Annotated in this window: 56 protein-coding genes, 6 tRNA genes and 1 pseudogene (1 of these 63 running past the window's edge); 11 read left to right on the top strand and 52 right to left on the bottom strand. The window is 33.4% G+C overall.

Annotated elements, in window-relative coordinates:
• The 17 genes from atpB to fdaB form a co-directional block, all read right to left on the bottom strand.
• On the bottom strand, window positions 1-22 hold the beginning of the coding sequence (gene atpB, locus KA894_RS12345; protein WP_096808784.1) for a F0F1 ATP synthase subunit A. Its footprint begins 701 nt before the window's first position; 22 of the gene's 723 nt are visible here — the first part of the coding sequence; its start codon is at window positions 20-22; its stop codon lies beyond the left edge, outside the window.
• Window positions 23-49: 27 nt separating this feature from the next.
• Window positions 50-400, bottom strand: a complete 351-nt coding sequence (locus KA894_RS12340) for an ATP synthase subunit I (protein WP_096808783.1) — start codon at window positions 398-400, stop codon at window positions 50-52.
• A gap of 154 nt (window positions 401-554) precedes the next feature.
• Complete coding sequence (wecB, locus tag KA894_RS12335; protein ID WP_119487782.1) at window positions 555-1,685, bottom strand: non-hydrolyzing UDP-N-acetylglucosamine 2-epimerase; 1,131 nt, start codon at window positions 1,683-1,685, stop codon at window positions 555-557.
• Window positions 1,686-1,707: 22 nt separating this feature from the next.
• Window positions 1,708-2,337 (bottom strand): uracil phosphoribosyltransferase, encoded by a 630-nt coding sequence (gene upp / locus KA894_RS12330; protein ID WP_096808781.1) that lies wholly within the window; start codon window positions 2,335-2,337, stop codon window positions 1,708-1,710.
• A gap of 16 nt (window positions 2,338-2,353) precedes the next feature.
• Window positions 2,354-3,592 carry a serine hydroxymethyltransferase gene (gene glyA / locus KA894_RS12325; RefSeq protein WP_096808780.1) on the bottom strand — a complete coding sequence of 413 codons (1,239 nt, stop codon included), beginning with the start codon at window positions 3,590-3,592 and terminating at the stop codon, window positions 2,354-2,356.
• Window positions 3,593-3,614: 22 nt separating this feature from the next.
• The gene (locus KA894_RS12320; protein ID WP_096808779.1) at window positions 3,615-4,139 is read right to left on the bottom strand and encodes a TIGR01440 family protein; all 525 of its coding nucleotides are present in this window, start codon (window positions 4,137-4,139) and stop codon (window positions 3,615-3,617) included.
• Between the two features lie 142 nt (window positions 4,140-4,281).
• Window positions 4,282-4,704 carry a low molecular weight protein arginine phosphatase gene (locus tag KA894_RS12315; protein ID WP_096808778.1) on the bottom strand — a complete coding sequence of 141 codons (423 nt, stop codon included), beginning with the start codon at window positions 4,702-4,704 and terminating at the stop codon, window positions 4,282-4,284.
• Window positions 4,701-5,744 (bottom strand): L-threonylcarbamoyladenylate synthase, encoded by a 1,044-nt coding sequence (locus KA894_RS12310; protein ID WP_096808777.1) that lies wholly within the window; start codon window positions 5,742-5,744, stop codon window positions 4,701-4,703. Before KA894_RS12310 ends, KA894_RS12315 begins: the two co-directional genes overlap by 4 nt.
• 96 nt (window positions 5,745-5,840) lie before the next feature.
• Window positions 5,841-6,677 carry a peptide chain release factor N(5)-glutamine methyltransferase gene (prmC, locus tag KA894_RS12305; RefSeq protein WP_115342027.1) on the bottom strand — a complete coding sequence of 279 codons (837 nt, stop codon included), beginning with the start codon at window positions 6,675-6,677 and terminating at the stop codon, window positions 5,841-5,843.
• Window positions 6,664-7,740 carry a peptide chain release factor 1 gene (gene prfA, locus KA894_RS12300; protein WP_210133991.1) on the bottom strand — a complete coding sequence of 359 codons (1,077 nt, stop codon included), beginning with the start codon at window positions 7,738-7,740 and terminating at the stop codon, window positions 6,664-6,666. The genes prmC and prfA overlap by 14 nt, the downstream gene beginning before the upstream one ends.
• Window positions 7,740-8,339, bottom strand: coding sequence for a thymidine kinase (locus KA894_RS12295; RefSeq protein WP_096808774.1), 600 nt, complete (start codon window positions 8,337-8,339; stop codon window positions 7,740-7,742). Before KA894_RS12295 ends, prfA begins: the two co-directional genes overlap by 1 nt.
• Window positions 8,340-8,542: 203 nt before the next feature.
• Window positions 8,543-8,800, bottom strand: coding sequence for a type B 50S ribosomal protein L31 (locus KA894_RS12290; protein ID WP_096808773.1), 258 nt, complete (start codon window positions 8,798-8,800; stop codon window positions 8,543-8,545).
• 131 nt (window positions 8,801-8,931) lie between these two features.
• Complete coding sequence (gene rho, locus KA894_RS12285) at window positions 8,932-10,248, bottom strand: transcription termination factor Rho (protein WP_096808772.1); 1,317 nt, start codon at window positions 10,246-10,248, stop codon at window positions 8,932-8,934.
• A gap of 288 nt (window positions 10,249-10,536) precedes the next feature.
• Entirely contained in the window at window positions 10,537-11,967 is a 1,431-nt protein-coding gene (locus tag KA894_RS12280; protein WP_096808771.1) for an aldehyde dehydrogenase family protein, read from the bottom strand.
• A gap of 404 nt (window positions 11,968-12,371) precedes the next feature.
• Window positions 12,372-12,692, bottom strand: a complete 321-nt coding sequence (locus KA894_RS12275; RefSeq protein WP_096808770.1) for a winged helix-turn-helix transcriptional regulator — start codon at window positions 12,690-12,692, stop codon at window positions 12,372-12,374.
• A gap of 90 nt (window positions 12,693-12,782) precedes the next feature.
• The gene (locus KA894_RS12270) at window positions 12,783-14,042 is read right to left on the bottom strand and encodes a UDP-N-acetylglucosamine 1-carboxyvinyltransferase (protein ID WP_096808769.1); all 1,260 of its coding nucleotides are present in this window, start codon (window positions 14,040-14,042) and stop codon (window positions 12,783-12,785) included.
• 457 nt (window positions 14,043-14,499) lie between these two features.
• Window positions 14,500-15,360, bottom strand: a complete 861-nt coding sequence (fdaB, locus tag KA894_RS12265; RefSeq protein WP_096808768.1) for a class IIb fructose-bisphosphate aldolase FdaB — start codon at window positions 15,358-15,360, stop codon at window positions 14,500-14,502.
• Between the two features lie 213 nt (window positions 15,361-15,573).
• Here fdaB and KA894_RS12260 point away from each other — a divergent pair, with 213 nt between their 5' ends.
• Entirely contained in the window at window positions 15,574-16,095 is a 522-nt protein-coding gene (locus tag KA894_RS12260) for a DUF2529 family protein (RefSeq protein ID WP_103373673.1), read from the top strand.
• 281 nt (window positions 16,096-16,376) lie between these two features.
• Here KA894_RS12260 and KA894_RS12255 read toward each other — a convergent pair whose 3' ends face one another.
• From KA894_RS12255 to KA894_RS12245, 3 genes are all read right to left on the bottom strand, one after another.
• Window positions 16,377-17,987, bottom strand: a complete 1,611-nt coding sequence (locus KA894_RS12255) for a CTP synthase (RefSeq protein WP_096808766.1) — start codon at window positions 17,985-17,987, stop codon at window positions 16,377-16,379.
• Window positions 17,988-18,312: 325 nt separating this feature from the next.
• Window positions 18,313-18,870, bottom strand: coding sequence for a DNA-directed RNA polymerase subunit delta (gene rpoE / locus KA894_RS12250; protein WP_103373671.1), 558 nt, complete (start codon window positions 18,868-18,870; stop codon window positions 18,313-18,315).
• Window positions 18,871-18,985: 115 nt separating this feature from the next.
• A complete protein-coding gene (locus KA894_RS12245; RefSeq protein WP_115342025.1) occupies window positions 18,986-19,849 on the bottom strand; it encodes a GNAT family N-acetyltransferase in 864 nt (287 codons plus the stop codon).
• A gap of 517 nt (window positions 19,850-20,366) precedes the next feature.
• Between KA894_RS12245 and coaW the strand changes: the two genes are divergently transcribed.
• Entirely contained in the window at window positions 20,367-21,164 is a 798-nt protein-coding gene (coaW, locus tag KA894_RS12240) for a type II pantothenate kinase (protein ID WP_096808763.1), read from the top strand.
• 139 nt (window positions 21,165-21,303) lie between these two features.
• On the opposite strand, the gene KA894_RS12235 is transcribed toward coaW, so the two are convergent.
• The 3 genes from KA894_RS12235 to KA894_RS12225 form a co-directional block, all read right to left on the bottom strand.
• The gene (locus KA894_RS12235) at window positions 21,304-21,969 is read right to left on the bottom strand and encodes a DUF2750 domain-containing protein (protein WP_103373367.1); all 666 of its coding nucleotides are present in this window, start codon (window positions 21,967-21,969) and stop codon (window positions 21,304-21,306) included.
• Between the two features lie 166 nt (window positions 21,970-22,135).
• Window positions 22,136-23,329, bottom strand: a complete 1,194-nt coding sequence (gene ldmS, locus KA894_RS12230) for an L-aspartate--L-methionine ligase LdmS (protein ID WP_103373481.1) — start codon at window positions 23,327-23,329, stop codon at window positions 22,136-22,138.
• Window positions 23,326-24,510, bottom strand: coding sequence for a M20 family metallopeptidase (locus KA894_RS12225; protein ID WP_107644386.1), 1,185 nt, complete (start codon window positions 24,508-24,510; stop codon window positions 23,326-23,328). Before KA894_RS12225 ends, ldmS begins: the two co-directional genes overlap by 4 nt.
• A 253-nt stretch (window positions 24,511-24,763) precedes the next feature.
• On the opposite strand from KA894_RS12225, the gene KA894_RS12220 reads away from it, so the two are divergent.
• Window positions 24,764-25,234 carry an S-ribosylhomocysteine lyase gene (locus KA894_RS12220; protein ID WP_096808760.1) on the top strand — a complete coding sequence of 157 codons (471 nt, stop codon included), beginning with the start codon at window positions 24,764-24,766 and terminating at the stop codon, window positions 25,232-25,234.
• Between the two features lie 134 nt (window positions 25,235-25,368).
• Here the strand turns inward: KA894_RS12220 and KA894_RS12215 are convergent, their stop codons facing one another.
• The 4 genes from KA894_RS12215 to deoC all read right to left on the bottom strand — a co-directional run bounded on the left by KA894_RS12215 (window position 25,369) and on the right by deoC (window position 28,945).
• Window positions 25,369-25,722, bottom strand: coding sequence for a DoxX family protein (locus KA894_RS12215; RefSeq protein WP_119487783.1), 354 nt, complete (start codon window positions 25,720-25,722; stop codon window positions 25,369-25,371).
• Window positions 25,719-26,906, bottom strand: a complete 1,188-nt coding sequence (gene deoB / locus KA894_RS12210; protein WP_096808758.1) for a phosphopentomutase — start codon at window positions 26,904-26,906, stop codon at window positions 25,719-25,721. Before deoB ends, KA894_RS12215 begins: the two co-directional genes overlap by 4 nt.
• A gap of 11 nt (window positions 26,907-26,917) precedes the next feature.
• On the bottom strand, window positions 26,918-28,219 hold the full coding sequence (locus KA894_RS12205) for a pyrimidine-nucleoside phosphorylase (protein WP_119487784.1): 1,302 nt from the start codon (window positions 28,217-28,219) through the stop codon (window positions 26,918-26,920).
• A gap of 63 nt (window positions 28,220-28,282) precedes the next feature.
• Window positions 28,283-28,945, bottom strand: a complete 663-nt coding sequence (gene deoC / locus KA894_RS12200; RefSeq protein ID WP_096808756.1) for a deoxyribose-phosphate aldolase — start codon at window positions 28,943-28,945, stop codon at window positions 28,283-28,285.
• Between the two features lie 181 nt (window positions 28,946-29,126).
• Between deoC and deoD the strand changes: the two genes are divergently transcribed.
• Window positions 29,127-29,837 (top strand): purine-nucleoside phosphorylase, encoded by a 711-nt coding sequence (gene deoD, locus KA894_RS12195; protein ID WP_103373233.1) that lies wholly within the window; start codon window positions 29,127-29,129, stop codon window positions 29,835-29,837.
• Window positions 29,838-30,247: 410 nt separating this feature from the next.
• On the opposite strand, the gene KA894_RS12190 is transcribed toward deoD, so the two are convergent.
• From KA894_RS12190 to KA894_RS12150, 9 genes and pseudogenes are all read right to left on the bottom strand, one after another.
• Window positions 30,248-30,697, bottom strand: coding sequence for a Dps family protein (locus tag KA894_RS12190; RefSeq protein WP_096808754.1), 450 nt, complete (start codon window positions 30,695-30,697; stop codon window positions 30,248-30,250).
• A 181-nt stretch (window positions 30,698-30,878) separates the two neighbouring features.
• The gene (gene rbsK / locus KA894_RS12185) at window positions 30,879-31,742 is read right to left on the bottom strand and encodes a ribokinase (protein ID WP_119487785.1); all 864 of its coding nucleotides are present in this window, start codon (window positions 31,740-31,742) and stop codon (window positions 30,879-30,881) included.
• A 19-nt stretch (window positions 31,743-31,761) separates the two neighbouring features.
• Complete coding sequence (locus KA894_RS12180; protein WP_096808752.1) at window positions 31,762-32,145, bottom strand: thiol-disulfide oxidoreductase DCC family protein; 384 nt, start codon at window positions 32,143-32,145, stop codon at window positions 31,762-31,764.
• A gap of 345 nt (window positions 32,146-32,490) precedes the next feature.
• On the bottom strand, window positions 32,491-33,861 hold the full coding sequence (locus KA894_RS12175; RefSeq protein ID WP_096808751.1) for an EVE domain-containing protein: 1,371 nt from the start codon (window positions 33,859-33,861) through the stop codon (window positions 32,491-32,493).
• A gap of 71 nt (window positions 33,862-33,932) precedes the next feature.
• Window positions 33,933-34,913 (bottom strand): annotated as a pseudogene (locus KA894_RS12170) (YeiH family protein).
• Between the two features lie 208 nt (window positions 34,914-35,121).
• Complete coding sequence (locus tag KA894_RS12165) at window positions 35,122-35,352, bottom strand: hypothetical protein (protein WP_096808749.1); 231 nt, start codon at window positions 35,350-35,352, stop codon at window positions 35,122-35,124.
• Between the two features lie 23 nt (window positions 35,353-35,375).
• A complete protein-coding gene (locus tag KA894_RS12160; RefSeq protein ID WP_103373706.1) occupies window positions 35,376-36,314 on the bottom strand; it encodes a type I phosphomannose isomerase catalytic subunit in 939 nt (312 codons plus the stop codon).
• 556 nt (window positions 36,315-36,870) lie between these two features.
• Complete coding sequence (locus KA894_RS12155) at window positions 36,871-37,569, bottom strand: FadR/GntR family transcriptional regulator (RefSeq protein ID WP_096808747.1); 699 nt, start codon at window positions 37,567-37,569, stop codon at window positions 36,871-36,873.
• 329 nt (window positions 37,570-37,898) lie between these two features.
• Window positions 37,899-38,558: an SDR family oxidoreductase gene (locus KA894_RS12150; protein ID WP_096808746.1), complete on the bottom strand. Its 660-nt coding sequence runs from the start codon at window positions 38,556-38,558 to the stop codon at window positions 37,899-37,901.
• 187 nt (window positions 38,559-38,745) lie between these two features.
• Between KA894_RS12150 and KA894_RS12145 the strand changes: the two genes are divergently transcribed.
• Both KA894_RS12145 and czrB read left to right on the top strand, forming a co-directional pair.
• The gene (locus tag KA894_RS12145; RefSeq protein WP_174221777.1) at window positions 38,746-39,009 is read left to right on the top strand and encodes an ArsR/SmtB family transcription factor; all 264 of its coding nucleotides are present in this window, start codon (window positions 38,746-38,748) and stop codon (window positions 39,007-39,009) included.
• Window positions 39,010-39,026: 17 nt separating this feature from the next.
• The gene (czrB, locus tag KA894_RS12140; protein ID WP_096808744.1) at window positions 39,027-39,977 is read left to right on the top strand and encodes a CDF family zinc efflux transporter CzrB; all 951 of its coding nucleotides are present in this window, start codon (window positions 39,027-39,029) and stop codon (window positions 39,975-39,977) included.
• 141 nt (window positions 39,978-40,118) lie between these two features.
• Here czrB and KA894_RS12135 read toward each other — a convergent pair whose 3' ends face one another.
• On the bottom strand, window positions 40,119-40,850 hold the full coding sequence (locus KA894_RS12135) for a metallophosphoesterase family protein (RefSeq protein ID WP_096808743.1): 732 nt from the start codon (window positions 40,848-40,850) through the stop codon (window positions 40,119-40,121).
• A gap of 131 nt (window positions 40,851-40,981) precedes the next feature.
• On the opposite strand from KA894_RS12135, the gene KA894_RS12130 reads away from it, so the two are divergent.
• Window positions 40,982-42,070 carry a hypothetical protein gene (locus KA894_RS12130; protein WP_108909225.1) on the top strand — a complete coding sequence of 363 codons (1,089 nt, stop codon included), beginning with the start codon at window positions 40,982-40,984 and terminating at the stop codon, window positions 42,068-42,070.
• A 96-nt stretch (window positions 42,071-42,166) separates the two neighbouring features.
• Here KA894_RS12130 and KA894_RS12125 read toward each other — a convergent pair whose 3' ends face one another.
• The 5 genes from KA894_RS12125 to glmS form a co-directional block, all read right to left on the bottom strand.
• Window positions 42,167-43,018: an HAD family hydrolase gene (locus KA894_RS12125; protein WP_210133989.1), complete on the bottom strand. Its 852-nt coding sequence runs from the start codon at window positions 43,016-43,018 to the stop codon at window positions 42,167-42,169.
• A 50-nt stretch (window positions 43,019-43,068) separates the two neighbouring features.
• The gene (locus tag KA894_RS12120; protein ID WP_096808740.1) at window positions 43,069-43,869 is read right to left on the bottom strand and encodes an ABC transporter ATP-binding protein; all 801 of its coding nucleotides are present in this window, start codon (window positions 43,867-43,869) and stop codon (window positions 43,069-43,071) included.
• Window positions 43,870-43,900: 31 nt separating this feature from the next.
• Window positions 43,901-44,002: a DUF2200 family protein gene (locus KA894_RS14815; RefSeq protein WP_255201769.1), complete on the bottom strand. Its 102-nt coding sequence runs from the start codon at window positions 44,000-44,002 to the stop codon at window positions 43,901-43,903.
• A gap of 113 nt (window positions 44,003-44,115) precedes the next feature.
• A complete protein-coding gene (locus KA894_RS14810; protein ID WP_250644972.1) occupies window positions 44,116-44,256 on the bottom strand; it encodes a DUF2200 family protein in 141 nt (46 codons plus the stop codon).
• A 256-nt stretch (window positions 44,257-44,512) separates the two neighbouring features.
• On the bottom strand, window positions 44,513-46,318 hold the full coding sequence (glmS, locus tag KA894_RS12110) for a glutamine--fructose-6-phosphate transaminase (isomerizing) (RefSeq protein WP_115342018.1): 1,806 nt from the start codon (window positions 46,316-46,318) through the stop codon (window positions 44,513-44,515).
• A 655-nt stretch (window positions 46,319-46,973) separates the two neighbouring features.
• Here glmS and KA894_RS12105 point away from each other — a divergent pair.
• From KA894_RS12105 to KA894_RS12090, 4 genes are read left to right on the top strand one after another with little or no spacing between them, the layout of a single operon-like run.
• Window positions 46,974-48,500 carry a PTS mannitol transporter subunit IIBC gene (locus tag KA894_RS12105; RefSeq protein WP_103373039.1) on the top strand — a complete coding sequence of 509 codons (1,527 nt, stop codon included), beginning with the start codon at window positions 46,974-46,976 and terminating at the stop codon, window positions 48,498-48,500.
• Between the two features lie 37 nt (window positions 48,501-48,537).
• Window positions 48,538-50,571, top strand: coding sequence for a BglG family transcription antiterminator (locus tag KA894_RS12100; protein ID WP_096808737.1), 2,034 nt, complete (start codon window positions 48,538-48,540; stop codon window positions 50,569-50,571).
• A 5-nt stretch (window positions 50,572-50,576) separates the two neighbouring features.
• A complete protein-coding gene (locus tag KA894_RS12095; RefSeq protein WP_096808736.1) occupies window positions 50,577-51,011 on the top strand; it encodes a PTS mannitol transporter subunit IIA in 435 nt (144 codons plus the stop codon).
• Window positions 51,011-52,114, top strand: coding sequence for a mannitol-1-phosphate 5-dehydrogenase (locus KA894_RS12090; protein ID WP_119488194.1), 1,104 nt, complete (start codon window positions 51,011-51,013; stop codon window positions 52,112-52,114). The genes KA894_RS12095 and KA894_RS12090 overlap by 1 nt, the downstream gene beginning before the upstream one ends.
• Before the next feature lie 386 nt (window positions 52,115-52,500).
• Here the strand turns inward: KA894_RS12090 and glmM are convergent, their stop codons facing one another.
• From glmM to KA894_RS12040, 10 genes are all read right to left on the bottom strand, one after another.
• Window positions 52,501-53,856 carry a phosphoglucosamine mutase gene (gene glmM / locus KA894_RS12085; RefSeq protein ID WP_103373151.1) on the bottom strand — a complete coding sequence of 452 codons (1,356 nt, stop codon included), beginning with the start codon at window positions 53,854-53,856 and terminating at the stop codon, window positions 52,501-52,503.
• A 26-nt stretch (window positions 53,857-53,882) separates the two neighbouring features.
• Window positions 53,883-54,815: a CdaR family protein gene (locus tag KA894_RS12080; protein ID WP_096808733.1), complete on the bottom strand. Its 933-nt coding sequence runs from the start codon at window positions 54,813-54,815 to the stop codon at window positions 53,883-53,885.
• A 1-nt stretch (window position 54,816) separates the two neighbouring features.
• The gene (cdaA, locus tag KA894_RS12075; RefSeq protein ID WP_096808732.1) at window positions 54,817-55,623 is read right to left on the bottom strand and encodes a diadenylate cyclase CdaA; all 807 of its coding nucleotides are present in this window, start codon (window positions 55,621-55,623) and stop codon (window positions 54,817-54,819) included.
• Between the two features lie 234 nt (window positions 55,624-55,857).
• Entirely contained in the window at window positions 55,858-56,763 is a 906-nt protein-coding gene (gene rocF, locus KA894_RS12070; RefSeq protein WP_096808731.1) for an arginase, read from the bottom strand.
• 381 nt (window positions 56,764-57,144) lie between these two features.
• Window positions 57,145-57,217: transfer RNA gene (locus tag KA894_RS12065), tRNA-Lys, on the bottom strand.
• 3 nt (window positions 57,218-57,220) lie between these two features.
• Window positions 57,221-57,295: transfer RNA gene (locus tag KA894_RS12060), tRNA-Gln, on the bottom strand.
• Between the two features lie 4 nt (window positions 57,296-57,299).
• A tRNA-Tyr gene (locus tag KA894_RS12055) sits at window positions 57,300-57,383 on the bottom strand.
• 18 nt (window positions 57,384-57,401) lie between these two features.
• Window positions 57,402-57,477 (bottom strand) — tRNA-Val (locus KA894_RS12050).
• Between the two features lie 13 nt (window positions 57,478-57,490).
• Window positions 57,491-57,562 (bottom strand) — tRNA-Glu (locus KA894_RS12045).
• A gap of 3 nt (window positions 57,563-57,565) precedes the next feature.
• Window positions 57,566-57,640: transfer RNA gene (locus KA894_RS12040), tRNA-Asn, on the bottom strand.
• Window positions 57,641-57,671: the final 31 nt, after the last annotated feature.

Here is a 57,671-nt window from a genome sequence, read left to right as displayed (position 1 = left end):
CTAGAGGGTCTTTATGATCCATGTCTTCTCACCTCTTTCATTATAAAATTTATTTCTTGTGTAAAAATGGTTTGAAAACAATTAAAACATAAGAAATCATTAAACCAACAACTACTCCAATCACGTTTATATAATCTTTATAAAAATACCATAATGTACAAGCTAAAATCACAATCAAATATCTCCATATGTTGCCCGTTGAAATATGTATGTTGTCTTCTTCTTTTGCTCTCGCCAAATAATATTCAAAAGTAAAAGTAATGCATAGTGATCCACTTGTACCTATTAAAAGACCTAATATAAACTCAGAGTATGTGAAAATAAACACAATAACTAGCACAATGATACTGTATAAATAGTATTGAATGTACTGGTTAAAAATGATGTTGAAACGTTTCATTTCAGTGCCTCGTTTCACCTTATCTTTCGTATATGAAAACCATTCCAATCATACAATTTTAATAATAATATAGGGTAGTTAACGTGTCAATTCTATTCAAATTGTAATTCAATTTTTTACACAAATGTCACAAAAATGACACATTAAACTATTATTATTTGAAAGATGAAGGTTTTTTATCAATTAGTCCAAAAAAATACTTAATATTTTGACAAATTCTGTTGGCTGCGTTGCCATCGCCATACGGATTTCGTGCTGTGCTCATTGTCTTATACAAATTTTTGTTGTCTAATAAAGCTTTTGTTGCTTCGAATATGTTGTTTTCGTTTGTACCTACAATTTTAAGTGTCCCCGCTTCGACACCTTCAGGCCTTTCTGTTACATCCCTTAATACAAGCACTGGTTTACCTAATGAAGGTGCTTCTTCTTGAACACCACCAGAATCCGTTAAAATTAGATAAGATTGGTGGGCAAAATTATGGAAGTCTACCACCTCTAACGGTTCTACCAGTTCAATACGAGCATGATTAGATAAATAATAATCTGCAATGGCTCGTACTTTAGGATTTTTATGTATTGGGTAAACAACAACAACATCATCATAAGTATCGACAATAGCTCGTACTGCCTTAAAAATATGAGACATAGGCGCTCCAATATTTTCTCGCCTATGCGCTGTCAATAAGATAATACGTTTATCTTTATGCTTATCAATTATTTCTGAATGATAATCTTTGTGAATTGTTGTTTTCATAGCATCAATAGCTGTGTTCCCTGTTACTACAATAGCATCCTTTGGCTTATTTTCAGAAATTAAATTTTTTGCAGCATTATTAGTAGGAGCAAAGTTCAAATCAGCCATTACTCCTACCATTTGTCTATTCATTTCTTCAGGAAATGGAGCATATTTATCCCAAGTACGTAAGCCTGCTTCAACATGGCCTATTGGTACTTGATTATATAATGCTGCTAAACTTCCAGCGAATGTGCTCATCGTATCACCATGAACAAGTATCATATCTGGTTGTTCTTCTTTAATGACCCCCTCTAATCGAATGAGTATACGGGAAGTGATTTCTGATAATGATTGACCTTGCTTCATAATGTTTAGATCATAATTAGGGGTTATATTAAAGCTAGTCAAAACAGAATCTAACATTTCTCTATGTTGTGCCGTTACAACCACGATTGGCTCTAATTCGACATCATTCTCTAATTCTAAAACAAGAGGCGCCATTTTTATCGCTTCAGGACGCGTCCCAAAGACAGTCATAATTTTTTTCATATTACTCCACTCCTGGGCCAAACTATTTTGTACCGAATAAACGGTCGCCAGCATCACCTAAACCAGGTGTAATATAAGCATGGTCATCTAATTTTTCGTCTAATGCCGCAATATAAATATCTACATCTTCATGTGCTTCTTGTAATTTTTCTACACCCTCTGGTGCTGCAATAAGACACATAAATCGAATATGTCTAGCGCCACGTTTTTTAAGGGAATTAATCGCTTCGATGGCAGATGCGCCTGTAGCTAGCATTGGATCAACCACAACAATCTCTCTTTCTTCAATATCTTGTGGCAATTTCACAAAGTATTCAACCGCTTCTAAAGTCTCTGGGTCTCTATATAAACCAACATGGCCTATTCTAGCCGCTGGCACTAAATTCAAGATGCCTTGAGTCATACCTAACCCTGCTCTAAGAATTGGAATAAATGCCAATTTTTTTCCAGTTAGTCTTTGAGCAATCATTTTAGTTACTGGTGTTTCAATTTCTACATCCTGTAATTCTAAATTTCTAGTCACTTCATAAGCCATTAGCATACCGACTTCATCTACAAGCTCTCTAAACTCCTTTGTACCTGTATGTACATCTCGAATGTAACTTAATTTATGTTGAATAAGTGGGTGATCAAAAACATGTACGTTGCTCATAATTACTTCCTCCAATTTAATTGTATAAAGGATGTTTAGTAGTTAATGCTTTAACTCTTTCTTGTCCTTCTTTTAATGTTGTTTCATTTTCAGGATCTTTTAATACTAAACTAATGATTTTCGCTACTTCTTCAAATGCTTGTTCGTCAAAACCTCGCGTAGTCGCCGCTGGAGTACCAAGGCGTAAACCACTAGTTACAAAAGGTTTTTCCTGATCAAATGGAATTGTATTTTTATTACAAGTTATGCCAATTGCATCAAGTGTTTCTTCTGCTACTTTACCTGTTATATTTACAGATCCTTTTACATCTACACATACTAGATGATTATCGGTACCGCCTGATACGACTCTAAATCCTTCTTGGCTTAAAGTGTCAGCTAATACTTTAGCGTTTTTTACAACTTGTTGTTGGTAAGTTTTGAAATCGTCTTGCAAAGCCTCACCAAATGCTACTGCTTTTGCAGCAATAACATGCTCTAAAGGTCCACCTTGAATACCAGGGAAAATGGTTTTATCAATTTGCTTTTTGTATTCTTCTTTACATAAAATCATTCCACCACGAGGGCCGCGCAATGTTTTATGCGTTGTTGTAGTTACAAAATCAGCGTATGCTACAGGGCTTGGATGTAAACCAACAGCTACTAATCCAGCGATATGTGCCATATCTACCATCAATTTAGCTCCGACTTCATCAGCTATTTCTCTAAAACGTTTGAAATCAATCGTTTTTGAGTATGCAGATGCGCCAGCAACAATTAATTTAGGTTGATGTTCTTTAGCCACTTTTAAAACTTCATCGTAGTCTATTTGTTCGCTATCTTTATCGACACCATATTCAACAAAGTTGTAAAATTGTCCACTAAAGTTTACTGGTGCGCCATGCGTTAAGTGGCCACCATGACTTAAATTCATACCTAATACAGTATCACCATGTTCTAATGCTACGAGATAAACAGCCATATTTGCTTGAGAACCAGAGTGTGGTTGGACATTGACATGTTCAGCACCAAATAATTGTTTAGCTCGTTCGATAGCTAATGTTTCAGACACATCAACAAATTCACAACCACCATAATATCTTCTGTTAGGATAGCCTTCAGCATACTTATTTGTTAATACTGAGCCTTGAGCTTCCATCACTGCTTCTGATACAAAATTTTCAGAAGCGATTAACTCTATATTATTATTTTGACGGTTAAACTCATTTTGAATTACTTCATATATTTCTTTATCTTGCTTTTCAATAAATGACATTAGTAAACCCCTCGTTTCTGTATTAGTTATATTTTGCTCTTTCGCCACCAATTTTTTTAGGTCTTGAAGAAGCGATTGTAACAATTGCTTCACCAATTTGTTTAATACTTGTACGCTCCGGAATTGCGACATGTTGGATATGCATACCGATGAGTGTTTGGCCAATATCTATCCCTTTAGAAACAGTGATTGCTTCTACTACCATCGGATTATCCATATGCTGATATGCATAAGTTGCTAAACTGCCTCCAGCGTGAACATCAGGTACAACGGTTACTTCTTCCATCGTTAAAGGGTTGAACTTCGCTCGTTCTATAGTTATCGCTCTATTTATATGTTCGCAGCCTTGAAATACAAAGGAAACCCCTGTTTCAGATTCGATTTCTTTTAATGCGTCATATATGTCTTTCGCTACTTCCATAGATCCAACACTACCGATGCGTTCACCAATCACTTCAGATGTAGAACATCCTATAATACAAAGCTCATTTGCTTTAAAGAAAGATTTAGATTTTAATTCACTTAATAATGCTTTTAAATCCTCCATATTAACACCCCTTTTCTTTTGATTAAAAAAGTAAGCCAATATACAAAAGTTCAATACATACAAATTTAATTGATAGCAAATTTGCTACACGTTATTATTATAACGTATTTAGTAAGTTACTCATACTAATTTCACATATTTATTACTTTAATATTTTAATTTTTATTTTATCAATCAATGGGTTTAATTCATTGAAAATTTTAAGATATTCTAATTTGTTGCCTCCAAATGGATCAGACACATCACCGCTATTTGATGCATATTCATTGATTGTGAACACGTGTGCTTCACTGCCATACATACGTTTGATTGTGTCTCGGTGTGATGCAGACATAGTTAAAATTAAGTCTGCGTTTATATCATCTTCAGTAAAGGCTTTTGCATTTTCTGGAAAAGGTAATTGATTTTCTTCTAATATAGATAAAGTATGCTGTGATACAGGGGCGCCGTCTAATGCAAATAAACCACGTGACACAATATCTAAGTTAGGCATCTTAGCTCTTGCAATACTTTCAGCCATCGGACTTCTACAAGTATTTCCTGTACAAACAAAAACGATTTTCATAGTTCTTCCCCTTTAACAACTGTATAGTTTGCAGCTTTTAACATTCTATTCATTATAGCGGTCGTATCATCATTATTTTCAAAACCAAATATATAAGCATGGTTAATATGGTTGTTTTGATCTATATCATGCAAAACCTGGTATAAGTGACGATTTGCTCCTTTTATATCTTTCTCATTTTCACATAAAGGCATAAATATTGCTTCTTTCGGTACCAAGTCACGCTTGTTTTTCGGAAATATAAATGCCGTATCTTGCCAATTTTTCTCTGAAGAAGGTCGTTTATAAATAGATTGCACAATTGTAATTGGCGTATCTGGTGCATAATGTTTATACTTCATACCTGGTGCGATGGGTTTTTCATGGTTTAAATCCTCTACTGATGAAATGCTATCTGGTAAAACACTTTCAATCATTGTCTTTGTGATTGATCCAGGTCTTGCAATTTTAAATGGATATTGTGTACAGTCCAACACCGTGCTTTCAAGGCCCTCTTCACTTTGATCACCATCAATAATACCATCAATACGTTGATTCAAATCATTATACACATGTTCAAATTGAGTAGGAGACGGTCTCCCACTTAAATTAGCGCTAGGCGCAGCGATTGGTAAATCTACAAATTTCAGTACTTTTCTGCCTACTGGATGACTCGGCATTCTAACAGCTATCGATGATAAACCACCACTGACACTTTCACATAAATATCCCTTTTTCAACGGTAAAATAAATGAAATTGGGCCTGGCCAAAAGCGTTGCATTAATGTCTTCACTTCTTGGGTGATATGCTGTGTGAAACATTCTAATTGTTTTATATCGTGAATATGTACGATCAGAGGATTATCTGAAGGTCTACCTTTAGCAGAATATATTTTTTTTATAGCTGCTTCATTTCTAGCATCGCCGCCTAAACCATAGACCGTTTCAGTCGGAATAGCGACAAGCCCACCATTTTCAAAAATATTTTTTATCTCATTATATATATAGGTGTTATCTTCTTGTGTAATATCCTGCTGTAAGTTCCATATTTTTGTATTCATTTATACACACCCTTTCATCTTAATGCTAATTTTAAAACAAAATAAGAAGTTATGCACCTTCATGACATATCATGTTCAGCACATAACTTCTTAAAGTTACCATTTGAAAGAAATCATTCTATCATTATTATTAATGTCTTTGATTATTTGAACATCTACTGTTGGGTATTTTTCTTCGATTTTTCTTTTTAAAGTAGGGCCCTGTTTATAACCAATTTCAAAAACTACAGCAGCGCCTGGTAACAATACCTCTGGTAATTGGCGTAAAATCGTATCATATACTTGATAACCATTGTCTTCAGCAAATAGCGCAGTATACGGTTCGTATTTTAGAACTGTATCATCCATTAGATCCGCTTCACTATTGTCTATATAAGGCGGGTTTGAGATTAAACCATTGACTTTAATATTTCGCTCAATTAATGGTGCTAAAGCATTACCCTGTAAAAATGCAATATCTACTCCATGAGCATCAGCATTTTCCTTAGCTACAGAGAGTGTAGCTTCATATAAATCTGTAGCTAAGACTTCCAGATTACTATTTAATTTCTTAAGTACAATAGGAATATTGCCACTGCCTGTACCAATGTCTACAACTTTGTCACCAGAATGCACTGACTTATAGAAATGTAGCAATACTTCTTCTGTTTCTGGACGTGGAATTAAGCAATGTTCGCTTACTTTGAATATTTCACCATAAAAAGATTGCGTTCCAACGATATATTGTATAGGTTCACCATCTAGCATTCTGCTTTCTGCATTATCAAATAATATTTGATGAGCTTTAGTCATTTCATCATTAGAATGCATTAAGTAATCTGACTTCTGCCACTGAAACAAGTCAAGCATTAACCACTCAGGTCGTGTTGGTTCGATGCCTTTTTCAACACATTTAGCTTGGGCTTTTTTTAATCTATCTCTATAGTTCACCATCATTCAGTTCTTTCAATTTATCTGTTTGTTCTGCTAAAGTTAATGCATCAATAATTTCATCTAATTTACCTTCCATTACTTGTTCTAACTTCTGTAATGTTAACCCAATACGATGATCAGTTACACGACTTTGCGGATAATTATATGTTCTAATTCTTTCTGAACGGTCTCCAGAACCTACTGCTGACTTACGTTGCGCTGCGTATTTTTGTTGTTCTTCTTGCAATTTCATATCAAATAAACGTGCTTTCAACACTTTCATCGCTTTTTCACGGTTTTGGATTTGTGATTTTTCTGATGAAGTAGCAATTACTCCGGTTGGAAGATGGGTGATACGTACAGCTGAATCAGTCGTATTAACGTGCTGTCCACCCGCACCGCTTGAACGGTACGTATCTATTTTAATATCTTCATTGCGAATTTCTATTTCAACATCTTCTACTTCTGGTAATACTGCTACCGTCGCTGTAGATGTATGGATACGGCCACCTGATTCTGTCGCTGGCACACGTTGGACACGATGGGCGCCATTTTCATATTTTAATTTACTATAGGCCCCTGTACCTGAAACAGAGAAACTAATTTCTTTATAGCCGCCGTGATCACTTTCAGCAGCCTCAACTATATCAGTTTTGAAACTATATGCTTCAGCGTATCTAGAATACATTCTAAACAAATCACCAGCAAATATAGCAGCTTCATCTCCACCTGCTGCAGCACGAATTTCAACAATTACGTCTTTTTCGTCGTTAGGGTCTTTGGGAATTAACAAGAATTTCAATTCTTCTTCAAGTTTCGGTATTTTTTGAGTAAGCACTTGTTTTTCACTTTTAAGCATTTCAACTTCTTCTTCGTCTTTTGTTTCTCTTAACATTTCATCGATTTCATTTTCATCTTCTTTAGTTAGTTTGTATTCACGGTAAACTTCAACAGTTTTTTGTAAATCAGCTTGTTCTTTTGAATACTTTCGTAAGTTGTCAGGGTTATTCACGACTTCAGGGTCGCTTAACAATTCATTTAATTGTTCATATCTTTCTTCTACAATATCTAATTGATCAAACACTACATTTCCTCCTTCTCATTATCACTTGGAGCAACAATATGGTGTGCTCTGCATCTTGGCTCATAACTTTCATTTGCACCAACTAATATCACTGGGTCATCTATTTTTGCTGGATTACCGTCAATTAACCGTTGTGTACGGCTGGAAGATGAGCCACAAACAGCACAAACAGCTTGTAGTTTTGTCACTTCTTCACTTACTGCTAATAAATACGGTATAGGTTCAAATGGTTCACCTCTAAAATCCATATCCAAACCTGCAGTAATAACTCTATGTCCTTTTGCAGCTAATGCTTCAACAATATGAACTATATTATTTTCGAAAAACTGAACTTCATCTATTGCTATAATATCAAAATTTGATAAATCGTGTTTGTAAATTTCAGCTGCAGTTGAAATATTAATAGCTTCAATTGCATTACCATTATGAGACACAATCTTATCTTTATGATAGCGGTCATCTATTGCTGGCTTAAATACAACTACTTTTTGCTTAGCATACAACCCACGTCTCAAACGACGGATTAATTCTTCAGATTTACCACTAAACATGCTTCCAGTAATACATTCAATCCAACCGGAGTGATAAGTTTCATTCATTATGCGTTCCACCTTTTTTCAAAACATAATCGATTTATTATATCATATTTTTTCTTTCAAAATATCAATTTCCCACAAGATATTTGTAATTTTGTATGTAATCTTATTTCTAAACGCTTAGCCACATAAAATTTTAAAATAGCCTATATCTTATATTAAATAAAAAAGCATTCTCATAAAATGAGAATGCCTTATTACAACAATTATTCGTTGCTTGATTTGAATCCGAATTTCTTGTTGAAACGTTCCACACGTCCATCCGCAGCAGCGAATTTTTGACGTCCTGTGTAGAATGGATGTGAATCAGACGAAATATCTAAACGAATAACTGGGTATTCATTTCCATCTTCCCATTCCATAGTTTCAGATGAAGATTGTGTTGAACCACTTAAAAATTTAAAATCAGTAGTTGTATCTAAAAAGATAACTTTGTGGTATTCAGGATGAATATTTTGTTGCATGTTTTTCAGCTCCTTTGCCCTGAACCATCTGGAACAGAGTTTTTTGTGAGTTTTTACCCAATACTTGATAATTATAATTGCTATAAAACTAAAACGCAACCCTAAATCATATATTTAAACCATAACTCACATTAAATAATTGGTTTACCAGTTTTAGTACTTTCTTTAGCCGCTTCTTGTAACTGTTCGAAAAATTCTTGATTTGTTTTTGTTCGTTTTAGCTTTCTTACAAATCTTTCAGTAAAATCAATTGAATCAGTAAACATATTACGTAGCTGCCAAAGCGATTCTAGATCTTTTGGTGAAATTAGCAACTCTTCCTTACGAGTTGAACTTCTACCGATATCAATAGCTGGAAAGACACGACGTTCAGCTAATTTACGGTCAAGGTGTAATTCCATGTTACCTGTCCCTTTAAATTCTTCATATATCATGTCATCCATACGCGAACCAGTATCTACTAATGCTGTGGCTAATATAGTCATACTTCCGCCAGCTTCAATATTTCTTGCAGCACCAAAAAAAGCTTTCGGTTTATGCAATGAAGCTGGATCCAAACCACCGGATAACGTACGCCCGCTTGGTGGCATAACTAAATTATATGCACGTGCAAGTCTAGTAATAGAATCCATCAAAATAATGACGTCTTTACCAATTTCTACTAAACGTTTTGCACGCTCTAATAATAATTCCGCTACTTTAACATGATGTTGTGGCGGTTCATCAAATGTTGAATGCACAACTTCTGCTGATTCAACAGAACGTTCTATATCTGTTACCTCTTCTGGTCGTTCACCTACAAGTAATACAAACAGTTCTGCATCAGGTTTATTTGTTGCTACAGCATTAGCAATTTCTTTTAGTAATGACGTTTTCCCCGCTTTTGGAGGTGCAACAATCAAACCACGTTGTCCCAAACCAATAGGCGTAATCAAATCCATTATACGCGTAGAATAATTTGTTTTTGTTGTTTCTAACTTGATACGCTCTTCTGGATATAATGGTGTTAACGCTTGGAAATGTGGTCTTTTTTTAACTTCCTCTGCATTCTCATCATTGACAAAATCAACTTGCAGTAAACCATAATATTTCTCATTATCCTTAGGTTTTCTGACTTTACCAGTAACTTTATCGCCACGTTTAATTTCAAAGCGACGTATTTGACTAGCTGATATATAAATATCTTTTTCACCCTTTGAATAATTGACAGTTCTTAAAAAACCATAACCATCTTGTTGAATATCGTCTAAGATACCCTCCATATAATAGTTTCCGTCTTTTTCCATTTGGGCTTCCATAATAGCAAGAACTAATTCTTTTTTATTTAATTTACTATAATTTGTTAATTTAAGTGATTTTGCCTTTTGAGTAAGATCTTTAGTAGTGTAATTTTTGTATAGCTCGTGGAACGATTCGTACTGAGGTGATGTCCGTACTTTATCAGGCATTATCTTGCACCCATTTCATAAAAAAGTTTTAAATAACATAGAGAGCTACGCTACTTACTTTTATTACTATAGCAAATTTCTTATTTAATTACAAAATGTATTTCACTTTTTGAAATTTATAAAAATAGCTCTGAAGCTAACACACTGTTAAAACAGTACATAACCATACCATGTGTCAAATGATGGTTCAAAGCTCCATAATATTAAAATAAGGGCAACCAATTATATCGTTTGGCTGCCCTTTAAACTAGACTTTTAACTTAAACATTTTAACTTTATTTTATTAAACTATGCTTTGTAATAACCAGCAATAGATTTAACTTCTAAGAACTCTTCTATACCATAGTCTCCCCATTCGCGTCCTAAACCTGATTGTTTATAACCGCCGAATGGTAAGTCTGGTTTACGTCCAGCTTCGTTAATTTCAACTGTACCTGCTTCAATCGAACGCGCTACCTTGTGTAATGTGTCTTTATCTTTACCATATACGTATGACGCTAGCCCATATTCTGTATCATTTGCGATTTTGATTGCTTCGTCCACATCATTATAAGTGATAATTGACATTACAGGTCCAAAAATTTCTTCTCGCGCGATTGTCATATCATTATCCACGTTATTAAAGATCGTTGGACGTGCGAAATATCCTTTATCCAACCCTTCAGGTTTACCAGGGCCACCATAGAATAATTCTGCGCCTTCTTCTACACCTTTATCAATATATGATTGAACTTGGTCAAATTGTTTTTTACTAATAATCGGGCCAACTTGCGTACCTTCTGCACGTGGGTCGCCTACTTTAACTTGGCTGAATTTTTCTTTTACAGCTGTTAAAAATTCTTCTTTAATACTTTCTGGTACTAATGTTCTTGTGCCTGCTGTACAAACTTGACCTGTATTGGTTACTACTTTACCAGTAGCTGCACTCGCTGCACCGTCAATATCAGCATCATCCAAGATAATATATGGTGATTTACCACCTAACTCTAGCGACACTTTTTTGAAATCTTCTGCTGCTTTTCTCATGATGCTAGCACCTGTAGGGCCAGAACCAGTAAATGACATCATTCTTACTTTTGGATGTTCACTTAGTGGATTACCAACACCTTGGCCATCACCATTTACTAAGTTGAATACTCCTTTTGGAACGCCGGCTTTATCAAATATTTCTGCTAAAATAATCGCTGCAAATGGCGTCTCTTCTGACGGTTTTAATACTACAGGACTGCCTGCTGCTAATGCTGCAGACAATTTAAGAGAAGTTTGGTTTGTTGGGAAATTCCATGGTGTGATTAAACCTGCAACACCAATAGCTTCTTTAACAACTAAATCATCCCCACGGCGCTCTTCAAATTCAAAATTATCCAATGCATCACGTGCAGCTTGGAAATGATCTAATCCCATTTGATAATGGACATTTTCTGAAACTTTTAACGGAGAACCTAATTCATCCGTAATCGCTTCAATAATATCTTCTTTTCTATTTTTATATTCTTGAACAATTTTATCTAATAATTCTTTTCTTTCTTGAACTGAACTGTGTCTAAATTCAAAATATACATTTTCAGCAGCATCTACTGCTTTATCAACATCTTCTTTATTACCTTTCGCAATAATACCTGTTACTTCTTCTGTTGCAGGGTTGATTACTTCAATTGTTTCTCCACTTGTACTTTCAACCCATTCACCGTTGATATACTGTTTAGTGAAATTTCTCATCAATGATTCACTCCTTAACTGTGTTGATAATTATATTGTAACCGAGATTTCATATTTTTAAACATATTTGCTCACGTCGACGCTTTACAAACGTTGTTATTATGCGCTTTCTCCTCTTTTATAACACTTCTATAGACGATAGGAAAAACATATAATTTCTCACTAAAGAAGCAGAACAGAGGTCCAAATGTTAAAAAATTTCTATCTCGCTAAAGTTCTTATAATTAAAAAGCTATTTTATAAAATGAATCACAAGTATATTTTTCCAATAGGCAATCAGCAATGCCATAAGAAGAACCTGAGATATTAATTAATACCTCAGGTTCTATTAAAATAAACGAAATATAAAGTATGTTTTGAAATAATACATTGATTAAGAAATCAATCCAAAAAATCAATATCATTTAACTCTCTAATTCAATATATTCTTGCGCCCACTTTTCCATAGGGACCAATGCCGTTGCTAAGGCATCACCTTTATCTGTAAGTTGGTATAAAATGTTCATCGGGCTCGTAGAAATAATTTTTTTCTCTACAAGGCCCCATTCACATAAATCTGTTAATTTTATACTTAGCGCGCGAGGCGTGATTGTTTTCAAATCACGCTTCATATCAGAAAAATGAGCAGATTTTTCTGTACATCTAGATAAGTAATTTATTATAAGACCGTTCCAACTTCTACCTACAATTTTAAAGGTTTCTTCGAGATAAGGGCAAACCTCCATGGTCATCACCTCATATCATTTATATTTTTCATAATAGAAAACGGAAATCACAACCTACAAAAAATCAGTATATTTAGTATACCACATGTATTAAATTTTTTCAGTCCAAATGTCTGCGCCAAGTGATTTTAATGTTTCAACTATATTTGTATAACCACGATAAATATGTTTTACGTTATAAATTGTAGTAACCCCTTCTGCTAATAGACCAGCTACTATAAGGCAAGCACCAGCACGCAAATCACTTGCATATACTTCTGCGCCAGTTAATTTAGATGGTTTTATTGTTGCAGTACCGTTATCGGATGAAATGTTAGCGCCCATATTTCTCAATTCGTCAACGTGTTTAAAACGCGCTGGATAAATTGTTTCAGTTACAAATGAAACACCATCAGCCATAAACAACAACGGTGTAATTGGTTGTTGTAAGTCTGTAGCAAATCCAGGGTACACCAACGTCTTGATATCAACGCTTAAGTACGGGGCGTTTCTCTTGATAATCGCGCTGTCTTCCCCAACTTGGATGTCTACACCAAGCTCCTTTAATTTAACAGTTAATGGCTCAACATGAGTAGGAATAATATTGTTAATCGCAATGTCTTCTCCACAAGCAGCCGCTATACACATATAAGTACCAGCTTCAATTCTATCTGGAATGACTTGATGATGAGACCCATGAAGTTGGTCTACACCTTTGATTTTGATTGTACTTGTACCTGCACCTTTAATATTAGCACCTAAACTTGTTAAAAAGTTAGCCACGTCAACTACTTCGGGCTCTTTCGCTGCGTTTTCAATTACTGTTTGTCCTTCTGCACGAACTGCTGCTAGCATGATATTTATAGTAGCGCCTACACTTACAATGTCTAAAAATATATTAGCACCTATTAAGCGGTCAGCTTCAATCTTCATAGATGTTTCACTAGATTCATCAATGCGTGCACCCAATGCTTTAAATCCTTTAATGTGTTGGTCGATTGGTCTTGGACCTAAAGGACAACCGCCTGGCAAACCAATGACGCATTTTTTAAATCTGCCTAGCATCGCGCCCATCATATAATATGAAGCGCGCAATGATTCTACTTTATTATTTGGCAAGGGGGCATTTTTAATTTCATTTGGATTCACTTCTAGCGTCATTCCGTTTAAATTGGTTTTTATATTTAAATCGCCCAATAAACTCACTAGCGTTTCTACATCTGAAATCTGTGGAAGACCTTCTATCGTTACTTTTTCTTCTGCCAATATTGCTGCAGGGATTATAGCCACGGCACTGTTTTTTGCGCCATGATTATTAACTTCACCTTTAAGTGTTTGACCACCTCTGATTTTTATCACTTCTTGAGCCATTCGCTTGATCTCCTTTACCTTTCAATCAATATTTCAATTTTGTTACATTATTTGCATTATAAATTAAAAATTTATAGTTTGCAAAACACACCTATGAAACAAAATCTTTTTAAATTAATATTATGTATTACTTCACTTATATATATTTGGTAATACTATTTTTATTCCCAGTTTATTAAAGGTTAAATCCTATTTGTATGTTTTATTTAAATACTATGTAAATAACTTATGTTCAGACTTACAGTTAATCAATACATGCTAATAAATTATAACATAAATAAATAAGCCTGAGACATTACTTTTTGTCTCAGGCTTATTCGTTAAATTGGCAGTAGCTACTGGATTGAAAACACCGGTGTAACAGGATTTTCCTTCCAATTATTAATGCCTTAATGGAACAATGAAATGATATTAGATAAAGTGGATTTCTGCACTACTCCACTTTAAAATAATAATATTATTTAGCTCTATTTGAAGTGCCAAATTCTTTAATTTTACCAATTACTGTCGCTTTAATTGCTTCACGTGCTGGCCCTAAATATTTACGAGGATCGTACATTTCTTTATCTTTATCTAAAGCTTCACGTACTGCTTTAGCAGAAGCAATTTGGTTTTCTGTATTGACATTGATTTTCGCAGTTCCGAATGGAATCGCTTTTTGAATATCTTTTGTTGGGATACCAGTACCACCGTGCAATACTAATGGTAAACCAGTTGAAGCACCGATTTCTTCCATTTCTTTAAATCCTAATTTCGGTTCACCTTTATACGGTCCGTGAACTGAGCCTAATGCTGGGGCTAAAGTATCGATACCAGTTCTTTCAACAAGTTCTTGACACTCTTTAGGATCTGCGTAGATAACGCCTTCAGCAATCACATCATCTTCTTGTCCGCCTACAGTGCCTAGTTCAGCTTCTACTGACACGCCATGTTCGTGAGCATATTCAACAACTTTTGAAGTAGTTGCTATGTTGTCTTCGAATGGTTCGTGTGAAGCATCGATCATAACTGAAGTAAATCCAGCATCAATCGCTTCTTTACATTTATCAAAACTTGAACCATGGTCTAAGTGGATTGCAACTGGAATTGTAATTGCTTTATCGTGCATTAATCCTTCAACCATTTTAACTACTGTGTAGAATCCACCCATATAACGCGCAGCACCTTCAGAAACTCCTAAAATAACTGGAGCGTTTTCTTCTTGTGAAGCTTCTAATATAGCTTGTGTAAATTCCAAGTTATTTAAGTTGTATTGACCAACCGCATAACCATTTTCTTTCGCATCGATTAACATTTCTTTCATTGAAACTAAAGGCATGAAAGTTCCTCCTTAGTGCATTTGCACATATTTTTACAATCTAATTATATCAAAACCACAAGCATTTTGCATTCTTCTATTCAATTGTAAGCGTTTTTAATTTATTTTTTTATTTTATTCCTTTTAAATTACCCTTTAAATTTCTTTTTTTATATAAAATTGCAATATTTTTTACCATTAATTACAATGAGTGAATAGAACGGAGGTACATACATGTCTAAAATTTTAAATACACAATTAAACGGCGTTTTTAATCGCATCGAAGCCCAAGCGTTAGACGTTCAAATGGCTGCGCAATGTTTAATTCAAGCAATCGGAGGTGAGGGTACTGTATATGTTAAAGGGTATGAAGATTTAAATTTTTTTGAAGATTATGTCCTAAATAGTAATGAAAAACTAAAATCTAGCGCCCCGCTAGCTTCAATCAACACATTTAAAGATATTGATACTACTGATAGAGTTTTATTGTTTTCGCCTTATTATACAGAACAATTAAAAAGAGATGTTGAAACTTTAATTGATTGTGATGTTGATTTTGTCTTAATTTGTAATAAACCCAAAACAGAAATCTTTCAAGACCATCTATTTCATTTCATCAATTTAAGCACACCGAGACCGATTGTGTATACTGAGGATTACGATAAAATTGTTACGCCTCATCCAATTGCTTTTAGCTATATTTATTATGATATATATACACAAATGATTGAAATGGTTAGAGATCTAGATCTTTAGAATAATAAAACGATTTTTTACATATACTACACTTTAACCTCTACAAATTGCCCAAATATAAAAAGCGCACCTTCATTTCAAAAATGAAGGTGCGCTTTTTAAGTTTGTTACACTAAAATCATAAATGCCAGTAATAGTAATTAGCCGCATTCGAAACTTCATGAATATTAAATCATGAAGTTTTTTGGCAAAGTTAGTGATAATTATAAGAGGTCAACGTAATTATATCTACGCTACGTTTCGAAAGCACTCATAACTTTGCTATTATCATGTTAATATCTTTATTTTGTTTGTTGATACTTTAATGACGCTTCAATAAACGCTTTAAAAATAGGCTGTGGTCTATTCGGTCTTGATAAGAATTCTGGGTGAAATTGGCAAGCAACAAAGAAATCATTTTTCGGAATTTCTACCATTTCAATTAATCGTCCATCTGGGCTTGTACCTGAGAAAACCATGCCATTTTCTTCTAGTTGATCTCTATATTCATTATTGAATTCATAACGATGACGATGTCTTTCTTCTATATCTACTTCATCATAAATTTTATGTGCTAATGTGTTCTCTTTAATATGACAAGGATATAGCCCTAATCTTAACGTGCCTCCTAAATCTTCAATATCTTTTTGTTCTGGTAATAAATCAATAATAGGATGTGGCGTTGATGGATCTAGTTCTGCAGAATGCGCATTATCTAAACCAATTACATTTCTTGCAAATTCTACTGTAGCAAGTTGCATGCCTAAACAAATGCCGAAGTACGGTACATTGTTTTCTCTAGCATATTTAATAGCTGATATTTTACCTTCACTTGCTCTGAAACCAAAGCCACCAGGCACTAAAATACCATCAACATCGCTAAGTACCTCTTTAACATTGTCATCAGTAACTTCACTTGAGTCAATCCATCTCACATCAATATCTTTTTTAAATGGATAACCCGCGTGTTTAAGTGATTCGACTACTGATAAATATGCGTCTTGTAAACTTACATATTTCCCTACTAAACCAATCGTTATTTTACCATCTAAACTATTCACTGTATCTAATAAGTATTGCCATTCATCTAATTGCGTATCATATTTTGGATTTAGCTCTAAACGACGGATTACAATATCATCCATATCCTGTTGGCTCAGTTGTAGCGGTATTTCATATAATGATTCTGCGTCACGACATTCAATTACACTTTCTTTATTAATATCGCAGAACAATGCAATTTTATCTTTTAAATCTTGTGTTAATTCATATTCTGTACGTACTACAATTAGGTCTGGTTGAATACCTAACCCACGAAGTTCTTTAACGCTATGTTGTGTAGGCTTCGTTTTCATTTCACCAGCAGCTTTAATAAATGGTAAAAGTGTACAATGTACGTACATTACATTTTCGCGTCCTAAATCACTACGTATTTGTCTAATTGCTTCGATAAATGGTAATGATTCTATATCACCCGTTGTACCACCTATTTCAGTAATAACTACATCAGCATTTGTACTTTCGCCTGCTAAAAGCAAACGTTCTTTAATTTCGTTGGTAATATGTGGGATAACTTGGACTGTGCCTCCCAGATAATCACCGCGACGCTCTTTTTTCAAGACGTGCGAATAAACTTTACCAGCAGTAACGTTTGAATATTTATTTAAATTAATGTCGATAAATCTTTCATAGTGACCTAAATCTAAATCTGTTTCTGCACCATCATCTGTCACAAAAACTTCACCGTGTTGATATGGACTCATAGTGCCAGGATCAACATTTAAATATGGATCAAATTTTTGGATTGTAACTTTTAATCCTCTATCTTTTAATAAACGTCCTAAAGATGCTGCTGTGATACCTTTACCTAGTGAAGATACAACTCCACCAGTTACAAAAATAAATTTTGTCATTTTCTGCCTCCTATTATTAAAACAGTAATTCATTCAATACCAACAAAATATATGGCATGTACTATTAAACATTGAAGTAATTATCATTTATGTAAACGCCTATTTCCTATTGTTCATATGATAAAAGCATAACCCCGGAAAATAGCGTCATAAATTAATATTTTATAAACTTTATATAGTAATTCAAATAAAAAAATCGCTCCCTCTCACAGTATTTGTAAGGGGGAGCGTATAACATTTATACACGTCGTCCTAATTTAAGGAGCCCGAATAAAATTTTATCATTTTCACGGGAAAAGTCAAATGAATATTAGTAGATGATGAATTATTTTTCTTCCTCTTCTTCGTCATCTTCATTTTCTTCATATTCCTCTTCTTCTTCTAAATCTTCCTCTTCTTCCTCTTCTTCGTCGATCACGATTTCATTCTCAGGAATTTCTTCGTCAACTTCTTCTTCATCTGGGTCTTCTGGATCTTCTAAAGTTTCTTGGTCATCCGTCGCTGTCGGGATATCATCATCTTCGTCTGCATCATCTTCGCCAAGTAATTTCAATGTTTTATCTTCTTCATCTTCTTCTTCTAAAATATCGAATTTTTGAATCGTTGGCGCTATTTTTTCTTCAATGTCTGCTACTGAATACCAGTCACGTAGTCCCCAAATATTTTCCCCAACATTTAAGAAACGACCATCTGTATTCAAATCAGTATAGAATTGTACGATTCTATTTTCAATCTCATTATCTTCGTAATGACCAAGCGCTTTAAATTCATCTATGATATCATATAAATTCATTGTATCGCCTTTTTCAAGTAATAACGTATAGGCCATATCGATAAATGATTTCTCATCAACCATTTCTTTTGTGTAATCTTGAATTCTCATTATTTATTCTTCCTTTCAGAGGCATTTATGCATTTATCCAAATCAGTACTGTTCATCTTAAGTAATAATAACAAAAGTAAATTATAAATGACAATCCTTGATTTCGCAAACGCATTTAATAATTTATATATTTTTCAAATACAGCAAAATCTTCGCCGCTTTCAATTTCAACAAAGTTACTGTTTATACATAACGGTTTTAATTCATTGCGTTCCCCGTACAGCGTTATCGTAACAAATTGCGCGCCTACAAATTTTTTTCGAATATAGGTTGGCAGTTGTCTTAATGCACTTTCAGCAATACCGTTATGTCTCTCACCTTTATTCACTTCAATAGAATTTATATTAATTCGTTGCTGATGTTGCTCGATTGCAATAAAACCAACTTTACTGCCATCCTTAATCATATCAATCATATGATGCGTTTCGAAAGGTGATTCGTTATCATTAGGTTTTAATTTTAATGAAGATACATGCTTCGAATCTAAATCTAAATAATATAAACGTTCCTTACCAATAGGTCCTTCTTCTTTTGTAGCAGTATGCATAAAGCCTGCCCGTTCGTATACATTCCATGCGCCTTTATTTTCAGCATCTACGACTAAATACAAATGATTAAAACTCGGAAATAACTTTTGTACGTATTGTGGTAAATGCATCATCATTTTTGTACCATACCCACATCCTTGGAAACGTTCATTTACAGATAAAGATCGCACATATATGACTTGTTTGGGTGTGTCATAACCCTCGTGTTGATAATATTGATGTAGCACAAAGAAGCCTACTACTTCTCCATCTTCATTTAATGCAATATTAGCTATTCTATCTTTATCACTGAGCGCATCGTCGAGTACATCTTTAGGTAACGAGGAGTATATTTGTTGCCGCTCGCTTAATTTAAAATGATGTAATGCAGTTTTATACTTATTTTCAAATACTTGTATCGTAATATTTTCAAACGATTCTTTAATAAACATATCTTATCCCCTATTATTTTAACTTGTTAATTAGTTATTAATACCACATTTGATTTAAAATAATCGAAATATGAATATTTCAAATTACTAATAGTTCAAAAAACAGTTCACATTCCAATTTACTCCAGGTTACTTTTCACTTCATCATGCCCATCATTTTAGAATGCTTTAGGAATATCACCATACTTGACCTTACTTTATGAATTATACATTTCTTTTTAAGGGGACAAACCGTCGAACGTTAATCATGATACTATGCGTATCATGACGCATTTACATTTATACGCCCGGGACGTTAATTTGTGAGGTTATTACCATCTACTAGCCGTTTAGAATATAGTTTTTTCCTTTGTACTACCAAATACGTTTTTGTAAAAAGTATGCTTTGTTTATCTTGCTATTCTAATAAAAAGGCTGGACATCGTTCAAATTATCCCTTTCCAATTCTCTATATTTGATTTTCCTAAATTTTATTATAATATAAGTTATAACGTAAATATTTTAGGAGGATAAATAGATGAAAATAGGCATTGATGCCGGTGGAACGCTCATAAAAATTGTCCAAGATTATGATGGAAAACGTGAATATTCTACCAGATTAACCACTGAAATTAATGAAGTCATCGAGTGGTTAGACCGACAAGTGTGTGAAAGTATTAGTTTAACAGGAGGACAAGCTGGTACTATAAGAGATAGGTTAACGTGCCCATCTCGGATTTTTGTAGAGTTTGATGCTGCTGCAAATGGACTTGAAATTTTATTAGAGGAGCAAGGACACCAATTAGACAATTATATATTTACCAATGTAGGGACGGGCACATCACTTCATTTTTCAGACGGTAAAAAACAACAACGTGTCGGCGGTGTAGGCGCAGGTGGCGGAATGATACAAGGCCTTGGTTACTTGCTGACTGGACTGAAAGACTATAAACAATTAACAGACACAGCCCAAAAAGGCGATCGTGAATTCATTGATTTAAAAGTAAAACACATTTATAAAGATAGTGAACCACCTATTTCAGGTGATTTAACTGCTGCAAATTTTGGCCATGTATTACATAACTTAGATAAAAGCTTCTCTAACGCTGATAAATTAGCATCATTGATTGGAGTTGTAGGTGAAGTCATTACTACGATGTCTATTACAGTCGCAAGAGAATATCAAACTGAAAATGTAGCTTACATTGGGTCTTCATTCCATAATAATGACTTACTAAAAGAAGTTGTTGAAGATTACACTGTATTACGTGGTTTTAAACCCTATTATATTGAACACGGGGCATTTTCTGGTGCGTTAGGCGCAATACATCTTTAAAACAATTATTACCATGAAATAAGTACGCTGAAATGGATTCAATACTTATTTCATGGTAAAAAATAGGAACAGTTACTGTCTTAAATATGCTGCATATTTATAACTAGTAACTAGATCCATCACTTCATATATTTCTCGACTAAAACGGTAATTGATCTAACATTTTTTGCGCTGATACTACAGTGCCTACTACGCCCGGTTTCAAATCAACAGCTACTGCTTTGTCATCATCTCTCAAAATATCTAACCATTCTGCAAATACTTCGCCTTCTACTTCGATAATATCGCATTCTTCAAAATCTTCATTTCTTACTTTTTCAGCCCTATTTCGGATACTCCACACCGGCATGATGTGCGGTTTTTGGTGTTCATCATCACTGATCATTATAAATTGCTTAGCCTCTTTATTAGAGAGACCGAATACAGCATCTTCTTTAGCAACATCCATTACAAATTCTTTTAACCGAATTTCATCCAAATCTGACATTAATTCATTCGTTGCTTCAACAATATTAACTAAATCTCCATCAGTTTGTGAGGAAGGATCCATCAATACTTCCTCACCTTCTTCGAACACATCGTCTATTTCATATGTTACAAAACGATCAATATCAATTTTTTTAATTTGGTCATAATCGGTGTCATGTTTAGTTAAGAAAGTCTCAGCTGTTTCTTTATTTGTCCAAACACAGATAATTTCCTTTCCTAATACTTCATGTCTAATGAGTTGTTTTGATTTTGTTGCTACATAAAAAAATTCATTTACTAGTATATCTTGAAAAAATGAACTTGCTTTATAAGACATAATTACACCTTCAATTCATTTATATTATTTAACCATATTTAGAATATAAATGAGTCTATTGCTAGAGTCAATTAACGCCACACAATTCACTTCGAAATTTTAAAGCATCCAATAAATATACTCAGATTTCTACAATAATCAAACATCATTTGTAATTTTTCACTTATTAGACTTTTAATTCATTTAAAAATTGTTGCTCTAAACAAGCTACTTCTTTTTTGTCCTTCCCATGCCAAATACAAGCGCATCTTGAAGACACATGCCCGTTTTCATACCAGTCTCCATCATAATAAGCTAATGGAAATAAATGATTATTTTTCACATACTTTAAAATTGTATTAAAAAAATGTTCATTATTATCTGGTGCGATATAACTATAAAACTTTTGGTATCCATCTTGTATGACTGGCTCTAACAACAACATGCTGGTAGAACCATTTTGTCTAAAATTTAAATCAATCGCAAAAATATCTCCATTTTTATCTAACAATAAATCAAATCCTGCAATTCCAATAAAACCTTTGGATACGCCAATTTCCATAATTTCTCTTCCAGCTTGAATAATGGATTCAGGCACATCATGTACATTTTCGTTGCCGTTATAATGTCCGTATTCATCTGTTAATTGCTCTGAAGTTCCAATATAACGAATGCCTTCATCTTTTTCATATGCAAATTGCACACAATAGTTGGCTATTTCTTCTATTTTTTGTTCAATAATCAATGTATGTGTTTCTTCCTGTGCTTCTGCGATTCGAGATTTAGCTTTAGTTAAATCTGACTCATTATAACAAATCATAACCCCATAACCGCCAGCTGTCGGCAAATCATCGCCCGGCTTCACGACAAAAGGGAATCGCCAATGTGATACTGCATCTTCAAAATCGCAAATATTCACAACATCACGTGCGGGTAAATATTTATGGTTTGTCCATTCTGGTATGCGTGCTTTATTATTTAAAGCTACAAAGACATCTTTATCTATAGCATAATATTTTTGCTCTAAAATCGATTCGTTATGGATATATTGAAAATAAATGCGTTTACGGTCTTGCTTAGCTAATTTATTTATCGTTTGCTCGTAACTTTGTTGGTCATAAAAAGTATAAATATTTGTAGGCATCGTTTTGCCGATTGTATCAAATAAAATTTTCAATTTATCTGTAACATTCGCTTCATGCACTATAACAGGTATTTGATCAGCGATAATAAGCTCTCTACCTGTTAAAAAATTGGATTGGTGTTCTTCTGGGTTTAACCATGGATTTGAAACATAAGATGGTCTAGCAGTATATACTACGTCATTGTTATATATATCACTAAGTGTTAATTTAGGGTGTTGCATGCTTAGTTTTTTCATTTTTTGTACCCCTTTGTATAATGGTGCTCCTCAATAATCGCGTTAAATACTGACTTATTTTCTATTAATTCTAATCCCATTAATGCAAGGATTTTTGCTCCTCTGATTAAAGCTTGGTCACCATGTTTATTACCTGCTGCTTCTCTGAAACGGTGCGTGTGGCCTACTAAGTTTCTAGAACCAATTTTAATATGAGGGTGAATGGTTGGGACAATATGACTTACATTTCCAGTATCTGTAGAACCATAACCAAAATCATCGTCAATAACTGCTTCTCCTACTTTTGTTGCGTACTTAACAAATAAATCATCCAATTTTGAAGATTTTATAAATTCATTTACGCCGTTTTGAATAGGACCAAATTCATACTCACATCCAGTTTGAATCGCAGCGCCTTTTGCAATTTGGCCTACCCTTTCTGTTAATACATCTAATTCTTTACGAGATGTTGCTCGTGTGTAAAAACGAGCATGTGTATAATCTGGAATAATATTTGCTGCTTTCCCGCCATCTAAAATAACACCATGAACTTTTTGGCTTTTTTTAATATGTTGCCTCAATTGAGCCACACCATTAAAGTAAGATATCATGGCATCTAAAGCATTTCTAGCTTCTTCAGCATTTTCAGAAGCATGTGTACTTCTACCATAAAATTTAATATCTAAAACATCTACCGCCAAAGTATTGATTGTCCTATAAGTTTCATTGCCGGGGTGTACCATGAGCGCGACATCTAATTCATCAATAATACCTTCTTTTACATAGGAGGCTTTAGCGCTACCATTGACACCACCTTCTTCAGCAGGACAGCCAAGGATGATAATTTCTCCACCAAGTTTGTTAATTACCTGTTTCAATCCAACGCCTGCTAAAACACTCGCCGTTCCAATAATATTATGACCACATGCGTGACCTAGACCAGGTAAAGCATCATATTCAGCTAAAAACCCAATTGTTGGGCCAGTTAATCCTGAATCATAACGAGCGATGAAACCAGTCGCATGACCTGCAATATTCGTTTCAACTTCAAAGCCATGTTTTGTTAAATCTTCAATTAATGTTCTTGAAGCAAATATTTCTTCATTTCCTAATTCAGGTCTTTGATGAATTTGATGGCTCATTTCTACATATGTTAATTTTTCATTTTCTATATAATCTAACACTGTTTGTTCATGTCTCATTTTCAATATCCCCCTGTATTCAAGTTCATTGTATTATCTATTAATTATGTTTTTGAACGATACATCATCAATAACAGATGTGCAAAATATATTTTAATTATTACTCATTTTATCGGGTTTATTTAATTCTGTCATTATTTTTTTGAATTTCAAAAATAATAGTATTATCTTTATCTTTATAATTTATAGAAATTGTAAATACCACCCGCTCTTGTTACAATTACATTAATAATTAATTTTAGGAGGATATCATATGCCAAAAATGAACGTTGAAAGTTTTAATTTAGATCATACAATTGTAGTGGCACCATTTGTTAGACTTGCAGGTAAAATGGAAGGTGCTAATGGAGATGTTATTCATAAATATGACATCCGTTTTAAACAACCTAATAAAGAGCATATGGATATGCCTGGTTTACATTCACTTGAGCATTTAATGGCTGAAAATATTAGAAACCATTCAGATAAAGTAGTTGATATCAGTCCAATGGGTTGTCAAACTGGTTTTTATGTATCATTCATCAACCATAATGATTATGATGATGTGTTAAATATCATTGAAAATACAATTCAAGATGTGTTAACGGCTACAGAAGTACCAGCATGTAATGAAGTCCAATGTGGGTGGGCTGCTAGTCATTCATTAGAAGGCGCTAAAACAATTGCACAAGTCTTTTTAGATAAAAAAAATCAGTGGAACGATATATACGGTAAAGGCCAATAAACGATAATCACGTTAAATGGAAATTAACAATAATAAAAAAGAAAGGCTAAGGTATGATATCTTAGCCTTTCTTTTTTATTTGTAATAGATAACTAAAGCAAAATGGTTATTCTACGTAATTATTTCTATCTTTTTTATAATTTATTAATCATTTTTATTAATACAAATTGTAGCGGGACGCGACTATATAATAACCATGTAGGTAATTGTTTATCATCTAGCGCTATATTTTTTCTAGCCATATAAATGTTAGCAGGCAGTACTGCTAATAAAAAGCTATTAATAAGTTTCTTAAAGCCACGTGTAGGTTGTTTAACTATTAATACTATGCCAAAAACAATTTCAAAAACACCTGTTATTAAGACTGCAGATTTTCTAAATGGTAAATATTCAGGTACGATCTTTCTGAAATTAGACTCATGACAAAAATGTAATACGCCAGCAGTACTAAATATTATACCTAAAATGGTTCTCATTAAACGTTTCATTTATCAACACCCATTTCTTTTAAATAACTTCTTCCGAATTCTGGCAGTTTAACGCCAAAATTATCTGCAATTGTCGCGCCAATTGAACTGAATGTATCATCCATAGATAGTTCATGATATTTCGTTATTTTAGGGCTAAACATAAGTACTGGAATATATTCTCTTGTATGGTCTGTTCCTGTAGCTGTTGGGTCATTACCATGATCTGCAGTAATGATAACTAAATCATCTTCTTGCAGATGATCGATAAGTTCTGGCAAACGATCATCAAAATCTTTAATAGCTTGCGCGTACCCATCTTTATCACGACGGTGACCATATAACGCATCAAAATCTACTAAATTCAAGAAACTTAAGCCTGTAAAATCTCGTTGTACCGTTTCAACCAATTTATCCATACCATCCATATTATCTTTAGTACGAATGGCTTCAGTTACGCCTTCTCCATCGTAAATATCATTAATTTTTCCTAAAGCAATCACATCATAATCCTTGTCTTTTAATTCATTCATTACCGTTTTACCGAATGGCTTTAAAGCATAATCATGTCGATTAGATGTTCTTGTGAAATCACCCGGCTCGCCAACATATGGACGAGCAATAATTCGACCAATTAGATATTTAGGGTCTTTTGTCAATTCTCTAATTTTCTCACAAATATCATATAATTCTTCTAGTGGGATAATATCTTCGTGAGCAGCAATTTGAAGCACTGGGTCTGCTGATGTATAAACAATTAAATCACCCGTCTTCATTTGGTGCTCTCCCCACTCATCAATAATTTGTGTACCTGAAGCAGGTCTATTAGCTACTACTTTACGACCTGTCATTGTTTCAATTTCGTTGATTAGTTCATTTGGAAAACCATTAGGATAAACTTTAAAGGGTTGCATAATATTTAATCCCATAATTTCCCAATGACCGGTCATAGTGTCCTTACCAACGGAAGCTTCACTCATCTTAGTATAAAACGCACCAGGTTTAGCTACCTGTTCAATAACAGGTAAGGGTGCAATATTACCTAACCCTAATCGCTGTAAATTAGGTAGCGTTTGGCCAAAACCTTCGAGCGTATGTTTCAACGTGTGGCTGCCTTCATCGTCAAATGCTTTAGCATCTGGGCCTTCTCCTATACCCACTGAATCCATGACAATTAAATGCACCCTTTTAAATGGTATAGTCATCGTTCCATCTCCTATTCAGTAATTATTTTATGAATCAACGTAGGAATTTCTCCATGTGAACTTATCGTAATACTTTGATTTAATTTTGCTTTAACTTCATCAATTTGTTCACAGTTACTGTGAATCGTTAATAAAGATTCACCTTCACTAACAAAATCTCCTACTTTTTTATTCAAGACGATACCAACACTTAAATCGATATCATCTTCTTTTGTTTGTCTACCGGCGCCTAACATCATCGATGCAACGCCAATTTCATTTGCAATAATTTCAGTTACAGTACCTGATTTTTGCGATGGTAAATCAATTTGGAAACGTGCTTGTGGTAATCGATTAACATCGTCGACTACTGAACCATCTCCATCTTGATTTTCTAAAAATGTACGGAAAGCCTCTAAAGCTGAACCGTCATTGATTGCCTTTTCTAATAGTAGGCGAGCTTCATCTAAATCCTTAGCTTTACCACCTACAACGACCATTTGTGAACCTAATGTCATCACTAATTCTGTAAGGTCTTTTGGCCCTTTACTTTGTAAAGTTTCAATGGCTTCTTTGACTTCTAAAGCATTTCCAATGGCGTTACCTAATGGTTGTCCCATATCTGAGATAATGGCCATCGTGTTTCTACCAACATTATTGCCAATATTCACCATTGCTCGGGCTAATGCCTCAGCATCTTCTAATGTTTTCATAAAAGCGCCATTGCCTGTCTTAACATCTAATACGATGGCGTCTGCTCCAGCAGCTATTTTTTTACTCATAATTGAAGAAGCAATTAGTGGAATTGAATTAACAGTTCCAGTAACATCACGTAATCCATAAAGTTTCTTATCAGCTGGCGTTAAATTACCAGTTTGTCCAATAACAGCTACTTTAGATTCATTTACTAATTTCACAAATTTATCTTCACTAATTTCAACGTGAAATCCTTTTACAGATTCTAATTTATCAATTGTGCCCCCGGTGTGGCCTAAGCCTCTACCACTCATCTTAGCTACTGGCACACCAACAGAAGCAACTAATGGTGCTAATACGAGTGTTGTTGTGTCGCCTACGCCACCTGTTGAATGTTTATCTACTTTCATACCATTAATCGCTGATAAATCAATAACGTCACCTGAGTTGACCATTGCCATTGTAAGTGCCGCTCTCTCATCATCATTCATATCTTGGAAATAAATTGCCATTGCTAAACTCGACGCTTGATAGTCTGGAATCTCACCGTTGGTATAACCATTAATAAAAAATTCAATTTCGTCTTTATCTAATGCTTGACCATCACGTTTTTTTTCAATAATATCTACCATTCTCATATGAGTTGGCCTCCCCCAAAAAAGCACAAATTATACTGTGTCTATTTTATAGTTTAGATAACTTTAATAATCAGTATCACTTTCTAAACCTTGAATAATTTGAATCCCTGCACTTGCACCAATACGCGTTGCTCCAGCTTCAATCATTTTATTAAAATCTTCTAAGTTTCTTACCCCGCCAGATGCTTTAACTTCTAATGCATTACCTACAGTATCTTTCATTAATTTCACATCTTCAGGTGTTGCGCCGCCGCCAGCAAATCCAGTTGAAGTTTTGACGAAATCTGCGCCTGCAGCTTGACTTAACTCACAAGCTTTTACTTTCTCTTCATCAGTTAGAAGACATGTCTCAATGATCACTTTTACCGTTTTGCCATTTGCTGCTGCCACTACACCTTCAATATCTTTTTGAACTACTTCATAACGCCCATCTTTTAAAGCGCCGATATTGATAACCATATCTATTTCTGATGCACCGTTTTTAATAGCATCTTCAACTTCAAATACTTTTACAGCTGTTGTTGATGCGCCTAACGGGAAGCCAATTACTGTACATACTAAAACGTCAGTGCCCTTCAATTTATCAGCAGCATATTTTACATGAGTCGGGTTAATACATACTGATTTAAAGTGATATTCGCTCGCTTCATCAAGTATTTTATCAATTTGAGTTCTTGTAGACTCCGGCTTTAGTAGTGTATGATCTATATATTTTGCATAATTCATTCTAATTCCTCCTAAAATATTATATGTATGAAATTACTTTTATTCTTTAAAATTATAATATATTCAAATAAATTTAATAAAATCACAACATGGGCTTTATCTCTATATTACAAAAATTCGCAAAAATAATAAACAAATGTTATCTTTATTTTGATAAAAGAATTTAAAGGAGAAGAAGACTATGACAAAATCTACACCACACATTCAACCTAACGGAGCAAAAATTGCTAAAACTGTTTTAATGCCCGGAGATCCATTACGCGCAAAATATATCGCAGATAATTACTTAGAAAACGTTGAACAATTTAATGAAGTTAGAAATATGTTTGGCTACACAGGCACTTACAAAGGTAAAACAGTTTCTGTGATGGGATCTGGCATGGGCGTCCCAAGTATTGGTATTTATTCGTATGAACTCTATAATTTCTTCGATGTTGAAACGATTATCCGTATTGGATCATGTGGCGCATTACAAGAAAATGTAAACTTATATGACGTTATCATTGCTCAAGGGGCATCTACAAACTCTAGCTATGTTGAACAATATAATATTCCTGGCCACTTTGCACCTTTGGCTGATTTCGACTTAATTTTAAAAGCGAAACAAAAAGCAGATGAAATTGGCGCTAATACGCATGTTGGTAATATCCTTTCCTCAGATACATTTTACAATGCAGACTCAACATTTAATGAAAAATGGCAACGCATGGGTATCTTAGGCATCGAAATGGAATCTGCTGCACTTTACTTAAATGCTACTTACGCTAATAAAAAAGCTTTAGGTATCTTTACTGTAAGTGACCATATTTTACGTGATGAAGCAACAACAGCTGAAGAGCGCCAAAACTCATTTACACAAATGATGGAAATTGCGTTAGAAATCGCTGAGTAAATCATTGATATCCTATATGGATGACTTAAGTTTGGTTATTGTAATAACAAGTAATCAATCCATGACAAATACGCCACAATTAAGATGTAAATAAGCACAGACTGCGATTTAAATCTTAAAATGAGCTATTTCAAAATTGAGGAACCAAAAAGCCAAAGTCAAAGAAACTTGACTTTGGCTTTTTGCTTTAAAAATTAGGAACAACACTGAAGTCGTATCAAATATTTTAAAAAATGAGACGGAAGTCTTCGTCTCTTACCATCACTTTTCCTAAAAATTATAACTCCAAAATCAAAATTTGATACATCTCCCTATTATTGTAATCATCTATCGTTCATACCAAAGGTGAGGCCGAAACATTATATAATGTTTCGGCCTCACCTTTTTATCAATCATTTCACTGTAATTGTTTATTTTCCTAAATAAGATTTTAACATCCAGTTATGTTTATCAATATCTGTTTGCATACCGATGAACATATCTTCTGTTACATCATCTTCAGCATCAGAAGCAACTTCAATTGCATTTACTAATTGTTTTGAAATATTGTCAAAGTCATTAGATAATTCTTCAACCATTTGTTCAGCTGTGTAGTCTTTTCCAGCTTCTTCGATAATTGATAATTCTAAACTTTCTTTTAAAGTCGCTACTGGGTTACCATTAACCGCTAAAATACGTTCAGCTAAATCATCTATATATTGACTTGCTTCATCATACAATTCTTCAAATTTTGTGTGTAATGAGAAGAAATTTGGTCCTTTTACGTACCAATGAAAATTGTGTAATTTGGTAAATGCAACAGTCCAGTTTGCTACTTGTTGGTTTAATACTTTTACAACTTCTTCATTATTTTTTGACATATTAAAAATCTCTCCTTTTAAGTTATGGCTATAATTAAGCGATACTCAATTTCTTTATTATAATAATTATTATATTATAATAGTTATAATCTGTAAAGCTATTTTAGAACCTTCTTTATAATTATTATAATTTAATCTATCACTTAATTATCCACTACTATTATACCCATACACACAATATTTAATCCAATTCTTTTCTGTATGGCATCGCACTTTGAGCACCTAATCCTGTAACAGAAAAAGCAGCTGCTAAATTAGCGAAATTAACCGCTTCTTCTAATGGCTTATTTTCAATTAGTGCTACAGCTAATGCACCATTAAATGTATCACCAGCACCTGTAGTATCAATAACTTCTTTTTTGTAACCCTTAACTAGTTGTTGAGAATCACTATAAAACACAGCACCTGTAGCTCCTTTTGTTACAATAAGTTTTCTAGGATAAGCCATTAATGCCCGGTCAACCTCGTTTTTAAATAATAATTCACTTTCTGATTCATTCGGTGTCAGCCAGTTAACTTTTTCAATTACTTCTTGATCTAAACGACGATATGGCGCAGGGTTTAACATCACCCGCATATCGTGATTTACTGCAAAGTCTACTACTTCATTTATTGTTTCTTTTGGTATTTCATGTTGCATCAAAATGATATCGCCAGCTTCAAAATATTTAAGTTTTGGTATTACTTTTTCAGGCGTTACATAATCATTTGCTGCCGGCACTACAATAATACGGTTGTCATCATCAAATAATGTGATATGCGCAGTTCCAGATGCTTCACTTTCAATTTTATCCATATGATCAATATTCACATTATTTTTTTCAAGATTCGAAAGGATTTGTGTGCCGTTGTCATCATCACCTACTGCTCCAATCATATACACATTATTGCTTAAACGTGCAGCAGCGACTGCTTGGTTAGCGCCTTTCCCACCTGGTGTTGTAAAAAATGATTTACCCATTACTGTTTCTCCTGTATTAGGTAAAATATCCGTTTCTACTACTAAATCAATTGATGCGCTACCAATCACAATTATGTTCCCCATGTTCTTTTCCTCCATCTATTCAGTCAATAAAAAATGATTTTTCATAATCATTAGGCTTATGCCAATGTGTTTTCCACATTCTATTTCTATTATCTGCAAAAAGTTGATAACCAAAATCTCTTAAAAATTTAGGTGTTAAATATAATAGAACACCCAACCATTTATAACTTGTCAAAGATGAAATCAATGAAGCAATTGCATCTGATTTATATTTGAAATGATCTCCTTCTTGCAAAATAACACTATCGTGTTCTTTAGTTTCTGGATAATTATAAAACATACCTTGTGCTGTATCACCTTGTAGTTTGGCGAATTGGTAACGTCTAGACAAACCTTTTTGGATAAGCCAAATTGCATAATTGTAACAATACACACAGTTGCCATCATAATAAATTATTGGCATATATATCTCTCCTTTATTACTGTCTATCTTAATTCAAGATTCAACTTTATGCATTTACATTTCTATTATATCCTAAATTGATAAAAATAAATCATTAAATATATTATACCCATATCTCTTATATATTGTCAGCGGCTAATGAAGCTAAATGAAAAGGTCTAGGACACCCATTTTTTAAAACGCGTTTGTTAACTTAATAAGTAGAAAGTATCCGAGAGACCGCTTGACTTACTTCTCTCTATAACTAAAAATTAGCTACGAGAAAATCTATCATCATAGATTTCGTCATAGCTAATCTCAGCATATGTTATATTTTCAACATTTTTTATTAACAATCTGGGCGCGTTATGAATCTTGGTTTACTTTAACGATTCTTGTATATTTTAAAAACTGTTCTGTGTACTTTTGTTTTATTTCGTTTAAACTGTCGTATGTGATGCCAACAATATGCCAATTAGGATTAAAATGATAAAATGAGTCTCTTTTTCTAGACCATTTAATCATACTTCCATCTCGATTGTATCTTGGTAAGGTCATCTCATAACCTTCTAATACGTTAATAAACGTTTGAAAGATATCAGGGTCGATACGGTTAAAATTATCTATGACTAAGTAACTTTTATCATTCCTAGGCATGAGACTTGTAATAAAACCTTCTCTATAATATAATGCTCCCGCTTCGTTTGGTAAGTATTTGCCATAAAGCATGTCTTCTGTAAAATCAGGGTGTCCAGCTGTAATCACTGGGTTGGCATTTGTCTTTTGTAATAAGTTTTCTGCAGCTTTTAATCCTTCACCTTTATCAACAACTAAAAGTATGAATGGCTTGATATCATCTTCAGATTTATCAATAATGTAGTCACTTTTAACTGCTTCAAACTGTGATTTCATCCCATCATTTTCGCTCATTTCAAGTATAGCTTCAAACTGAGCACGAGACATACTAGCAATCGCTTGTTTGGCATTTTCTTGTAAATAATATAAATTCTTTAATTTAGGATGTTTATTTAATGTACTTAATGTTACAGGCTCGATTTCTTTTTCAAAATAAACTTCAATAGCAGTACTATTTGTACGCCCAGGGATTGGCGATTTTTCATGAATGTGTTGACTCACTTCTCCAATACCAATCACTGATTGATCTCTATGTTTATTATAAAAGACTAATAGGTCACCAATTTCTAGTTGGGTATAAAAATGATAACCGTTTCGTTTGATTCCGTTATATGTGTGTGTGTAAATCGTATTGTATGAATTAGGCTCAAACTCATGTTCTTCTGACATAAAGAAGTACCTAGGAATTTTAGTTTCACCTTTTCCTAAACTCACAATTAATTCAAATTCATTTTGCGTGATTTGGTTAAATAATTTTTCTTTCATATTGCTTATTCGAAACTCTAACTGTTCACTTCTTTTTAAATAATCAGTAGTTAAAGGCTTCAACTGTTCCAATAATTCGAAATGAACGCGTATTTTATTTTGAGCGCCTGACTGTACACTAGTGATCTCCCCAAATCCAAGTAAGCCTGTATCCATTTGTACTTGGTAAAATATAACTTTATCTCCAACTTTAGCTTGTTTAAAAGACCGGAAACCCTGTGACGGATTAAATTGTGCACCTGATTCAAATAATGTCGTTTGACCAACTAAGGGTTCGTTATGATTCCAGCGATTATACCCGCAATTTAACCAAAAATAACTTGTTTCCTCTGCCATTTAGATACTCCTTATCTCATATAAAAATTCTATTTTCTCATTATATTCAAAAAAATGCTCTCAAACAATTATTATAATAAATGAACCAATTTCATTGATATTAAACTTGTTACAATTACAACTATCCATGTCACTAAACCTAATAAAATTGGTTTTGCGCCGGCTTTTCTAAATTGTCTAAAATTAACACTCAAACCTATGCCTGCCATTGCCATCGTAATTAAGAATAATGATAATTGCTGGAATATATTAATAACAGTAGGCGAAAAATTAAAAATTGTACTAATTATAGAAGCAGCAATAAACCAAACAATGAACCATGGAAATATCTTCGTAATTGATGTATCAGTTTGTTTTGATTTTTCTTTACGGATTGTTCTATATGTAAAAAATAATACTACTGGTACGATCATTAACGTACGTGTTAATTTTACGATTGCACCCGTTTCCAATGCCGTGCTTCCATAGTTTGATGTTGCAGCTATCACACTGGATGTATCATTTATGGCTGTGCCACCAAAATAGCCAAATGCAGTTTCTCCCATATTTAATAAATGACCGAGTGGTGGAAATACAAAAACTGCTATTAAATTAAATAAGAATATTGTTTAAATAGCAAATGCTACTTCATTTTCTTTAGCTTTAATGACTGGGCTTGTTGCTGCAATAGCAGAACCACCACAAATAGATGTGCCTACGCCAATGAGAATACTTAAATTTTCATTTATTTTAAATACTTTCATTAAAAGATACACTACAATAAATGCAGCTAATAAAGTAATAATAATAATTGGTAATGATTTCCAACCAATAGCGCCTATCGATTTAAAGCTTAATGTAAACCCAAGCACAATAATGCTATAATGCAATATTTTTTTACTGCTAAATTGGATTCCAGCCTGATACTTTTTAGGTATTTCAAAAATATTATTTAAAAGGATCCCGATGACAATAGCAAATATTGCACTTCCCACTACAGGAAACTTACTTCCCATAATTGTTGCAACGAGTGCAATTACAAAAGTCATGATTATACCTCTAGTTTTCGGCATTTAGGCCACCTCCAATTTAAGTTCTATTTTACCACAAATATTTTAACACTAAAGAAAAATCCTTACTATTTTAAAGTAGTTTTAGTAGATTTAATCCTCAAACACACATCTATATTCTTGTATTTTTAATATATACTTAATTCGTTTATCAAAGCTTGCCCATAAAAAAAGTACCTTTTACTAAAAGTAAAGATACTAAATTTATTAATTATTGTGCGAGCGTTAACGCACCCATAATCGGCATGAAATTGATTAAAACACCACCGAATTTTAATAATCCATTTATCTCTTTGTTAGGTATCGTTATTAATGCAGCAATGATACCGATGATACCAATCATAACTGGTAAAAATAATGAAGGAAAAATAGGTAATTTTAAAAATATACCTGCACCAGCTAACATACCGCATATTAATGATACATATAAATATTTATACATTTTGAAACACTCCGTTTTATTATCTATAAATAACTAATAATTAGTTCATAATCGCCTTCAAAAATAGTATCTAAATCATCTGAAGTTAAAATGAAATTCTGACCTTGTGTTACATTATAAACATCGCCATCAATGATTACTTGCCCTGCTCCTTTTAGGATTGATACTAATACAAATTCTCTAGGTTTCATATAATTTAATGTGCCTGAAATTTCCCACTTAACCATTGTAAAAAAATCATTCGATACCAGTTGGATACGCTTATGATTTTCAATAATTTCTGTATCAGTTGCTATATTAATATTTTCTTGAGTAACCTCTACCACCGCTTTAGCTTTCTCTTGATTTAAACTTCGCCTGTCATTTGTTTCTTTTTCTCTATCAAAATCGTAGACACGGTATGTAACATCTGAAGATTGCATCGTTTCATACACAAGTACGCCAGCGCCAATTGAATGAATCGTCCCTGCAGGTATAAAATAAAATTCACCTGGTTGCACTTTTACTCTATTAAATAACTGGTCATAATTTTCGTCATCTATTTGTGCCATAGCGTTTTTTTTAGAATCCGCATTCGTACCATATATTATTTCCGCTCCTTCTTCAGCATCTATAATATACCAACATTCTGATTTACCGTATTGACCGTTTTCATGTTCATAAGCATATGCATCGTCTGGATGAACGTGTATTGATAAAGCTTCTTTGGCATCTATAATTTTCGTCATCAGTGGAAATTCTTGGCTTGGAAAATCACCAAATAATTCTCTATGGTCATGCCAAACTTTGTCTAGTGTCTGTCCTTTATAAGGTCCATTCATTACTTCACATCTACCATTTGGGTGTGCTGAAATTCCCCAAGCTTCTCCAATATTATTAGTAGGCAAATCGTAACCTAGTTCTTTTAACTTAGTGCCGCCCCATATTTTTTCATGTAATACTGGCTTTAAAAATAACGGCATCCATCACACCTCCAAACTTTCTTATCATAAATTTTAATTTAAAATTTATTTTTGAAATAAATATATACCGTATCATTTACTATTAGAATTTAATCTTGATTCAAAGAACTATTGAAATTGTATCATATATGTTGACGCATTATAAACTGTCACTCCAACGTTTTGTTATATTCAAATCATTAATTATTATATCAATTCTTTAAATGGAGTGGTAGTTTAATTAATGCTGTTCAATTACATTCTCATAAATTTAACAATAAAATTATATAATTGTTATAAATTTTTTCGAATAAATACTTGCCATCTAATCATATTTGACATTATAATATGGTTAGAGTTAATCATTGACTCTGATTCTTTTACATATAAGGTAATGAATTATGATTATTTGGAAAAGTTGATTCCTTTTTCAAAATAAAAATTTGCAATAAAAGCCCAAACTTTTTTAGTTTGGGCTTTTTTATGTTTCTCAAATTTAAACAACTAGTGCAGTAAAATTCAAATTGATGGAAAGCGTTAAAATGCTCGACAACTACAAACGTTAGATGATCCCAGCCTACTTTTCTTTAAAGTTAGCTAATATCGTTTCTTTAACTTCGAATAAGTGTGACTGCATTGCTTTCACTGCTTGTTCATCGTCTCGGTCAGCAATTGCATTATAAATAACCACATGTTCTTCTAGTAATTTATTCATAGTCTTTTGTTTACTATAAATAAATATTTTCCTTGTTTCTTTCATAGAATCTTGCATTAGTTCTGAAATATTATTTAATAACTCTACTAACAAAGAATTATTGGCTGCTTTTGCAATCGCCAAATGAAACTCTAAATCAGCTCTTTCACCTGATGTTCCGTCAGTTATAGCTTCACCCATTTCATTTAAAGCAGTTTTTAATTCAACCAAGTCCTCTTCAGTATGGTGACAAGCAGCCATTTTAACTGTTGCACCTTCAACAATTTCTCTTAATTCTAATAATTCTTTTATTTGAACTAACGACGTAAATTTATCTCCTAATTCAAAAAACGTTGGTTCTACTTGTTTTACAAACGTACCATAACCTTGTTTAATTTCTAATACACCTATTGTTCTCAATGCATTCAGTGCTTCTCTCACCGATGCCACGCTTACACCATAATGTTGACTTAGTTTTTGTATAGATGGTATTTTATCGCCGACTTGATAGTCACCTGTTTTGATGCTCTCCAATAAATTATCTGCAACTTGCTCATAAATTTTACTGTTTGAAATCTTCATAGTTACCTCCAAACGATATCTATTATTATACCAAATTTTCTCAATAAAATTTATTAAAAGTTATAGATATTTTAAATAAAATAAAGACGAGACAGAAATCATTTGATTTTAAATGATTTCATTATCCCGCCCTGGAAAATATGATTCGAAATATAACCCTTGGCACAAAGTCTTTATATAAGAATTACTAACTCAAAAACAATGTATACAAGAGACAAGTCTTTTAAAAGTTTAATATAAATGTAGTTTCATTTCAGTTAACCAATATCAATACTATACTTAAGACTAAGACATTATATTTCCAATCTTATGGTTAAAAATAACTACTATTATTTATTTTTAAAATCAGTTAAGGCTTGTGGAATATCTTTTTCACCACTAACAATTTGGAATTCAGTATTTAAATAATCGTCAGTAGTCACAACTTCTTTCAACACTGAAGCAACATCTTCTCTTGGAATAGTGCCTCTGCCTTCAAAAAAGGCGCCTACTTCAATTTTATTTGTCCCGTCATCGTCTAGTAAGCCACCAGGATGAATAATTGTATATGGTATCGTTGCCTGTTTTAAATATTCATCTGCATAATGTTTTGCAATTGTATATGGCTTCAAATCGCCGCTTGAATCAAACGCTTCTCTTCTTGAATCATACGTTGACACCATAACAAATTGTTGCGCTTTATTCGCTTCGCTCGCTTTAATCGCTTTCACAGCACCATCTAAATCTACAATAATTGTTTTATCTGCACCTGTACTACCACCTGAACCTACAGAAAAAACTATTCGGTTGTAGCCTTTAAATTTTTCAGTCAGAGATTGGACATCATCTTTTTCAACATCTATTAACGTTGCGTTAATATTTTTTTCTTTTAATTGCTCTACTTGTGCTTCTTTTCTTACACCAGCTGTAAAATCTTCACCTTCAGCCTTTAATTGCTCTATTAAATAATGACCAACGCCACCATTTGCTCCAATAACTAAAATACTCATACTTTAAACCTCCTCTAAAAATTCGATTACTTAAAAGTCTACCACTTTTGTAGGTGTTTAAAACTAAAATGCATTATCTATTGACACTAGCAAAGAACCATATTAAGATATGAATATATATTAATATATTCATATAAAAGGGGTGCATTTCTTGGAATCATCTATCAATACAGAAACTTTAAATCACATGACTGATATATTTAAAGCCTTAAGTGAAACAAACCGTATACGCATCATGCATTTATTATCACAAAGTTCAAGTAGTGTCGGTCATATCGCACATACTTTGAACATGAGTCAGTCCAATGTCTCTCATCAATTACGTATATTAAAACAAGCCCACTTAGTAAAATCAAATCGGGATGGTCAATCGATGATATATGCAATTGATGATACACATGTAACCACCTTATTAAAACAAGCAATTCATCATGCTAACCACAAATTATAAGAAAGGTGATGTCATATATGTCTCAATCTGAACATAATCACTCACACAATCATACACATGGCCATGTACACACCAATAATAAAAAAATATTGCTCATCAGCTTTCTCATTATAGGCATTTTTATGATTGTCGAAATCATTGGCGGCTTTGTAGCTAATAGTTTAGCTTTATTATCTGATGGTTTACACATGTTTAGTGATACAATCTCATTAGGCGTAGCTTTACTTGCTTTTATCTATGCCGAGAAGCATGCTACCAAAAATAAAACGTTTGGGTATAAACGTTTTGAAATTTTAGCAGCCTTATTTAATGGCGTAACTTTATTTGTTATTGGTATCTTTATTATCTTTGAAGCGGTGGATCGTTTCTTTAACCCAATGACAGTCAAATCAGCCGACATGCTTATTATTAGTACTATTGGCTTAATTGTTAATATTGTTGTTGCTACTTTAATGTTTAAAGGAGGCGACACGCATCATAATATAAATATGCGCGGTGCTTTTCTCCATGTTATTGGCGATTTATTAGGCTCTGTCGGTGCGATTGCAGCAGCTATTCTTATTTGGTTCTTTAACTGGACGATTGCTGACCCTATTGCAAGTATTATTGTGTCTCTACTTATTATAAAAAGCAGTTGGGGTATAACGAAATCTTCTATCAATATTTTAATGGAAGGTACACCAAGCGATGTAAATATGAATGAAACCATTAATACTATTACAAACGAACCACAAATAGTAAATGTACATGATTGTCACATTTGGACCATATCAAATGAGATGAACGCGTTAAGTTGTCACGCTGTAGTGCCAAACGACATGACCATTGAAGAAGGAGAACAGCTTTTAAATCGGCTCGAACATCGATTAGAACATCTCAATATCCAACATATGACCATTCAATTTGAAACGCCGCATCATAAACATGATGATGATACATTATGTTCAGCAGTTTATGCAGGAAAATAATTATTGCTAAACGCTTAAATATCCACTTCATATTAAAAAAGTGACTAGATTTATATGCTTATATCAAGCTTTTTAAATCTAGTCACTTTTTTCTATTCAATGCAATACTATAAATATGATTATTATCTAATATGTTGTTAGTTATAAAAATTTATCAAATATGAGTTCTTTAGCTGGTACTTGTTTTTCTTTAAAACCTCTTAAAAATTCTTCGTTATCATAAGGTATTTTCACACGTTCAAAGGAAATTTCATTTTCATCAATAGTAACAATACCATATACAGCGTAAGCGCCATTATTTAAACCTACAGATCCAGGATTAAAATACACTTTTGATTTGTCATCAAACAAATGAACTGTATGATTATGACCAAAAACAATTAAATCTGCGTCTTTATCCTCGAAAAGTGATTTAATATTTTCTTCGGTCGGTTCTACAATAGGACTAAAAGGTTGTCCATCGATTGGTGTATCTAATTTGTCATTTGGAATTTCATAATGTATAAACATTACTTTTTTATTATTTAGCGTCTTTTCAATCACACGGGGCAATGCGTTTAATTTGTCATAATAATCTTCATCTAAATGGCTTTCAATCCATTGGTGATGTTCATAAAACTTATCTTTTAAGTCTTCAGGGTAAGGCGTATCATTTACAATTGACATAACCGCTTCATCATGATTGCCTGCAATGATTTCCATATCATCTCTTTCAAATATTTCATCAAGTACTTTATTCGTTTCATGACCGACACCGATATTATCGCCTAAATTATATATTTTTTTAATATCTTTTCTACTATCAATATCATCCAACACTGTGTCTAAAGCATCAAAATTGCCATGTACATCAGTAAGAATTGCAAATTTCATGATGATATCTCCTTTCAACATTTTCTCATTTGGATATTTTAACATTTTATAGCCATTTTGTTACCTATTAATTTTAAAATCTTCAATTTTTTGATATCGTATTCTTATCACTAAAAAGGAGTGCTTAAAATTTGTTTAAATTTCATAAACTAGCGTTACAAAATGCAAAACCGCAAAATGCTAAAATTTTACTTTTTACAATTGTAAGTTTTATCATATTGTTTGCTTTGACTGTGCTAACGTTTATACCAGTACAACCAGCAATCTATAAATTTCTAATGTCAATGGCTATGCAACAACCTATTGGAAGTGCAATATTCACATTAGTATTATCGTTATTGATTCCATTAGTTGTTTTTATATTTGTTGGTTATCAACTTATTGCTGGAACTATATACACTATAGACAATGCAATTAATAAAGACAAGGTTAAATTTAAAGATTTATTTTCAATTTTTAAAAAAGGCAAATATGCTAAATCATTAAAATTATCTTTAATCACATTGCTATTTATTATTATTATATTAATACTTAATATTTTAATCGGTAAACTACTACAGTTAGGCATTGTGCAATTATTTACAGCATTACAAGGGCCGTTAAGCAGTTCCGATCATGCGCTTGGATGGTCGTTAACATTCCAAATTATCGCTGCTACATTACAAATATTTATATTATCATTTGTATATTGGTTCTTTGCAATCTTAATTATTAATTACACTTTATCTTTTGTTAAAAATCCTAGCGTTGGTGCTTGGTCAACAGTTAAACGTGGCTTTAAAGCAATTAAAAATGGTAATAAAACATGGTTTAAATTCTATCTAGGTATTTTACTATTAAATTTAATTGTTATTATTTTAGCAAATCCAGTTAGTCAGTTAATTTCAATAAGTACTGGCAGCATCTCACAAACGGTAGCTATGACAATTATTTATATCGTATCTGTAATTGTAATTATTATAAGATTATTTGTATACTACACAAACTTATTAGCAATTATACAATACTATAATAAAAATGGTGAAAAGATAGATAAATCAGAAATAACTAAAGCTAAAACTTCAGAGCAATCTAATCAAACAGATAAAGTTACAAATAGTGTAAACAACACAACTGAAAAAACTAAGTCAAATATCGAGCGTACATCAGACAATATTCAAGATACAGCTAAAGAAAAATCTTCAGATGTAAAAGATCAAATTGATAAGAAAAATGACTAATTAAAATAAAGAAACGGGTCAGAAACCATTAAATAATTGGGATTTCTGACCCGTTTCTCGTTTTCGTATTATGTTGAACTATATAACACTTATATTCTATAAGAAATGTGTTTTTAAGTATAATGCTGCCCCGTTTTCTTCATTAGTAAGTGAAGTGACATCATCAGCTAAAACTTGTATTTCTGGTCTTGCATTCTTCATTGCAACAGTGTAATTACCAAATGCAAACATAGCTCTATCATTGTCACTATCGCCTATCACTAGTGTCTCTTCTTGTTTTATATCAAAATGGTCTATCATTTCTTTAATTCCAGTACCTTTATCAATACCAAAAGCCATCGTTTCTGCATTAAAGCGAGAAGAATTCGATACACTTATTTGAAGCGATGATTGATCTTCCATTAATTGATTACGAAATTGTGTAATCTTGTCATAATCTGGTGAGAATAAATAAATTTTTGAAAATGATGTATGAGGAATAGTAGACTCCCAATCAACTTTTTCTACTATAGAAGCTCTTCTTGAAGTCCATTCGCTATATCCCACGTTTCCTGGCGGTGTTGGTTGAGCAAATAAAGCTTCTGCCCACGCTTTGTCTTCATTAAGAATAATTCGGTCACGGCCAAATGAAAAAACTTCATAATAAATCTCTTGTTCTTTCGCCCTTTTCACAATTTCATTTACTGTTTCAAAAGATAAGCTATGCTTAAATATTATTTCATTTTGCACAACACCAAAAGTACCGTTAGAACTTATAATGCCATCTACTGCAAACCCTTTAGGTACAAGATAACCAATTTCATCATGTGCCCTACCAGTCGCTAAAAATACTTTATACCCACAATCTCTTAACGTTTGAATAATCTCTGCTGTTTCAGAATCTACACGATTATCTTTATGTAAAATTGTGCCATCCATATCTAAAAATATTGCTTTCACATTATCCATTTAAACAAGTCCTCCATCAAGTATTATCGTCTTAAATTATGGCATGTAATCTATTTTTCTGCAATCTTCTCTTCATTTAAAAATAATGCATAGCGTTCATCATGATACGTTATGTTAACATTTCTTTTAAAAAAAGAACTTAATGTATGACTATTGAGTATTTCAGTAATTGACCCTTGTTTAAAAGTTTTGCCATTTTTTAATAAAAATCCGTAATCTATATCTTTAGTAATTTCTTCTACAAAATGTGTAACATAAATAACAGCTAATTGAGGATTTTGTCTATATAATTGCGTCAATGCACTTAATAAATCTTCTCTAGCAATAAAATCTAAACCAGAAGCCGGCTCATCTAAAATTAATAACTTAGGGTCCCCCATCAATGCTCTTGCTATCAAAACTTTTTGACGTTCTCCAGTAGAAAGATATCCATAATATTGATTTTCAAAGTGAGACATCCCCATTTGTTTTAAATACTGCTTTGCCGTATTTTCATATTGCTGTGGCACCTCTTGGAATACACCAATAGATTTAAATATACCACTGATTACAACATCTAAGACAATTTCTCCATCTTGAAAGCGATCCATTAAACTATTGGATACGAATCCAATTTGGTTACGCACATTATCTGCAGAATATCCTTTTTTACCTGGTTTCATACCGAATAATGTCATCTCTCCAGAGGTATTAGGCTCATATGCATTTAAAATATTTAATAGTGTTGTCTTGCCTGCGCCATTTAACCCATAAAGCATCCATTTTTCTCCTTCATTTATTTGCCAACTAACGTCTTTGATAATTTCATTTCCCTGTTTTCTTCTTGCAATATGTTTCAAATCAATAAGCATAAATAAATTCCCCTTTTAAAACTTTAAATTATTATTCGTTCACTCTAAATAGCTTTGTTAGTGTTTTTCCTTTGGTTAATTCATCGATTATTGTATTTAAACGCCTGATTGCTTTCATTATCGAATTTTCCATAAGTTCAACACTTATCCTACAAACGACGCCACGCATTTTAGTTCTGTCAGAGTTTAACTAAAGTGCTCGTTTAATAAATATTTCATATGTCATACCATCTTCAATTAGAGCATTTAATTGCGCTTGGTGTAACCAGTCATCCAATGTATAATTTCATTTACTCCATCTTGCGTTCTACCTTTTTTCTTAGCTTTTCTAACTAAATGAGGATAAACTTTTCCAAATTTCATATTATAAATATTAGGTTTAGTCATTAAATGCGCTTTTCTTTAATTGCTCATAGTAAACTATATTTTAACATAAATAAACAAGGTTATTTTCATAAAATTCTGTTAATAATAATAAAATTTTATGTATTAAAAAAGCAGGAATAAAATCATCATTCGATTTTATTCCTGTCTTATATTATACTCCATAATTTATTCAGAAGTTATCTTTTCATAATAAATTGCCAATAGTTGAACTTCTTAGATTTCATCTCTATTAGCAAACTAGTAAAAGATTCAGCATTTATTCAACTGTGACAGATTTAGCTAAATTACGTGGTTTATCCACATCTAAATCTCTGTGTAAAGCTGCATAATAAGAAATTAACTGCATTGCAACAACAGCTACTAACGGTGTTAATAGTTCATGTACATGAGGGATGACATAAGTATCTCCATCTTTATTCAATCCATCCATTGAAATAATACATGGATTTGCGCCTCGCGCTGCAACTTCTTTTACATTACCACGAATAGAAGGATTAACATTTTCTTGTGTTGCTAAGGCGATCACTGGCGTGCCTTCTTCGATTAATGCTATTGTACCGTGTTTTAACTCTCCGCCTGCAAACCCTTCTGCTTGAATGTAAGAAATTTCTTTTAATTTTAATGCGCCTTCTAAACTAACATTATAATCTATTGTACGACCAATAAAGAATGCGTTTCTAGTTGTTTCTAAGAAATCTGTCGCAATTTGTTCCATAACATCTGCATCATCTACGATTGTTTCAATCGCCGTAGTCACTTTTGCAAGTTCACGTAATAGCGCTACGTCAGCTTCTCTACCATGTTCTTTAGCTACAATTTGTGACAAGATTGAAAGCACTGCAATTTGTGCTGTATAAGCTTTTGTAGATGCAACAGCAATTTCAGGTCCTGCATGTAACAGTAACGTATGATCCGCTTCACGTGATAATGTAGAACCTGGAACATTTGTAATTGTTAATGATTTATGACCTAGTTTTTTAGTTTCTACTAAAACAGCACGGCTATCAGCTGTTTCACCTGATTGTGAAATATAAATAAATAATGGTTTTTCTGAAAGTAGCGGCATATTATATATAAACTCTGAAGCTACATGTACTTCTGTGGGTACGCCAGCCCATTTTTCTAAATATTCTTTACCGACCAATCCTGCATGATAACTTGTGCCAGCAGCAATAATATAAATTCTATCTGCATTAGCCACATCTCTTGTAATATCTGCATCCATTTTCAGATTACCTTCATCATCTTGATATTCTTGAATAATACGGCGCATTACTGCTGGTTGCTCATGAATTTCTTTTAACATGTAATGATCATAGACACCTTTTTCAGCATCTGCAGCATCAATTTGTGCAGTATATGCTTCTCTATTTTGAATGTTACCCTCTTGGTCTTTAATAACCACTTCGTCTCGTTTTACAATAACAATTTCATGATCATGAATTTCTTTATATTGATTTGTGACTTGTAACATTGCAAGCGCATCTGAAGCAATAACATTAAAACCATCACCTACACCAATTAATAGTGGTGATTTGTTTTTAGCCACATACATAGTATCTCTATCTTGACTATCAATTAAGCCTAATGCGTAAGAGCCCTCTAATAAAGATACGACTTTGGTAAATGCAGCTTCTGTAGAAAGACCTTTATCTGAGAAGTATTCAACTAATTGAACGATAATTTCTGTATCCGTTTCAGATAAGAATGTAACATTTGATAAGTACGCATCACTTAATTCTTCGTAATTTTCAATCACACCATTATGCACTAAAGTAAATCGGTTGGTCGCAGATTGGTGAGGGTGTGAATTTTCATAATTGGGTACACCATGTGTTGCCCAACGTGTATGACCAATACCTACGTTGCCATCAATATCTTCACTGTCTGCAACTTTTCTAAGTTCTGCAATGCGCCCTTTTGATTTAAATACATTTGTACCTTCATCATTAACAACGGCGATACCTGCAGAGTCATAACCTCTATATTCTAACTTTTCTAAACCTTTCAACAATAATTCTTTGGCATTATCATGCCCTATATATCCAACAATTCCACACATATACATATTCCTCCAATGTAATGGTGACGGGTATTGAACGTTCGGCGTATAGGAACCTGTTCAATATAAAATAGGCCAATTCAAATAAATTCCTTTTATTTGTTCAATAACAAGGAATAACAAAATAGGCACAGAAATCCCATCCACCTTATAATTTTAATTTTTATTAAATTTGGCTATCTTATTAACTTTGTGCACTAGGTCGCCCTAATGTTTTCCTTAATAAGTTTACGAATGAGCCACATCCGGGATAGCATCCGCCGATGGTTCGATAACTATCCTCCTCGTCTACAAGCTTCAATCTCACGTCTATTAAGATTTCTGTTTTAAACCTTAAATATTCAACATTTAACCGCTTCACTTGCACAGGCGCTTTGATTAAGTTACTCGAAACTATCCTCCTTTCTTCAATATTATTAATTGTACAATGTATTTAAGCCTAAATGCAAATTTTTTATAAATATACAAGTTAAATTCTATTTTTTAATGATTAACGAACGTCTTTAAAATCCAAAACCTTCCATATATTTGCACCATTTAATAGTCATAAACTTGTCAAACACACTGTGCCAAATTTGAAATTACTATTTGTTGTTTATTTATGAAAATAGACCTACAATGTACTTACAAATAAAGAGAAAAAGAGGTGCAAATTATGTCACAAACAGATACTCAAGACAAAAAGGGTATAGGCCGTAAAGTTCAAGCTTTTGGTTCATTTTTAAGTAGTATGATTATGCCAAATATTGGTGCATTTATCGCATGGGGCTTTATCGCTGCAATCTTTATTGATGGCGGTTGGTGGCCAAATAAAGATTTAAGTGAATTAGCTGGCCCGATGATCACTTATTTAATACCTCTATTAATTGCCTATAGTGGTGGGCGTTTAATTCACGAAATGCGTGGCGGTATTATCGCAGCTGTAGCAACAATGGGTGTGATTGTAGCATTACCTGATACGCCGATGTTACTTGGCGCAATGATTATGGGCCCACTCGTTGGTTGGTTAATGAAGAAAACAGATGAATTTATTCAACCAAGAACCCCACAAGGTTTTGAAATGTTATTCAATAACTTTTCAGCTGGTATTTTAGGCTTCATTATGACAATCGTTGGTTTTAAAGTACTAGCACCAATCATGGAATTTATCATGCACATTTTATCAGTAGCTGTTGAAGCGTTGGTACATGCGCATCTACTTCCATTAGTAAGTATTATCGTAGAACCTGCAAAAATCGTTTTCTTAAATAATGCAATTAACCATGGTGTATTCACACCACTTGGTGCAGACCAAGCAGCTTCTGCAGGCCAATCTATTTTATATACAATTGAATCAAATCCTGGCCCTGGTTTAGGTGTATTAGTTGCTTATATGATATTTGGTAAAGGAACAGCTAAAGCAACTTCATATGGCGCAGGTATTATTCATTTCTTAGGTGGTATTCATGAAATTTACTTCCCTTATGTATTAATGAGACCATTGTTATTTATCGCTGTAATCTTAGGTGGTATGACTGGTGTAGCAACTTATTCATTAGTAGACTTTGGGTTCAAGAGTCCAGCATCTCCAGGCTCATTTATAGTTTACATGCTCAATGCCCCTAAAGGTGAATTCTTACACATGATTATTGGTGTAGCGCTTGCTGCGATTGTTTCATTTATAGTTTCATCTATCATATTGAAATTCACAAAAGAAACTGAAGATATAGAAACAGCAACAGAGAAAATGGAAGCATCAAAAGGTAAAAAATCAAGTGTATCTTCTAAGTTAACAGGGAATAATGAAGAAAGCACAACTGCCACTACAAGCACTACAGAAAATGACGAAGCCCAATCAGAAGATGATTTACTAGATAATTATGATACTGAAAATGTAGATGCACATGATTATAGTAAAGTAAACCACGTTATCTTTGCTTGTGATGCAGGTATGGGATCTAGTGCGATGGGTGCAAGTATGTTACGTAATAAATTTAAAAAAGCTGGTGTACAAGATGTAGATGTTACTAACACTGCTATTAATCAATTACCTAGCGACGCCCAACTTGTCATTACTCAGAAAAAATTAACTGACAGAGCGATTAAACAAGTTCCAAGCGCAATTCATATTTCAGTTGAAAATTTCTTAAATTCACCGAGATATGATGAATTATTAGAAAACCTAAAAAAAGAAGATAACTAATTACTCACTATAAGAAATTGTACTGGAGGGTATGGCTATGTTTTTGAGTACGCGTGAAAAAGAAATTATCGAAATGTTAATTAAGTATCACGGTCAATATGTCACGATTTATGACATTGCTCAACATTTAGCTGTATCCTCTCGTACTATTCATAGAGAATTAAAATCTATAGAATTATTTTTGGAACACTTCAACATTACTTTAGAGCGTGTCACTAAAAAAGGATTACAATTATCGAGTAATCAACAAGCTATTCGAGCATTAAAAAAAGAATTACTTCAACAAAATACGATCGACCTATCACAAGAAGAACAAAAAGTAATTATTTTGTACGCACTCATTCAGGCCAAAGAACCAATCAAGCAATATGGCTTGGCTCAAGAAATTGGTGTTTCCACTCAAACTTTAGCTAAATTACTAGACGAATTAGATACAGAACTAGCACAATATCAATTATCACTACAGAAAAAACGTGGTGAAGGGATTCACCTATATGGCGCTGAATCTAAAAAAAGAGAACTGTTAAGTCAATTAATGGTCAATAACTTAAATAGTACGAGTGTCTACTCGGTAATTGAAAATCACTTCGTGTATCAATCGATTAATCAATCACAATTACCAATGGTTGATATCGATAAAATTTTCCAAGTAGAACGAATTCTAATGGACCATTTAGGCCAACTACCCTATTCTTTAACAGAATCTAGTTATTTAACACTGACTGTACACATCGTACTTAGTATTGATCGAATGCTTAAGGGAGAATATGTAGCTTTAAATGAAGATATCTATAACAGCGTCAAAGATACCTTTGAGCATCAAATTGCATCAGCTTTAGCATTACACCTGGAACACATATACGGTGTTGCGTTCAATCAGGCAGAAATAACTTTTATCACAATTCATTTACGTGGCGCTAAACGTAAAGAATCTACTGAAGTATTTAAAAACCAAAAAGACCAAGATCTAATTGAACAACTCATTCAACATGTATCAAACGTATCTCAGCAAACATTTAAAGATTGGAAAACATTAAGTGAAGGTTTGAAATTGCATATCATACCTGCAATCAACCGTCTAAATGCCAACATTGAAACATACAATCCTTTAACAGATATGATTAAACACAAATACCCAAGACTATTTGAAAGTGTTCATCAAGGCTTACTTAAAACTTGGCCAAACTTTAAATTTCCAGATAGTGAAATTGCATTTATCGTCTTGCATTTTGGTGGTGCAATTCAAAAGCAAGCAACACCATTTTATAAGGTGCTTGTCGTTTGCAGTAGCGGTATCGGTACAAGTCGTTTACTCGCTACACGATTACAACAGACTTTTAGTGAAATTCAACAAACAGTCCAAGCATCTGTTGGTGAGCTGAATTCAATCGATTTTGACCAATATGACGCTATTATTTCAACAGTTAATTTAGATACTAAATCACCCTATTTAACAGTTAATCCATTATTACCAGACGCAGATATAAATCATGTAGCTGCTTTTCTAAATACGCAACAATATAATAAATCTCAAATGCAAATGGTTGACGACACAAATACAACTATTTCAAATCCTGAGTATCAATTGAATTATATTCGTAAAGGTTTAGAAGTAATAGATTCTGTTTATATAGATTATACAAATATTACAAATTGGATTACTTATTTAACAAACCAATTATTAAAACATCAAATTATTGATGATGAACAGTCATTCGCTGATCTTATTAAGCAACGAATGGAGGTACAGAGTTTTGTTTTAGATCCCTATCCCATAGCAATGCCACATATTAAAAGTGATTTAATACAAAAACCATTTATTTTAATTACCATCTTAGAGAAACCTCTGTCGCTTAATAATAATCAAAATGATAGTATTTCTGTAACATATTTATTAAATATGTTTATCCCCCCAGATGATACCATGGCACAACTTGTCAGTGATTTATCTGGTAAAATGGCAGAATATCTTGATGATATTGATCATTTTATGGAAAAGCCTGAACAATTATTAGTGTTTTTAAAACAAAGTTATTTGAAACAACTACAAAATCAATTAAACATGGAGTGAATAATATGAGCGAATTATTTAGCAATGACAATATTTTTATTAACCAAACGGTAGAAGATCAAAATGAAGCAATTGAAAAAGCAGGGCAAGCATTAGTTTCAACTGGTGCTGTCACAGAAGATTATATTCAAGCAATGAAAGATCGCGAACAAGTTGTTACTACTTTTATGGGTAATGGCTTAGCAATCCCACATGGTACAGATGAAGCAAAAACAAGTGTACTAAAATCTGGTTTAACTTTAATCCAAATTCCTGAGGGTGTAGATTGGGATGGAGAAGAAGTTAAAGTCGTTGTTGGTATTGCAGGTAAAGATGGGGAACACTTAGACTTATTATCTAAAATTGCGATTACATTTAGCGAAGAAGAAAACGTAGAACGTATCATTAACGCGTCTTCAGCAGAGGAGATCAAACAAGTATTTGAGGAGGCTGACGCATAATGAAAGCATTACATTTTGGTGCTGGTAACATTGGCCGAGGCTTTATAGGTTATATTTTAGCTGATAATGATATTAAAGTTACATTTGCAGATGTTAATGCTGAAATTATCGATGCTTTAGATGCTAAACATGAATATGACGTTATCCTAGCAGATCAAGCACATACAACGACTCGCGTGCATAATGTGGACGCCATCAATTCAGGACAACCTTCTGAAAGTTTAAAACAAGCAGTATTAGAAGCGGATTTAATTACTACTGCAGTAGGCGTCAATGTTTTACCTATTATTGCCAAAACATTTGCGCCCTATTTAAAAGAAAAAGAAACCCCAGTAAACATTGTTGCTTGTGAAAATGCAATTATGGCAACGAATACTTTAAAAGATGCGATATTAGATATCACTGGCCCTTTAGGTGATCACATCCATTTTGCAAACTCAGCAGTTGATAGAATTGTTCCTCTACAAACCAATGAGCACATTTTAGATGTGGTAGTTGAACCTTTCTACGAATGGGTCGTAGAAAAAGATGCATGGTTTGGTCCCGAATTAAATCATATAAAATATGTTGAGAACTTAACGCCATACATTGAAAGAAAGTTATTAACAGTAAACACAGGGCATGCTTTCTTAGCTTACGCTGGTAGATTTTTTGGCCAACCAACCATTTTAGATGCAGTGAAAGATGCTCATATTAAACATGATTTAGAACGCGTACTTGAAGAAACAAGCCAATATATTACAAATCAATTTGATTTTACAGTGGCAGAACAAGCACAATATGTTGAGAAAATCATCGAGCGTTTCAAAAACCCTAATCTTTCAGATGAAGTAACACGTGTAGGACGTGGAACAATCCGTAAAATTGGACCACAAGATAGAATTGTTAAACCATTAAATTACTTATATCAGAATAATTTAGAACATGACGCTTTAGTTAAAGCTGCTGCGTTACTTCTAAAATACGATGATACAAATGACCAAGAAACAGTAGAAAAAAATGACTATGTTAAAGAACATGGCATCGAAGCATTCTTAAAAGATTATGCTAAAATTGATGACCAATTAGTTGCTGAAATCGTTAAAGCTTACAATGTACTGTAATAATATAATAATACAACGTAAGTATCGAGATGGACCTAAACACCCTATTTAAAGTAAGAGGGTAAAACATAAATATCTAGTCTCAAAATAAGAGAGCTAATCCGTAATGGATTTAGCTCTTTTTTAATTTTAAAATCATAACTGAAATTAAACAAGATAGCGATACAAATTGTGCAGGAGTTATTAAAAAAAATATATTTGTCTAATCTAATCATATAGCTTAATAGATGAAACACAAGATGTCGTTGTTCCTAAAATTAAAGTTACTATCCAAATACTATTTGTATAGCTTATAAATCATTTTCAATAGTAAAAAACTGCCAACACAGTTACTCATACAAAAATTTGTAACTGCGTTGACAGCATCATGTTATTTAATAATTATCTTATTCATTTAAACCCATTTTTTCTTTTACTACATCAGCAATCGTTTGCGCATAACGTTGTGCGTCTTCGTCAGTTGCTGCTTCAACCATGACTCTTACTAATGGCTCTGTTCCTGAAGGTCTAACTAATATACGCCCTTCTCCATTCATGTCTACTTCAACTCTTGTCATGACTTCTTGGACATCTATATTTTCTTCTACGCGGTATTTGTCTGTAACACGAACGTTAACCAAGGATTGTGGATATTTTTTCATTTGTTTTGCAAGTTGACTTAGACGCTTACCAGTCATTTTAATAATACTTGCTAACTGAACGCCTGTTAATAAACCATCACCAGTCGTATTGTAGTCCATTAATACAATATGGCCAGATTGTTCTCCACCTAAGTTATAATCTCCCCTACGCATTTCTTCAACAACGTATCGGTCTCCAACTTTTGTTTTATTAGATTGAATACCTTCATTTTCGAGAGCCTTATAGAAACCTAAATTACTCATAACTGTTGATACAATCATATTATTGTTTAATTCTTGGTTTTTACTCATCGCTTGGCCAATAATAAACATGATTTGGTCGCCATCAACAACATCACCGTTTTCATCAATAGCAATCAATCTGTCACCATCACCATCAAACGCTAAACCAAAATCACATTCTTCTTCAACGACTTTTTGTGCTAATGTTTCTGGGTGCGTGGAACCAACATCGTCATTTATGTTATATCCATTGGGGTTACAACCTACAGTTACAGTATCAGCCTCTAAATCCCCAAATAAAAATGGTGCTAATGATGACGTAGAACCATGTGCGCCATCTAGAGCGATTTTCATACCATCTAAGTTAACATCAATAGTTGATTTTAAATAACTTATATACTTCTGTGCGCCTTCGAAGTAATCAGAATAATGTACAATGTCTTCGCCTACAGGGCGAGGTAAATCTGGATTTTCTTGATCTAATAATTGTTCAATTTCTTCTTCTTGATCATCAGATAACTTAAAACCATCTGACCCAAAAAACTTGATACCATTATCTGGTACAGGGTTATGAGAAGCAGATATCATGACACCTAATTCAGCTTCCATTTCTCTAGTTAAATATGCTACACCTGGTGTTGATATGACGCCTAAACGCATGACTTCCGCACCAATAGAAATCAGCCCAGCAATCAATGCAGATTCAAGCATTTCACCAGAAACACGAGTATCCCTACCAACTAGTACTTTGGGATGTTTTTCACCTTCATTATGTGCTAGCACGTATCCACCGAAACGTCCTAATTTAAAGGCAAGTTCGGGCGTTAATTCTTTATTTGCAACGCCCCTTACGCCATCTGTACCAAAATATTTTGCCATGATTTATATCTCCTTTATTAAAAAATCTATTTAATAGTAATTTTTGCTGTCGTTTCTTTCGGATTCACCTTTGAAACATCTTCTGGTAAGTTAAAATTAACATTCCTGTCTGTTGACTCTGTAACGCCATCTAAATCCACTTCAGCAGTTATTTCATCAATGCCTTGAATGTCATTTCTATTACCAAATATTTCAACTTCATCATCATCTAATTTAATATCATCTAAATCTTTACCATTAGGTAAAGCACCTACAGCTTTCGTTTTAACTTTAACATTTTTGCTATAGTCTTCTACTTTGACACTTAAATTAACTTCATTTGGTTGTATCAACACGTTAATCTTATTAAGTTTTCTGTCAAAAGCTGTGATACGTGCAATATCTGTAGTATCTTGAGTGATTTTATCTTTATCTTTAAACGTAGCTTTTAAATATGCAATTTTATCAATTTGCTTACGACCACCAGTCACTTTAACTGTTTCAGGTGACACACTTTGATCACTTACTTTATAGTTAGGATCTAAATCATTGCTGCTAACATCAGGTTCTACTTTGAGCTTTTTAGTCACTTTTTCTTCAAGACTTACTGCTGCTTCTTTCGGCTTAACAGTATAATCAATATCTTCATTTAAACCATTTACTTGAAATTGTGTAGTATGTTTTCCAGCTTTTTTATTACCTAAATCGAGCACAGCTTTAACATTATCACTATTTTCAGCTTTTAGAACTTGAGACTGTGGCCCAGATATTTCTACATCCACTTTGCTAGGTACATCGCTAGCATATAATGATTTGCTATCATACTTAACTTGAACTGGGACATCTTGCAATGTTTCAGTCGACTTTTGTCCTAATTGATCTGCGTTGAAGATATTACCAAACATATTGTTTACTGATAAGAAAAACACAAGTGCTAATACAAAAGCAATTAGTCTTAATCCCCATTTACTTTCTAACATTTTAATTCACACCTTTCTTTTGAAAGTGTGTGCCAAACCAATGTTCAGCTAATAATTCTTCAAATGCTTCATTAGAAATGTCTTTTCTTAATTTTCCATCAAATGTGACAGAAATAGATCCTGTTTCTTCAGAAACTACCACTGTAAATGCGTCTGAAACTTCAGAAATACCTACTGCAGCCCTATGTCTAGTACCTAAACTTTTAGCGATTTTAGCACTATCAGATAATGGTAAATAACTTGCAGCACTTGCGATTTTATTTTCTTGGACAATCATCGCACCGTCATGTAAAGGCGTATTAGGTATAAACACATTGGTTAATAATTCTTGAGAAATGTCAGAATTCATAGGGATCCCTGTTTCTATATAATCTTGTAATCCTGTTTCTTTTTCAAAGACTATTAACGCGCCTATACGGCGTTTAGCCATATACTGTACTGCTTTTGAAACTGACGAAATAAGTTTATCTTCATCACTATTTAAACTCGTTGAATAACGTTTAAATAAACTGCCTCTGCCAAGCTGTTCCAAAGCACGTCTGATTTCAGGTTGGAATATAACGATTAAAGCTAATACACCCCATTGTATCACTAAATCAAACAAACGAGATGTAGCTGTTAAATTTAACATTTTACTCACTTGTTGGCCGATTACAATTACGACAATACCTTTAAGTAATTGAATCGCTTTTGTACCTTTAAAAACTGTGATGAGAAGATAAAGTACATACCATACTATGAGTAAGTCGAGTACGCCTGCAATTATTTTGACCGTACTCCAATCATCAAAAAAGTTGGATAAATCCATAACATCTCCTCCGGTTATCTGTTCCCATGTTATATATTATACCAATCATAACGTCAACTGTCATATTAAGTATAAAATTTTGAAATAAAAATTAATGTTTTATTAAAAGCAAAAAGCGAGACAGAAATCATATTTAAAATGACTTTGCTGTCCCGCCGCGTAAGAGCGCTTAGAAAAAGTAGTATTTTACGTTTTTAGAAGATATGATCTCTATCTTGAACTTAGTTGTAGTTTCTACAATAATGTTTCACCAAAGAAACTACCTACTAAGCATACAGCTTGCTTCGCCGTATCATTATTATGATCAATAAGTGGATTAACCTCTACTAAATCCATAGAAGTAATACATTTAGAATTATGTAATAATTCTAATGCAAAATGACTCTCTCTGTACGTTAACCCACCAAGCACTCTAGTACCAGTACCTGGCGTTTCCACAGGATCTAGCGCATCTACGTCAAGTGACAAATGGATGCCATCTGTTTTAGTTTGTAAATACTCAATCGTGTCTTCAATCACTTGTTTAATACCAAAACGATCAACTTCAGCCATTGTATATGTTTTAATATCATGTTCTTTTATGTAACGTCTTTCTCCTTCGTCTAAATCTCTCATGCCGATAAGCACAATGTTTTCAGGTTTAATTTTTGGTGAATAATTTGAGATATTAACCAAACGCTCATCACCTTCGCCTGCAAGTACACGTAATGGCATACCGTGAATATTTCCTGACGGCGACTCTTCAGGGATGTTTAGGTCACCATGTGCGTCATACCATATAATACCTAGGTTTTCGTAGTGCTTACTAACGCCTGATATAGAACCAATAGCGATTGAGTGATCTCCGCCTAAAATAAGTGGAAAATGATTATTTTCAATACTGTTAGAAACTGCATCACTCAACGTGTTTGATGTTTCTATAATTTCTTCTAAATTACGTAATCCTTTTTGCTCTGAATTAAATTTTTCCAAATCGATTTTAGGTACCGTAATATTACCAGAATCTTTCACATTTAGCCCTATTGCTTTAATACGTTCCTCAATACCTGCATATCGAATTACATCTGGACCAAGGTTAACTCCTAATTTTCTTTGACCATATGTGGATGGCGCCCCAATAATTTCTACTGTTTTATTCATTTTTAAAACCCCTTTGTTGTCATATGTTTCTAGAATAATCTAAAGAATTCAACATTTCAAGGATTGCTAAAACAGCATTTTTTCTTCGATTGGCCATTCTTACATATAAAATCAATAAAGTGGTTTATCATTCAACATAAACCCTTTTACTATCGATTTCATTATTTTATTAGTCAATAAAATGTATAAATAAATATGCAAATTTTATTTGTATGCTTTACGCTATTTCTAACTAACACTGAGAATATAGCATTCACTTTCTCTTTGATGATATGTTTATATATTAAAAAATAGTTAAAAAGAAATCATATTTTTCTAAAATGAGTTCGTTGTTATAATATATAACAAAAAAGCACTTCTCTTTTGAGAAGTGCTTCATAGTGAGCCATAGTGGGCTCGAACCACTGACCCTCTGATTAAAAGTCAGATGCTCTACCAACTGAGCTAATGGCTCTAATGGCTGGGCTAGCTGGATTCGAACCAGCGCGTGACGGAGTCAAAGTCCGTTGCCTTACCGCTTGGCTATAGCCCATAAATGGTGGAGGGGGGCAGATTCGAACTGCCGAACCCGAAGGAGCGGATTTACAGTCCGCCGCGTTTAGCCACTTCGCTACCCCTCCGTACTATTAAATTAACGATGGTGGAGGATGACGGGTTCGAACCGCCGACCCTCTGCTTGTAAGGCAGATGCTCTCCCAGCTGAGCTAATCCTCCAATATGTAATAAATGACCCCGACGGGACTCGAACCCGTGTTACCGCCGTGAAAGGGCGGTGTCTTAACCGCTTGACCACGGGGCCATATGGCTCCACAGGTAGGACTCGAACCTACGACCGATCGGTTAACAGCCGATAGCTCTACCACTGAGCTACTGTGGAATAATGATATATTGCCTGGCAACGTCCTACT

It is taken from the genome of Staphylococcus sp. GDY8P131P (assembly GCF_017891975.1).
Classification (GTDB): Bacteria; Bacillota; Bacilli; order Staphylococcales; family Staphylococcaceae; genus Staphylococcus; species Staphylococcus nepalensis.
Note: the sequence above shows the minus strand (reverse complement) of the source record. Positions and strands in the feature narration are given on the sequence as shown.

Excerpts from the sequence above, each read along its gene's own strand:
- KA894_RS12340 (WP_096808783.1), bottom strand. The coding sequence starts at position 400 with ATGAAACGTTTCAACATCATTTTTAACCAGTACATTCAATACTATTTA.
- wecB (WP_119487782.1), bottom strand. The coding sequence starts at position 1,685 with ATGAAAAAAATTATGACTGTCTTTGGGACGCGTCCTGAAGCGATAAAA.
- upp (WP_096808781.1), bottom strand. The coding sequence starts at position 2,337 with ATGAGCAACGTACATGTTTTTGATCACCCACTTATTCAACATAAATTA.
- glyA (WP_096808780.1), bottom strand. The coding sequence starts at position 3,592 with ATGTCATTTATTGAAAAGCAAGATAAAGAAATATATGAAGTAATTCAA.
- KA894_RS12320 (WP_096808779.1), bottom strand. The coding sequence starts at position 4,139 with ATGGAGGATTTAAAAGCATTATTAAGTGAATTAAAATCTAAATCTTTC.
- KA894_RS12315 (WP_096808778.1), bottom strand. The coding sequence starts at position 4,704 with ATGAAAATCGTTTTTGTTTGTACAGGAAATACTTGTAGAAGTCCGATG.
- KA894_RS12310 (WP_096808777.1), bottom strand. The coding sequence starts at position 5,744 with ATGAATACAAAAATATGGAACTTACAGCAGGATATTACACAAGAAGAT.
- prmC (WP_115342027.1), bottom strand. The coding sequence starts at position 6,677 with ATGGTGAACTATAGAGATAGATTAAAAAAAGCCCAAGCTAAATGTGTT.
- KA894_RS12295 (WP_096808774.1), bottom strand. The coding sequence starts at position 8,339 with ATGAATGAAACTTATCACTCCGGTTGGATTGAATGTATTACTGGAAGC.
- KA894_RS12290 (WP_096808773.1), bottom strand. The coding sequence starts at position 8,800 with ATGCAACAAAATATTCATCCTGAATACCACAAAGTTATCTTTTTAGAT.
- rho (WP_096808772.1), bottom strand. The coding sequence starts at position 10,248 with ATGCCTGATAAAGTACGGACATCACCTCAGTACGAATCGTTCCACGAG.
- KA894_RS12280 (WP_096808771.1), bottom strand. The coding sequence starts at position 11,967 with ATGAGAAATTTCACTAAACAGTATATCAACGGTGAATGGGTTGAAAGT.
- KA894_RS12275 (WP_096808770.1), bottom strand. The coding sequence starts at position 12,692 with ATGGAGGTTTGCCCTTATCTCGAAGAAACCTTTAAAATTGTAGGTAGA.
- KA894_RS12270 (WP_096808769.1), bottom strand. The coding sequence starts at position 14,042 with ATGGCTCAAGAAGTGATAAAAATCAGAGGTGGTCAAACACTTAAAGGT.
- fdaB (WP_096808768.1), bottom strand. The coding sequence starts at position 15,360 with ATGCCTTTAGTTTCAATGAAAGAAATGTTAATCGATGCGAAAGAAAAT.
- KA894_RS12260 (WP_103373673.1), top strand. The coding sequence starts at position 15,574 with ATGTCTAAAATTTTAAATACACAATTAAACGGCGTTTTTAATCGCATC.
- KA894_RS12255 (WP_096808766.1), bottom strand. The coding sequence starts at position 17,987 with ATGACAAAATTTATTTTTGTAACTGGTGGAGTTGTATCTTCACTAGGT.
- rpoE (WP_103373671.1), bottom strand. The coding sequence starts at position 18,870 with ATGAGAATTCAAGATTACACAAAAGAAATGGTTGATGAGAAATCATTT.
- KA894_RS12245 (WP_115342025.1), bottom strand. The coding sequence starts at position 19,849 with ATGTTTATTAAAGAATCGTTTGAAAATATTACGATACAAGTATTTGAA.
- coaW (WP_096808763.1), top strand. The coding sequence starts at position 20,367 with ATGAAAATAGGCATTGATGCCGGTGGAACGCTCATAAAAATTGTCCAA.
- KA894_RS12235 (WP_103373367.1), bottom strand. The coding sequence starts at position 21,969 with ATGTCTTATAAAGCAAGTTCATTTTTTCAAGATATACTAGTAAATGAA.
- ldmS (WP_103373481.1), bottom strand. The coding sequence starts at position 23,329 with ATGAAAAAACTAAGCATGCAACACCCTAAATTAACACTTAGTGATATA.
- KA894_RS12225 (WP_107644386.1), bottom strand. The coding sequence starts at position 24,510 with ATGAGACATGAACAAACAGTGTTAGATTATATAGAAAATGAAAAATTA.
- KA894_RS12220 (WP_096808760.1), top strand. The coding sequence starts at position 24,764 with ATGCCAAAAATGAACGTTGAAAGTTTTAATTTAGATCATACAATTGTA.
- KA894_RS12215 (WP_119487783.1), bottom strand. The coding sequence starts at position 25,722 with ATGAAACGTTTAATGAGAACCATTTTAGGTATAATATTTAGTACTGCT.
- deoB (WP_096808758.1), bottom strand. The coding sequence starts at position 26,906 with ATGACTATACCATTTAAAAGGGTGCATTTAATTGTCATGGATTCAGTG.
- KA894_RS12205 (WP_119487784.1), bottom strand. The coding sequence starts at position 28,219 with ATGAGAATGGTAGATATTATTGAAAAAAAACGTGATGGTCAAGCATTA.
- deoC (WP_096808756.1), bottom strand. The coding sequence starts at position 28,945 with ATGAATTATGCAAAATATATAGATCATACACTACTAAAGCCGGAGTCT.
- deoD (WP_103373233.1), top strand. The coding sequence starts at position 29,127 with ATGACAAAATCTACACCACACATTCAACCTAACGGAGCAAAAATTGCT.
- KA894_RS12190 (WP_096808754.1), bottom strand. The coding sequence starts at position 30,697 with ATGTCAAAAAATAATGAAGAAGTTGTAAAAGTATTAAACCAACAAGTA.
- rbsK (WP_119487785.1), bottom strand. The coding sequence starts at position 31,742 with ATGGGGAACATAATTGTGATTGGTAGCGCATCAATTGATTTAGTAGTA.
- KA894_RS12180 (WP_096808752.1), bottom strand. The coding sequence starts at position 32,145 with ATGCCAATAATTTATTATGATGGCAACTGTGTGTATTGTTACAATTAT.
- KA894_RS12175 (WP_096808751.1), bottom strand. The coding sequence starts at position 33,861 with ATGGCAGAGGAAACAAGTTATTTTTGGTTAAATTGCGGGTATAATCGC.
- KA894_RS12165 (WP_096808749.1), bottom strand. The coding sequence starts at position 35,352 with ATGTATAAATATTTATATGTATCATTAATATGCGGTATGTTAGCTGGT.
- KA894_RS12160 (WP_103373706.1), bottom strand. The coding sequence starts at position 36,314 with ATGCCGTTATTTTTAAAGCCAGTATTACATGAAAAAATATGGGGCGGC.
- KA894_RS12155 (WP_096808747.1), bottom strand. The coding sequence starts at position 37,569 with ATGAAGATTTCAAACAGTAAAATTTATGAGCAAGTTGCAGATAATTTA.
- KA894_RS12150 (WP_096808746.1), bottom strand. The coding sequence starts at position 38,558 with ATGAGTATTTTAGTTATTGGAGCAAATGGTGGCGTTGGTCATTATTTA.
- KA894_RS12145 (WP_174221777.1), top strand. The coding sequence starts at position 38,746 with ATGACTGATATATTTAAAGCCTTAAGTGAAACAAACCGTATACGCATC.
- czrB (WP_096808744.1), top strand. The coding sequence starts at position 39,027 with ATGTCTCAATCTGAACATAATCACTCACACAATCATACACATGGCCAT.
- KA894_RS12135 (WP_096808743.1), bottom strand. The coding sequence starts at position 40,850 with ATGAAATTTGCAATTCTTACTGATGTACATGGCAATTTTGATGCTTTA.
- KA894_RS12125 (WP_210133989.1), bottom strand. The coding sequence starts at position 43,018 with ATGGATAATGTGAAAGCAATATTTTTAGATATGGATGGCACAATTTTA.
- KA894_RS12120 (WP_096808740.1), bottom strand. The coding sequence starts at position 43,869 with ATGCTTATTGATTTGAAACATATTGCAAGAAGAAAACAGGGAAATGAA.
- KA894_RS14815 (WP_255201769.1), bottom strand. The coding sequence starts at position 44,002 with ATGGAAAATTCGATAATGAAAGCAATCAGGCGTTTAAATACAATAATC.
- KA894_RS14810 (WP_250644972.1), bottom strand. The coding sequence starts at position 44,256 with ATGACTAAACCTAATATTTATAATATGAAATTTGGAAAAGTTTATCCT.
- glmS (WP_115342018.1), bottom strand. The coding sequence starts at position 46,318 with ATGTGTGGAATTGTTGGATATATAGGGCATGATAATGCCAAAGAATTA.
- KA894_RS12105 (WP_103373039.1), top strand. The coding sequence starts at position 46,974 with ATGTCACAAACAGATACTCAAGACAAAAAGGGTATAGGCCGTAAAGTT.
- KA894_RS12100 (WP_096808737.1), top strand. The coding sequence starts at position 48,538 with ATGTTTTTGAGTACGCGTGAAAAAGAAATTATCGAAATGTTAATTAAG.
- KA894_RS12095 (WP_096808736.1), top strand. The coding sequence starts at position 50,577 with ATGAGCGAATTATTTAGCAATGACAATATTTTTATTAACCAAACGGTA.
- KA894_RS12090 (WP_119488194.1), top strand. The coding sequence starts at position 51,011 with ATGAAAGCATTACATTTTGGTGCTGGTAACATTGGCCGAGGCTTTATA.
- glmM (WP_103373151.1), bottom strand. The coding sequence starts at position 53,856 with ATGGCAAAATATTTTGGTACAGATGGCGTAAGGGGCGTTGCAAATAAA.
- KA894_RS12080 (WP_096808733.1), bottom strand. The coding sequence starts at position 54,815 with ATGTTAGAAAGTAAATGGGGATTAAGACTAATTGCTTTTGTATTAGCA.
- cdaA (WP_096808732.1), bottom strand. The coding sequence starts at position 55,623 with ATGGATTTATCCAACTTTTTTGATGATTGGAGTACGGTCAAAATAATT.
- rocF (WP_096808731.1), bottom strand. The coding sequence starts at position 56,763 with ATGAATAAAACAGTAGAAATTATTGGGGCGCCATCCACATATGGTCAA.